Origin of the sequence: Leifsonia sp. TF02-11, assembly GCF_017565305.1 — a bacterium.
Taxonomy (GTDB): domain Bacteria; phylum Actinomycetota; class Actinomycetes; order Actinomycetales; family Microbacteriaceae; genus Leifsonia.
In genome coordinates this window covers 1-56,390 of record NZ_JAGEKP010000001.1, presented here as the reverse complement: position 1 = coordinate 56,390, position 56,390 = coordinate 1, and the positions used below count along the sequence as shown (strand labels likewise).

The following is a 56,390-nucleotide window of genomic DNA, read 5'->3' as shown; positions in this document are numbered from 1 at the left end:
TCCGCGACCAGGTGAACGCCCAGGCCGCCTTCGCCGATGCGATCGGCGTGGAGCGCTGGGCCGCTGTGATCGGCGGGTCGATGGGCGGCATGCAGGCGCTCGAGTGGGCCGTCTCCTTCCCCGACCGCGTCGAGCGGCTGGCCGTGATCGCCGCTCCCCCGTTCTCCACCGCCGACCAGATCGCGCTCAACTCGGTGCAGATCGAGGCCGTTCGCACCGATCCGTTGTTCCACGGCGGCCACTACTACGACGAGAAGGACGGCGAGGGACCGCACCGCGGGCTGGCGCTCGCCCGGCGAATGGCTCTGCTCAACTACCGCAGCCCGTCCGAGCTCAACGAGCGGTTCGAACGCGCGTGGCAGAGCGGAATCAGCCCGCTCGGAGGCGGCGGCCGGTTCGCCGTCGAGTCGTACCTCGACTTCCACGGCAACAAGTTCACGCGCCGCTTCGACGCGAACAGCTATCTCACGCTCGTCGAGGCGATGAACTCGCACGATGTCGGGCGCGGACGCGGCGGGCTGGCCGCTGCGCTCTCCCGGGTGACCGCCCGCACCCTCGTGGTCGGAATCGACAGCGACAGGCTGTTCCCCGTCGAAGGACAAGAGCTCATCGCCTCCCACCTCCCTGAGACGATCGACGGTAGAGTTCCGGTGGTGATCCGCTCGGATTTCGGTCACGACGCGTTCCTGATCGAAGACGATGCCATCACCGGGCAATTGAGGAGGCTGTTCGCGGCCTGACGGGAACGGAGGGGCATGTCGCGCATCCAGAAGGAGCGTGATCGGCTTCTCGCCACCACCGCCCGCACCGTCGGCCTCGCCGCCACCGCGACGACGCTGCTGACCCTCAGCGTCCCCGGCACGATTCCGCTGCCCCTTTACTTCGCTTCGCTGGTGCTGCTCGCCTGCATGGGGGTTGCGCAGTTCCAGCTCGCCGCGCTCGTCCGACTGACGCTATGGATGTGCGTGATCGTCGTCTCCGGCGTCGGGATCATCCTGCTGAACCTGCTGCCGGGCGCGCAGCTCGGGCCGTCGGCGGTCACCACGATCGGCGTGGTCGGCGCGGTGGGCGTCGCCAGCGTGTCGCTGCTGGGGCCGACCTCCCGTCGCCGCACCGCGGTGACCATCCTCGCCGGCGTCGTCACGCTCGGTGCCAGCGTGACGACCCTTGTGTTCACCGGCTCGCGTCTCGTCGAGATCCTGGCCTTCATCATCGCGGGCTGGGTCGCCCTCACCGCCACCGGCATCTGGCTGGCCCGCACCGTGCCGCGCGCGCTCAAGCGCATCTCGACGATGAGTCGCGCCTACCGCGTCGAGCGCCAGGCCAGCGAGACCGAGGCGCGCCGCCGCCAGGGCGCGCGACTCCTGCACGACACTGTGCTCGCCACGCTCACGCTGCTCGCCCACTCCGGCGTCGGCGTCAGCGTCGGCGCGCTGCGCGAGCAGGCCGCGGAGGACGCCGCCCTCCTGCGCCAGCTGCGCCTCGGCTTCACACCGGATCCGACCCGATCCGGCGACTACCGTCTCAAGCCCGTCGAGGAGTCCACGCTCGGCAACACTCTGGAGTCGGTGAAGCAGCGCTTCCGGAGGATAGGACTGGAGGTCAACTGGCACGGTGCCGGTCAGGTGCTGCTGCCGAGCGACGTCCTCGACTCGTTCCTGCTGGCCCTCGGCGAGTGCCTCGAGAACGTGCGCAGGCACTCCGGAGTGAACGAGGCCCACGTGACGATCACGGACGACGAGACGACGGTGCGTGCTATGGTCACCGACGCGGGCAAGGGATTCGACGTCGCGAGCATCGAGGAGGGCCGGCTCGGCTTCACCGAGTCCATCGTCGCGCGCCTGCGCGACGTGGGGGGCAACGCGCGACTGTTCTCGTCGCCCGGCAGCGGGACGACCGTGGTGCTGGAGGTGCCCAAGTGACCCCGGACGACCGCACCATCCCGATGGGGCGCGGACTGCTCGGCTCCCGCCGGTCCGGGGCGGCCGGCTCCGCCTCGCTCCCGCGCGGCCGACAGGAACGCGACGCGCTCGGCCGCGCGCGCCTCGACCTCGGATTCAACGTCGCCTCGACCGCGCTCATCGTCTTCCTCTTCGCGATCCTGCTGATCTCGGCGCCGGAGTATCCCGACCTCCTGGCGAGCCTGGCGGCCTGGGGGGTGCTCCTCGTCACGCTGGTGACGGCGCTCGTCCTGCGTTTCCGGCTGCCCGACCTCCTGCCGAACTGGCTGTTCGCCGCCGCCCTGGTGCTCTGGGCGGCCGTCGTGGGGCTCGATGTGGTCGGCACCGCCTCGTCGTCGGCGTGGATTCCGCTCACGGCCGCCGCCGCGGTCGGTCCGGCCCTGCTGCTCTGCGTCCCCGTACGGCCGGCCCGCGACGTCGTCATCGCGACAGCGGTGCTCGGCCTCGTGCTGGCGGGTGTGCTGCTGTTCCGCTCTCTGGGCGACCTGCAGATGCTCGGCCCGGGCATCGCCACCGTGGCCATCGCGATCGCGCCTCCCCTGGTCGGCATGCAGATCGTGCGCTCGCTCAGCACGCTGGTACAGCTGGAGCTCGACCTCGTGCAGGTGCAGAGCACTGTCTCGTCCCCCGGCTACGCGGTCGGGATGATGGCCTCGGAGGAGCTCGCGCGGCTCGATCTGGCGGCCGAGCGGCTCCTCGACGGCGTCGCGACCGGTCGCACGGCTCTGCCGCTCGACGAGGCCACGGCAGACGCCGCCGCCAGTATCGCCACCGAGCTGCGGCTCCACCTCATCCAGGGCCGCAAGGAGACCTGGCTGTACCACGCGGTGACGGAGTCGGCGCTCCTCGGCCCCACCGTCACCCTGACCGACCCCGACGGCCTCGCCGCCGGCCTCACGCGCGATCAACGCGACGGCCTCCTGACCGCCGTCTGGCTGCTGATCAGCGACCCGGTGCGCTCCGGTGCCGGCCAGGCCCGCACGCTCAGCCTCGACATCGAGCGGGCGGCGGGGCCGCAGGTCGCGGCGGGCTCCGCCGTCGCCACCGGCGCCACGATGGCCATCGTGATCACGACCACCGGTGTGCCGCGAAACGGGGTAGACCCTGCGGCGTGGCAAGCTATCCGTAAGGTGGGGCGACACACGGAGTCGTTCTCCGACTCGGCGCTGCGCATCGAGATCACCACCGTGAGCGACACAACGGCCGAGCTGACCTGATCCAGCCGACCACCCGTAGGAAGAAAGGCTGCTCATGAGCGAGGCTCCCCCCATCAGAATCGCGATCGTCGACGATCACAAGATGCTGCTCGGTGCCCTCACCGAGTGGATCCGCGGTGCAGCGGACGACATCCGCATGGTCGCGGCCGTCGCCAGCTGGCCCGAGCTGCTGACCCACCCCGAGTTCCCCGTCGACGTCGTCCTGCTCGACCTCGACCTCAAAGACAACATCCCGATCTCGCTCAAGCTGTCGACGTTGAAGACGACGGGCGTGCGAACCGTGCTGATGAGCACGTACTCGGAGCCGGCCGTCGTGCGCGAGGCGCTGGCCGCCGGTGCGCTCGGCTACCTGGTCAAGAGCGAAGACGCCGAGATGATCGTGGAGGCCATCCGCGCCGCGAGCAAGGGCGAGTCGTTCATCTCGGCCGAGCTCGACCTGGCACTCAACGCCGGCGAACTGGGCGGCGCGCCGAAGCTCAGCGCGCAGGAGCGCCGCGTGATGGCGCTCTACGGCGCGGGCGAGCCGGTGAAGGCCGTGGCGTTCCAGCTCGGGATCTCGGACGAGACGGCCAAGAGTTACCTCAAGCGGATCCGCGAGAAGTACCGCGTCGCCGGCTACGACGTCGGCACGAAGGTGGCGCTGCGCAAGCGCGCCATCCAGGACGGCATCCTGCTGCAGAACGACTGACGCGAGGTCAAGCGGGGCGCGCGGTCAAGCGGGGCGCGCGGTCGGCAGGCCCGCTGTTCACCTCCTTGAAACGTCACACTCGAAACGATTCGATAGACTGACCAGGTGAACCCGGTTATCGACGGGCCGACGCAGCTGTCGTCGGCCCGTACTCGTCTTGCGCTGCTCGCCCTCGCCCTCGGCGGTTTCGGCATCGGCTCCACGGAGTTCGTCGCCATGGGCCTGCTGCCGAACATCGCCCACGACCTGCTGCCCCAGCTGTACGCGGCCTCCCCCACCGAGGCGAACGCGCAGGCGGGCTGGATCATCTCGGCGTATGCGCTCGGCGTCGTCGTCGGGGCGCCGACCATCGCGGCGGTCGCCGCGCGCTGGCCGCGCAAGAAGCTGCTGCTCTGGCTGCTGGTGGCGTTCACGCTCGGGACGGTCGCGTCCGCGCTCGCGCCCACCTTCCCACTGGTGCTGGTCGCACGGTTCGTCTCGGCGCTGCCGCACGGCGCCTACTTCGGCATCGCCTCCCTCGTCGCCGCATCGCTGATGGGGCCGGGCAAGCGCGGGCAGGGCGTCGCGTTCGTGCTCTCCGGTCTGACGATCGCCAACGTGATCGGCGTCCCGTTCATCACCTGGATCGGGCAGACCCACGGCTGGCGCATCGCCTACCTGGTCGTCGCGGCGATCTTCGCACTGACCTTCGCCGCCGTGGCGCTGCTGGTGCCGTGGCAGGCGGGGAACCCGGCGGCCACGCTGCGCAACGAACTGCGGGCCTTCACCCGACTGCAGGTCTGGCTTGCTCTGCTCATCGGCGCGATCGGCTTCGGCGGATTCTTCGCCGTCTACACCTACGTCGCGCCGATGGTGACCACGGTCACGGGTCTCTCGGCCTCCGCGGTGCCGCTCGTGCTGATCCTGGTCGGCGTCGGCATGACCGTCGGCAACATCCTCGGCGGACGTCAGGCCGACCGCAGCGTCGAGCGCGGGATGCTGCTGTTCTTCGGCCTGATGCTCGCGGGCCTCGCCGCCCTGTTCTTCACCGCGTGGAGCCTGGCCGGCCTGCTCATCTCGATCTTCGTCATCGCCGCAGCCGCGTCTGCGCTCTCGCCGATGATCCAGACACGGCTGATGGATGTCGCGCACGACAGCCAGTCGATCGCCGCGGCCCTCAACCACTCGGCGCTCAACATCGCGAACGCGTCCGGCGCCTTCCTCGGCGGCCTCACGATCGCGGCCGGCTTCGGCTACCTCTCGCCGATCCTCGTCGGCATCGTCCTGGCCGTCGCGGGCATCGCGCTCGCGCTCGTGTCGTTCGGGATCGACCGCTCGCGCACCCGCCGCGGCGTCGACACCGGAGTGGTGCACGCACAGCGCCCCGACCCGGTCCCGATCGACTGACGCACCCGAGGGGCACGTTGTTGTCCCTTTCGGGCGCCGAAAGGGACAACAACGTGCCCCTCGGCGTCAGGCAGGAGGGTCAGCGGGACTCGGCCTCGAAGAACTCGGCGACGTCGACGTCATCGGCGGCAGGATCAGGACGGCGGAAACCGGTGCGGATCGCCCCGACGACGGCGAAGAGCACCGCGCCGAACAACGTCCCGGCGATCAGCACGAGCACCGGCAGGTAGATCGGCCACCCGTACGCCAGCACGTAGTAGCCGATCGTGAAGGCGACCGGGTCCACTATTCGCCCTCGCCTCGCTCCAGCGCAGCCTCCAGCCGCTCGACCTTGCCCTCGATCTCGCCGGTGTATCCCGGCCGGATGTCGGCCTTCAGCACGAGCGAGACCCGCGAACCGTAGGCGCCGACGGCCTCCGTGGCCCGGCGGATCACGTCGAACACCTCGTCCCAGTCGCCCTCGATCTCCGTGAACATCGACGAGGTGCGGTTCGGGAGGCCGGACTCCCGGACGATGCGCACGGCCGCCGCGACAGCGTCGTGCACGGACGCGTCCGGCCCTTCGCCCCCGCTCGGCGCGACCGAGAATGCGACCAGCATGTGTCCTCCTTCGTGCGGCACCCGGCGTGGCGCGGGCGCACTGCCAGTCTAGGAGCGTCGCCGCGCGGCGCGACCCCTCAGCCGGCCTCCCGCACCGGCACCGGGTGCGCGTCGGGCGCCGCGCGGAACGGCCAGGCGTGCGCGGGCAGCAGGTCGCCCGCGGCCTCGGCCGCGTGCCGCTTGCGCCAGAGGGCGCCGATCGTCCAGCCGAGGATGACGAAATACATGACGTTGCGCACCGTCAGCACCGCCACCATGATCGGCAGCGGGATGAGGAGTCCGTCGTAGAGGTAGGGGTAGATCACCTGGGTGAGCGTCGCGGTGACGAGGACGAGCACGGCGGGCGTCTTGAACCCGCGACCCTGGTAGACCAGGCCGATGATGACCGGGGCGGCGAGCCAGGTGATGTACTGCGGCGAGCCGACCTTGTTGAACGCGATGAACGCTGTCACCAGCGCCAGCGAGAGCTCCGGCAGGATGCGCGTGTAGGGGGTTCCCCGCCGCAGGGAGCGGATGCCGATCAGGGCGACCACGATGGCCGTGAGACCGAACAGCGGGTTCATCAGCGCGCCGGCCGCGACCGTGCCCTCGCCGGTGACCTGGAACGTGAGCAGGTCGCGGTCGTAGTAGACCACCGCCCCCGGCGCGTGGAACGCGGCCTGCCACATCCAGAACGTGGCCACGGGCGCCTCGATCTGGATGCCGCGCCCGGTCTGCATCGTGATGAAGCTGAGCACGTGGAGGCCCGCGCCGAAGATCAGCGGAACGGCGACGATGATCGCGCTCGTGATGGCCGCGGTCGCCACGATCCGCCAGCGCGACTTCAGCGCGATCACCGCGGCGAGGAGGATGGCGGCCGGCCACACTTTGATCCAGGTCGCGACCGTCAGCACGACGACGGCCGCGCGCTCGTGGAGGGTCAGCCAGAGAACCCCGACGATGGCGAGCGCAGCAGAGACCGAGTCGAGCCGGCCGACGGCGATCGGGCCGAGCAGCAGCAGGAACGCCAGCCAGAACCAGCCGGCGACGAGGCGGCGCGGCTCCCGACCGACGATGAGGACCGCGAAGGCGGCGGCGTTCAGCAGCATGACCATCGTCAGCCAGCCGCCGACGTAGTTGTCTGCACCGAACAGCAGAGGCAGCATCACCGGCACGATCGCGGCGAACGGGTAGACCCAGTCCGCGTTCACGCCGACGATCTCGGTGCCCTGCGCGGCCAGCTGCGCCCACGGCTTGTAGACCCACATCACGTCGCCGAGGCCCTTGCCCCAGGTGAGCGCCAGCCCGGCGATGACCAGGTGCACGACCAGGAATCCGATCCACAGGCTCAGCGGGCTGGAGGCCAGACGGCTGAGGGTGGTTCCGGGGGCGAGACCCGCGATGGATCGCTCGCCGTCGGGTCGGGCGACCACGCGCGCCGAGCCCCGGACTCCGGCGGATGCACCGATTCCGGAGGCCGCACCCGATTCGCTGTTCGTGGCGCTCGCTCCCCCGGCGTCTATCCCCATGGGGCCTCATCCTAGGGGACGTACCCGAACCCGAAGTGCGGCCGACGCCCCGCCGCGTGCGAGGTCGCTCAGTTTGCGGCGAGCAGCCGCCGCAGCACGGCGGGAAGGGCCTCCGCCACGTCGAGGGCGACGACGGGGCCGCCCTGCGCTGCGCTCTCGCCCGCCCGGCCGTGCACCCAGGCCGCGGTCGCGGCGAGCGCCGCCAGCGCGTCGTGACCGTGCTCGGCCACTGCGGCGGCGTGGGTGGCGACCAGCGCCCCGAGCACGCCGCCGAGCACGTCGCCGCTGCCGGCTGTCGCGAGCCAGGCCGGACCGGCTGTGACGGTGATGCGGGGGCGGCCGGGGGCGACGACATGGGTCGTGTGGCCCTTGAGCAGCACGGTGACGCCGAGTGCCGCTGCGGCGCGTTCGGCCCAGCCGCCCGGATCGGCGCGGATCTCCTCCGCGTCGGGGGTCGGCGCGTCTCCGCCCGCCGCCGCGAGGGCCACGGCCAGCTCGCGATAGTGCGGGGTGATGACGACCGGCACGGTGGCGCGGCTCACCAGGTCGAGCGCTCCCGCGTCGATCACGAGCGGCACGCCGTCGTCGAGGGCGGCGCCCAGCCGGCGGGCGTCGTCGTCGCTGCGGTCGTCCGCCGACATCCCCGAACCGAGGAGCCAGGCCTGCACCCGGCCGGGCGCCGTGACGATCTCGGGGCGGCGGCGCAGCACCTCCTGCGCTGCGTGCTGCGCACCGAGGTAGCGGATCATCCCCACGCCGGTGCGCGCGGCCGCCTCGGCGCCCAGCACCGCGGCGCCGGGGTAGCGGGCAGAGCCCGTGACCATGCCGAGCACGCCGCGCGAGTACTTGTCGTCGTCTTCCGTCGGCACGGCGATCCACCCGCGGGCGTCGTCTGCCTCCCACGGAGTCGGTTCCTGCCGGTCGCGATTGTCGTCCACTCGCACCTCCCCCGCCCACGATAGATTCAAGGGATGAGCATCTCCATCCCCGGAACGGTGGTCGTCTTCGACTACGGCGAGGTCATCTCGGTCACTCCGAGCGAGGCGGACCGCACGGCTCTGACGGAGATCGCCGGCGGCGACGCCGATCAGTTCTGGCCGGCCTACTGGCGGCACCGCAACGCGCTCGACCAGGGAACGCTGACGATCCAGCAGTACTGGCGCGGCATTGAGCGCGAGCTCGGCGAGAGCTGGGAGGACGCGACCATCCACCGGTTGTGGCTCGCCGATTTCCGCAGCTGGCTGACCATCGACCACGACACGCTGCAGGTCCTCCTCGACCTCAAGGCGGGAGGCACGCGCCTCGCCCTGCTCTCGAACGCCGGGCGCGACTTCGGGTCCTATTTCCGGCACGGCACCCTCGGCGATCTGTTCGAGCAGGTGTTCGTCAGCGGCGAGCTGGGCACGGTGAAGCCCAGCGCCGAGATCTTCGAGCACGTCATGGCCGAACTCGGCGTGACGCCGGAGCAGACCGTCTTCATCGACAACAAGGCGGAGAACGTGGAGGGCGCGGAGGCCCTGGGGATCGCCGGGCACCTCTACACGTCGGCCGCCGACCTCCGGGCATATCTGGAAGGCCTGGCGGCTTAGCACTCATATGACCTCCCTCTTCGACCCGATCACCCTGCGCGGTGTCACCGTCCGCAACCGCATCTGGACGTCGCCGATGTGCCAGTACTCCGTGCTCGACGAGTCGGGCGTGCCCCAGACCTGGCAGCTCGTGCACCTCGGCTCGCTGGCGGCCGGAGGCAGCGGCATCGTGTTCACCGAGGCTACGGCGGTGAACGCCGAGGGCAGGATCTCGCCGCGCGACACCGGCATCTGGACGGACGAGCAGGCGGAGGCCTGGCGGCCGATCGTCGCGTTCGTCGCCGAACAGGGCGCGATCCCCGGCATCCAGCTCGGGCACGCGGGCCGCAAGGCCTCCAGCTGGCCCGCCTGGGGATTCGAGGACCGCACCGGCACCGTGCCGATCGAGGAGGGCGGCTGGGCGAGCGTGGCGCCGTCGGCCGTCGCGTTCGGCGACCTCGCGGTGCCGGTCGAGCTCGACCTCGCCGGCATCGACGCGATCGTCGACGACTTCGGTTCTGCGGCACGCCGCGCGGTCGGCGCGGGATTCCGCATCGTCGAGCTGCACGCCGCGCACGGCTATCTGCTGCACCAGTTCCTCTCCCCCATCGCCAACCACCGCACCGACGAGTACGGCGGATCGCTCGAGAACCGGGCGCGCCTGCTGCTGCGGGTCGTTTCGGCGGTGCGCGACGCGGTCGGCGACGACGTGCCGCTGTTCGTGCGCTTCTCCGGCAGCGACTGGACGCCGGGCGGCTGGGACGAGCAGCAGACCGCCACCGTGGCCGCGTGGGCGCAGGAGGCCGGGGCCGACTTCTTCGACATCTCGTCCGGCGGCATCCAGACGGGTGTGCGCATCCCCGTGCAGCCCGGGTATCAGGTGCCCTTCGCCGAGCACGTGCGCAGCTCCGCCGAGGTGGACGTGAGCGCCGTCGGCCTGATCACGACCCCGCAGCAGGCGGCCGAGATCGTCGAGAATGGCAGCGCCGACGCCGTGATGCTGGCGCGCGAACTCCTGCGCGACCCGCATTTCCCGTTGCGGGCCGCGCATGAGCTCGGTGTCACGATCGACTACTGGCCGCCGCAGTATCTGCGGGCCCGCTGGCGATCGTGAGGGCGGCGCCGCCCGTGGCTCACATCGGCGCGTTCGGCTGCGTCAGGCAGAGGTAGTTGCCTTCGCTGTCCTGGAACCAGGCAGACTTGCCCTGGTCGTCGGTCGCGACTCCGTTCTCGGTCTTCAGACCGGGGAAGTCGTAGTCCGCGAAGACGACGCCCCTGCCGCGCAGGTGCGCCATCTCGGCCTCGATGTCGTCCACCACCCAGCACATCGCGGTGTTCTGGGCGGTGCCGGCGTTGGCGGTCTCGTAGATGTAGATCCAGGAGTCCCCGCCGGTGCGGTATCTGGCCCCCTGCTCGGTCAGGTCCTCCGGCTCGAGTTCGAGCTTGTCGCGGAACCACGCCGTGGCGCGCGACAGGTCCGAAGCAGGAAGGACGGAGTACGTCTTGCTCGACGACAACATGAGAATTCCTCCTCTTCTTTCCGCGCGGCATGGTACTCCTCGGCGAGCCGCGCCGCCCCCTGGACCACTCGGTCCACCCCGCACAGCGGACACCCCGTTCAATACGCTACATTTCACATGTGAAGCAGCGACACAGACCTCTCCTTCCGCTCATCGCCAGTCTCGCCGTGATCGTCGTGGTCGGCGCCGTCTTCGCGGCAGTGGCGCTGTGGCCGAAAGGAACCGCGACTGCCGGGCCGCGCAATATGGCGTCCGGCTCGATCATCCTCACCGGGATCGACGGCGAGGTGAGGGTCACACCGTCGGCCGCACTCCGACCCGGCGAGGATCCCACGATAGCCTCGTGGGAGGTCGGCGACGAGCGGACGCACATCCAGACCTTCATCGACTGGACGTGCCCGGCCTGCAAGGACTTCGAATCCCAGTACTCCGATGGTGTGATCCGGCAGGTCGCGGCGGGGAAAGCGACGCTCGAGATCTTCCCCGTCGCCATCCTCGACCACCAGTTCACGACCGACTATTCGACCAGGGCGGCGAACGCGGCGGCGTGTTTCGCCGACCGTGCTCCCGATCGCTTTCTCTCCGCACAGGCGGCGATGTTCGCTCACCAAGCCGAGGAGGGCGGACCCGGTCTGTCGACGGACGAGATCCTCGGCGTGCTGCACAGCGAGGGCATTCAGGAGGACTCCGTCGACTCCTGCATCCGTGAATCGACCTTCTCCGGATGGGTGGCCGAGCAGACCGGTCGGGTCGCCTCCGATCCCCGAGCGCTGACGACGCTGAACGGGAAGAAGGGGTTCTCGACCCCGACCGTCGTCGTCGACGGCACAGCGTGGGACCGCACGGGCTCGCTGCGCGAGTTCCTCGGCCTGGGCGGGTAACCCAGGACAGGTGCGCTCAGCGACGCCGGGTGGCGTCCTGAACCTCCCCGACGAGCTCCTCGATGATGTCTTCGAGGAACAGCACTCCCGCGGTCGCGCCCTCACCGTCCACCGCACGCGCCAGGTGGCTCCCCGTGCGGCGCATGCTCGCCAGGGCGTCCTCCAGGTCGCTGTCGACGAACACGGTCACCAGGCGACGCACCCGCTTGGCGGGCACCGGGAGGTCGAACCCGGTCTCCTCCAGGTCGAGCACGTCCTTGAGGTGCAGGTAGCCGGTCGGCTCGCCGTCGGCGTCCGGCACGACGTACCGCGAGAAGCCGTGCTTCGCCACGGCCTTCTCGACGTCGGCCGGCGTCGGCGCGGGCGGCAGCGAGACGAGCGTCTCCGGCTTCACCATCGCGTCGCGCACCTTCTTCGCGGTGAACTCGAACGCCGCGGTGAGCGCGCCGTTGCGGTCGGTCAGCACGCCCTCCCTCGTCGACTGGTTCACGATGGTCGCGACCTCGTCGAGGGTGAAGGTGCTCGCGGCCTCGTCCTTCGGCTCCACCCCGAACAGGCGCAGCACGCCGTTCGCGGTCGCGTTCAGGGCGACGATGATCGGCCGGACCGCCCGCCCGACGCCGACCAGCGGGGGCGCGAGGAGGAGCGCGGCCCGATCCGGCATCGAGAAGGAGATGTTCTTCGGCACCATCTCGCCGAAGACGACGTGCAGAAACGACACCACGACCAGGGCGATGACGAACGCGACCGTACCGATCACGTCCTCCGACCAGCCGGTCGCCGCGAGCGGGACCTCCAGCAGGTGGTGGATCGCCGGCTCGGACACGTTCAGGATCAGCAGCGAGCAGACGGTGATACCCAGCTGCGTCGTCGCGAGCATCAATGTCGCGTGCTCCATCGCGTACAGCGCCGTCTTGGCACTGCGCTTGCCGCGCTCAGCGAGCGGCTCGATCTGCGAACGGCGCGCGGAGATGACCGCGAACTCGGCCCCGACGAAGAAGGCGTTCACGAGGAGGAGCACCACCAACCAGGCGATGCCTGCCCAGTCGCTCATGAGACACCTCCCGCCGCGGGCTCTTCCGGGTCGGGCGTGTAGCGGATCCGGTCGACCCTGCGACCCTCGAGCCGTTCGACGCGGAGGGTGCCGCCGTCGATCGGGACCTCGTCGCCGACCTTCGGGAGGCGCCCGAGCTCGTTCATGACGAAGCCGGCCACGGTCTCGTACGGGCCGTCCTCCGGGACGGTCACGCCGGCCTGCTCCAACAGCTCGTCCGGTCGCAGGATGCCGGGGAAAGTGATGGAGTCGCGCCCGCGCACCACGCCGGCGCGCGTGCGGTCGTGCTCGTCGGCGACCTCGCCCACGATCTCCTCCACGAGGTCTTCCAGCGTGGCGATGCCGGAGGTGCCGCCGTACTCGTCGACGACGACGGCCATCTGGTAGCCGCGCCCGCGCAGCTCGCCGAGCAGCGTGTCGAGGCTCATGGTCTCCGGCACGCGCAGCGCCTCGGTCTGCAGCGCGGAGACCGGGACGCGGTCACGACGCTGCCGCGGAACCGCCACGGCCTGCTTGACGTGCACGAAGCCGACGACGTCATCGACGTCCTCGTCGACGACGGGGAACCGGGAGTAGCCCGTGCTGCGCGCCAGGCCGATCACGGTCTGCGCCGGGTCGGTCCGCTTGACCGCCTCCACCCGGGGTCGCGGGGTCATCACATCGGAGGCGGTGCGTGACGAGAAGGCGAGAGTGCGGCTCAGCAGCGTCGCCGTGTCCGCTTCGAGCACGCCGGCACTCGCCGACCGGCGGACCAGCGAGGAGAGCTCGTCGGCCGTGCGCGCCGCCGACAACTCCTCCTTCGGCTCGATGCCGAGCATCCGGAGGAACCCGTTCGCCGTGCCGTTGAGGACGAAGACGAACGGGCGGAACACGGTCGTGAACACCGTCTGGAACGGGATCACCAGCTTGGCCGTCGCCAGCGGGAGCGCCAGCGCGAAGTTCTTGGGCACGAGCTCGCCGAGGATCATCGACAGGAGGGTCGCCACGGCGATCGCGACGACGGACGCGATCGGCACCACCGCGGGCGCGGGCAGACCGAGCGACGTGAGCGGACCGCGCAGCAGCGAGCTGATGGCCGGCTCCATCGTGTAACCCGTGAGCAGGGTCGTCAACGTGATGCCGAGCTGGGCGCTGGAGAGGTGCGTGGAGGTGATTTTCAGGGCGGCGATCGTCATGGTCAGCCGGCTCTCGCCGCGCGCACGCCTGGCCTCCAGGTCGCCCCTGTCGAGATTCACCAGGGCGAACTCGCTGGCCACGAAGAGCCCGGTGCCGATGGTGAGCAGGAGCCCGAACCCCAGCATGATCCACTCAGAGAGCATGACCATCACCCCGCTCGGGGGGACTCAACGGATGGAATGGGCTGGCAGAAGGAGGGTCGTCCATTTCGCGAGTCAGTATAGCGGCGCAGCCCGCGGAAATCCTCGGACTCCCGCCGTCGGACGAGCGATTCCCAGCCCGCGCATCGATTCGCCACAGGACGCCCGAAGCGGCCGGCGGCATCCTCGCGGCTGAAGCCCACCGAGAGGAACCGCCCATGAGCGCCACCGCCCCGAACCCCGGCCAGCCCTGGCAGCCGGCGCCGCAGTACCAGCCGCAGCAGCCGGCTCCCGGATACGCGCAGCCCGCCTATCAGCCCGCACCCGCCGTACCGGCCGCTCCCTCCGCGTCGGCCCGGACGTCGAACCCGAACGTCCTGCACCGCTGGCCCTCCTGGGCGCAGAACACGGCGCTCGCGGTCGGAGCGGCCGCCGTGCTCGTGATCGTCTTCTTCGCCGGCTACTTCACCGCTCATGCGGTCGACGGCTCGGGCCGTTCCGGCTTCGGCACCGGCCAGAACTTCACGCCGCGTCAGTTCGGTGGCAACGGCAACGGCTTCGGCGGCCAGTCAGGCAGCGGCAACGGCTTCGGCGGCCAGTCCGGCAGCGGGTCCGGCTCCGGTTCCGGTTCCGGCAACGGCTCCTGAGCGGCACCTCAACCGTCGCTTCCTCACTTTCTCCCGCTTCGTTCGGCGTGTCGCGGGAAGAAGTGAGGAAGCGATTCTCGCCTACCAGCTGACGGGGAGGGCCTTGCCTTCCTCGTAGCCGGCGGCGGACTGGATGCCGACCAGGGCGCGGTCGTGGAACTCGGCGACGGTGCGGGAGCCCGCGTAGGTGAACGAGCTGCGCAGGCCGGTCGTGATCATGTCGAGCAGGTCCTCGACCGACGGGCGCAGCGGGTCGAGGTAGATGCGCGAGCTCGAGATGCCCTCGGCGAACAGCGTCTTGCGGGCCTGCTCGAACGCGTCGAGCCGCTCGAACCTGCCCTTCACCGCCTTGGTGGATGCCATCCCCCAGCTCTCCTTGTAGAGCGCCCCGCGCTCGTCGGAGACGAGGACGCCCGGCGCCTCGATCGTGCCGGCGAACCACGAGCCGATCATCACAGAGGCGCCCCCGGCGGCGAGCGCGAGCGCGACGTCGCGGGGGTACCGCACGCCGCCGTCCGCCCACACGTGGGCGCCGAGTTCCCGTGCCGTCGCGCTGGTCTCCAGCACGGCCGAGAACTGCGGGCGGCCGACCGCGGTCATCATCCGGGTCGTGCACATCGCGCCGGGTCCGACGCCGACCTTGAGGATGTCGGCGCCCGCGGCGACCAGGTCGCGCACCGCCTGCTCCGTCACCACGTTGCCCGCGACGATCGGAAGCCCGAGCCCCAGACCCTTGACCGTGTGGATGGCTCGGCGCATGCCGTCCTGGTCGCCGTGGGCGGTGTCGATCACCAGCACGTCGACGCCCGCGGCTGCGAGCGCCTTGGCCTTGGCCGCCACGTCGCCGTTGATGCCGACGGCGGCCGCGACGCGCAGCCGGCCGTGCGCATCGAGCGCCGGCGTGTAGATCGTCGAACGCAGGGCGCTGGTGCGGCTCAGCGTGCCGACGACGCGGCCGTGGTCGAGCACGGGCGCGAACGACAGTCCGGCGGCCTCCATCACGTCGAATGCGGCGCGGCCGTCGGGGAGGTCCTCGGCGTCCAGCGAGGTCAGCGCGCCGTGCAGCAGGTCGCCGATGCGCGCGTCGGGCAGCGCCGACCCGAGCTGCACTGCGGCGAGGCAGCCGAGGTAGCGGCCGTCGTCGTCGCTCACCACGACGCCGTGCCCCTCCACCGGCGGCACCCGGCGGAGCACGTCGGCGACCGTCTCGTGCGGCAGGGCCGGATAGGGCGTGTCGAAGGCGACCGGCTGCGCCTTGACCCAGCGGATCGCCTCGTCGAGATCCTGCAGGTGCATGTCCTGGGGGAGGACCCCCAGGCCGCCGCGCCGGGCGAGGGTGGCGGCCAGCCGCTTTCCCGTCACCGAGTTCATGTTCGCCGACACGATCGGGATGGTCGCGCCGGTGCCGTCCTCCGGCGCGAGCGAGACGTCGAGACGGCTGGTCACGTCCGAGCGCGACGGCACCAGGAAGACGTCCGAGTAGGTGAGATCGTGGCGCGGAGTCGTGGCATAGAACTGCATGGGAATAACGGTATCCTCCCGGGTCGGACGGACGCACCCGGTCGCCGATGGGATTAGGCTTGATGCTCGGATGGAGACGGGCGGTCGACGGCCGCCCGATCGTAACGAAATCAACGGAGAGAGTGGGCGATCGGCTGTGTCGAGCCAATTGACCGGTGTGGGAACCGACGACGGATCGTCGGGCGAGTTCGGAGCCAACGAATGGCTCGTCGACGAGCTGTACGAGCAGTTCGTCCGCGACAGGAACTCGGTCGACAAGTCGTGGTGGCCGATCCTGGAGAGCTACAAGCCGACCGTGAAGGAGGGCGAGGCGTCGACCCCGAGCGAGACCCCCGCTCCGACGCCCGCCGAACCGGGCGTCCCCACCCCCAGCGAGCCGACGGTCCCCACGCCCAGCGAGCCGACCGTCCCGTCGACCCCGGCGGAGCCCGCGCCCGCCCCCACCCCCACTCCCGCTCCGGGAGCGCCGCAGCCGCCCGCACCGCCGGCCGAGTCCGCCGAGTCCGCCGCGGGCTCCGAGCCCCGCCCGGTCACCACACCCATCCCGATCATCGGAGCGCAGCCGGTCGCGCGCACGACCTCGATCGCGCCGAAGCCCCAGCCCGTGCCCGCCGACGCGCCGGTCACCTCCCCGAACGCCACCGTCGAGGCGGCGGAGGAGGACAAGGTCACCCCGCTGCGCGGCATGTCCAAGTCGCTGGCGACCAACATGGACGCCTCGCTCACGGTGCCCACCGCGACGAGCGTCCGCACCGTCCCGGCCAAGCTGATGATCGACAACCGCATCGTCATCAACAACCACCTCAAGCGTGCCCGCGGCGGCAAGGTGTCGTTCACCCACCTGATCGGCTGGGCGCTCATCCAGGCGCTCAAGGAGTTCCCGAGCCAGAACGTCTACTACGAAGAGGTCGACGGCAAGCCGTCGGTCGTCGCCCCCGCCCACATCAACCTCGGCATCGCGATCGACCTGCCGAAGCCCGACGGCACGCGCGCCCTCCTGGTGCCGAGCATCAAGCGCGCCGACACGATGCGCTTCGGCGAGTACCTGGCCGCCTACGAAGACCTGGTCTCCAAGGCGCGCAACAACAAGCTCACGGCCGGCGACTTCGCCGGAACCACGATCTCGCTGACCAACCCGGGCGGTATCGGCACCGTACACTCGGTCCCGCGCCTGATGAAGGGTCAGGGTGCGATCATCGGCGCCGGCGCCCTCGAGTACCCCGCCGAGTTCCAGGGCTCCAGCGAGAAGACCCTCGCCGGCCTCGCGATCGGCAAGACGATCACCCTCACCAGCACCTACGACCACCGCGTCATCCAGGGCGCGGGTTCCGGCGAGTTCCTCAAGATCGTCCACGAGCTGCTGATCGGCAAGCGCAACTTCTACGAGGACATCTTCGCCGAGCTGCGCATCCCCTACATCCCGATCCACTGGAACCCGGACATCTCGGTCGACCTGGCGAGCGCCGTCGACAAGACCGCCCGCGTGCAGGAGCTCATCAACTCCTACCGGGTCCGCGGCCACCTGATGGCCGACATCGACCCGCTGGAGTATGTGCAGCGCACGCACCCCGACCTCGAGATCGAGAGCCACGGCCTCACGTTCTGGGACCTCGACCGCGAGTTCGTGACCGGCGCGTTCGGCGGCGACAAGCGCAAGATGAAGCTCCGCGACATCCTCGGCGTGCTCCGCGACTCGTACTGCCGCACCGTCGGCATCGAGTACATGCACATCCAGGATCCTGCGCAGCGCAAGTGGTTCCAGGACAAGCTGGAGCGCCCGTACGAGAAGCCGGGCCACGACGAGCAGCTGCGCATCATGGGCAAGCTCAACGAGGCGGAGGCCTTCGAGACCTTCCTGCAGACCAAGTACGTCGGCCAGAAGCGCTTCAGCCTCGAGGGCGGCGAGTCGACCATCGCCCTGCTCGACACCATCCTGCAGGGCGCTGCGGAGGCCGGCCTCGACGAGGCCGCGATCGGCATGGCCCACCGCGGCCGGCTGAACGTCCTCACCAACATCGCGGGCAAGACCTACGGTCAGATCTTCCGCGAGTTCGAGGGCACGCAGGACCCGCGCACCGTGCAGGGGTCCGGCGACGTCAAGTACCACCTCGGCACCGAGGGCACCTTCAAGGGTGCAGAGGGTGCGGAGATCCCGGTGTACCTCGCCGCCAACCCGTCGCACCTGGAGGCCGTGGACGGCGTCCTGGAGGGCATCGTCCGCGCCAAGCAGGACCGCCGCCCCGCCGGCACCTTCCTCACGCTGCCGATCCTCATCCACGGCGACGCGGCGATGGCCGGCCAGGGCATCGTGGTCGAGCAGATGCAGATGTCGCAGCTGCGCGCCTACCGCACCGGCGGCACCGTCCACGTCAACATCAACAACCAGGTCGGCTTCACCACGCCGCCCGCCGAGGGCCGCACGTCGGTCTACTCGACCGACGTGGCCAAGACCATCCAGGCCCCGATCTTCCACGTGAACGGCGACGATCCGGAGGCTGTGGTCCGCGTGGGGCAGCTCGCCTTCGAGTACCGCCAGGAGTTCAAGCGCGACGTCGTCATCGATCTCGTCGTCTACCGCCGCCGCGGCCACAACGAGGGCGACGACCCGTCGATGACCCAGCCGCTGATGTACAACCTCATCGAGGCCAAGCGCTCCGTGCGCCGCCTCTACACCGAGGCGCTCGTCGGCCGCGGCGACATCACCGAGGAGGAGTACGAGGCGGCGCACGCCGACTTCCAGGACCGCCTCGAGCGCGCCTTCATGGAGACGCACGCCGCGCAGACCCACTCCACCCCGGTGATCACGCAGGGCGACGCGACCGCCGACCTCGAGCACCCGATCGCGCAGCAGGACGACAACGACAACGTCGGCGAGCCGGAGACCACCGCAGTCAGCGAGCAGGTCATCCAGCTCATCGGCGACGCGTTCAACAACCCGCCAGCCGGTTTCACGGTGCACCCGAAGCTGCAGCAGCTGCTCAACAAGCGCAGCGACATGAGCCGCAACGGCGGCATCGACTGGGGCTTCGGCGAGCTGCTCGCCCTCGGCTCCGTGCTGCTGGAGGGCACCCCGGTGCGCCTCGCCGGCCAGGACTCCCGTCGCGGCACGTTCGTGCAGCGCCACGCGGTGCTCCACGACCGTGCGAACGGCCAGGAGTGGCTGCCGCTGGCCAACCTCAGCGACAACCAGGCGAAGTTCTGGATCTACGACTCGCTGCTGAGCGAGTACGCGGCCATGGGCTTCGAGTACGGCTACTCGGTCGAGCGGCCGGACGCCCTGGTGCTGTGGGAGGCGCAGTTCGGCGACTTCGCCAACGGGGCTCAGATCATCATCGACGAGTTCATCTCGTCGGCCGAGCAGAAGTGGGGCCAGCGTTCGTCGCTCGTCCTGCTCCTCCCGCACGGCTACGAGGGCCAGGGACCGGACCACTCCAGCGCGCGTATCGAGCGCTACCTGCAGCTGTGCGCCGAGAACAACATGACCGTCGCGCGCCCGTCGACGCCCGCCTCGTACTTCCACCTCCTGCGCCGCCAGGCGTACGCGCGGCCCCGCCGCCCGCTGGTGGTCTTCACGCCGAAGGCGATGCTGCGCCTGCGCGGTGCATCGAGCGACGTCGCGGACTTCACCAACGGCAAGTTCGAGCCGGTCATCGACGACGCCCGGATCACCGACAAGGCGGCCGTCAAGCGCGTGCTCTTCATGGCGGGCAAGCTCTACTACGACCTCCTGAACGAGCTCGAGAAGAACCCGAACCCCGAGATCGCCCTGGTGCGCGTCGAGCAGTTCTATCCGCTCCCCGGCGCCGAGCTGAAGGCCGTGGCCGACTCCTACCCGAACGCCGAACTGGTGTGGACGCAGGACGAGCCGGAGAACCAGGGTGCGTGGCCGTTCATCATCCTCGAGACCTCCAAGCTGGGCCCGCGCCCCATCGGCGTGATCTCGCGGCCGGCATCGGCATCGCCGGCCGCCGGCTCCGCCAAGCGCCACGCGCAGGAGCAGTCGGTGCTGATCCAGCGCGCGCTGACCCTGTAAGCGCACCCGCGCATCGAGAACGGAGGAGTCGTGGCCCGATCCGGGCCGCGACTCCTCCGTTCTCTGCGTTTCCCCGGCGGGTTGCGCCCGAACTCCTCCGTTGACTGCGCGGCGAGGCTCGGTCTGACGCGTCAGCCCCTGTCCCGCAGCCGTGCGTGGAACCGCCTGACGGCCTCCGCCGCGAGCTCGGGGTGCTCGAACCCTGCGAAGTGTCCTCCGGCCGGCGCCTGGACGAACTCGCGCAGCCCGGGAGCTGCGCGCTCCGCGAGCGACCGCGGGAACCCGGCGAACCCCGGCTCCCTGCCGAGGTAGACGCCGACCGGTGCGGTGATCGGCGGCCGCGGCGGGTTCTTCTCGTAGTCGTAGTACTGCTGGAACGACGTGCCGATGCTGTCTGTGACCCAGTACAGCGTCGCGATCGTGTACAGGATGCCCGAGTCGAGCACGCGCTCCCAGCCGCCGTGCTCGTGGTCGACCCAGTCGTGCCATTTGTCGGCGATCCACGCCAGCAGTCCGGCGGGCGAGTCCGCCAGCGCAGCGGCGATCGTGTCGGGGCGGGTGAGCATGATCTCGCTGTAGCCGCCGTCGAGCCGGTCGTACGCGTCCAGCGCAGCCAGGTAGTGGCGCTCCGCGTCGCTCTGCGGGCTGTCGTCTGCGGGGAACGGACCACTCAGCAGCTGGAGGCCGACCAGGCTCGACGGGTGGTCGACACCGAGCCAGGTGGAGGCTCCTCCACCGATGTCGCCGCCGAACGTCGCGTAGCGCTCGAACCCGAGCACGCCCGTCATCAGTCCGTGCAGCGACTCCGCGATCGCCCGCCGGGTCAGCGGGGGCTCGAGCGCCTCCGAGAAGACGAAGCCCGGGAGCGACGGGATGACGACGTCGAATTCGTCGCTCAACACCGATGCGAGCGGGAGGTACTCGACGTAGGCGCTCGGCCAGCCGTGCAGCAGAAGCAGCGGCGTGTGCGGCCCGGGGCCGGTTCCGCGCACCCGCGCGAAATGCACGCTGTGGCCGTTGACCTCGGCGGTGTGCTGCTCTACCGTGTTCAGCCGCGCCTCTTCCGCCCGCCAGTCGAACGCCAGCCAGCCGTCGACGAGCGTGTGCAGTTCGTCGCCGCCGAGGCCGCCCTCCCAGCCCGGCCGCGGCGAGCGCAGGTAGCGGGTGCGGGCCAGCCGGTCGCGCAGGTCAGCGAGGACGTCGTCGGGGACGTGGGCACGGAAGTCATCGATGGCCATTCCGCCACCGTAACCGCAGCCCCCGACGGAGCGCATACTCCCTGGCCGGCACAGACCCGCGCCAGGCCATTGCCGCCCACCCCGCGCCCGCAGTACCCTCGCGCTGGATCGACGCCCCGCCGATCGCCTCCGGGAGTTCGCATGTCCGGTCTCAGCACAGATTCCCCGCGGTCCGCCCTGCGCCGCATCATCGCGCCGCTCGCGCTCGCGCAGTTCATCTGCAGCTTCGCCGGCTCGAACATGAACGTCATGATCAACGACATGTCGCGTGACCTGAACACGACGGTCGCGGGCATCCAGCTCAGCATCACCCTGTTCCTGCTGACGATGGCCGCCCTGATGATCCCGATGGGCAAGCTGACCGACAACATCGGACGCAAGCGCAGCTTCGTGATCGGGCTGATCGTCTACGGCGTCGGCGCGCTGATCACGGCGTTCGCACCGGCGCTCTGGGCCGTGATCCTCGGCAACTCGCTGCTGGAGGGCGTCGGGACCGCGATGCTCATCCCGCCGGTGTACATCCCCACCACGATCCACCTGCCAGACATCCCGAGCAGGGCGCTGGCATTCGGGATCATCAGCGGGATGGGCGGCGTCGGAGCCGCAGCGGGTCCTCTGATCGGCGGCCTCATCACGACCGGGATCAGCTGGCGGGCGGCGTTCCTGTTCCAGGCGCTCGTGATCGCGGTGATCCTCGTCCTGAGCCGCACCCTGACCGACCCGGTGCCCGCCGACCCGAAGCGGCCGTTCGACACCGTCGGCGCCATCCTGTCGGCGCTCGGGTTGTTCGTGCTGGTCATGGGCATCCTCGCCGCCGATACGAGCGTCCCGCTCATGCTCGTGCTGGTCGCCGCGGGCGTGGCGATCCTCGTCGGGTTCTTCCTCTGGGTGCGCCGTCGCGAGCGCGCGGGCAAGGCCCCTCTGCTGTCGACGGCGCTGTTCCGCGTGCGCGTCTCGAACCTCGCCCTGGTCACCCAGAACCTGCAGTGGGTGATCCTGATGGGCACGTCGTTCACGGTGTCGGCGTACCTGCAGGTGGTGCGCGGCTACAACGCGATCGAGACCGGCGTGATCTTCACTGCGGCGACGGTCGGATTGCTTCTGACATCGCTGCTGGCCGGGCGGCTCGCCAGGCGGTTCACGCAGAAGAGCCTGATCGTCACGGGATTCGTGCTGTGCGTTCCCGGAGTCGTGCTGCTGATCTGGTTGGCCTCCGGCACGACGGGAGGCTGGCCGTTCGTTCCAGGGCTGTTCCTCATCGGCGCCGGCCTCGGGCTGATGCTGACGCCGTCGGTGAACGTGGTGCAGTCGGCGTTCCCGGAGAGCGTCCAAGGCGAGATCTCCGGGCTGTCACGCTCCGTGTCCAACCTGGGGTCGACCTTCGGCACCGCGATCGCCGGCACCATCCTGGTCGCGAACATCGACGCGGGAGGCGCCGCCTACGGCGTGGCCATGGCGGTCGTCGCGGTGCTCGGCGCGACCGGACTCATCGCCGCCCTGATGCTGCCGCGCACGCCACAGGCACCAGGGAGGACGGCATGAACGACGAGAGACAGACCCGATGGGTCGGCTGGGGCTGGTTCGCGGCCATCCTCATCCTGCTGAGCGGGGCGCTCGAGGTCCTCTTCGGAATCCTGGCGATCCTGCTGCCGGCCAGTCAATACTTCACGACGCGGGAGGGCACGACCGTCTTCTTCGTCTCGCTGTGGGGATGGTGGCACCTGCTGATCGGCCTGGTGCTGATCGCGGCGGGCATCGCGCTCGCGAACGGCCGCACGTGGGCGCGCGTGTTCGCGGTCGTCGCGGTCGCGCTCAACGCGGTGTCGCAGCTGCTCTCCCTGCCCGCACAGCCGTGGTGGTCGATCGTGGTGTTCACGCTCGACATCGTCGTGATCTACGCGATCACCGTCCACGGTCGCGAGCTGCGCGCGTACGACCGAGCTCGTTAGCGCCGCGCTGCGGCTCCGGAACGGGGTGCGGCCCGCTCAGGACGGCGTCGACGGACCCGGTGATCGCGTCCCGGGTCAGGCCAGGAGGCTACGATGCGAGATCGGTCCTGCCGCGAGACAAGGGAGCGGACGGGACTGTCGGCGATCCCCGACGGCGGCGTACCGTGAGCCTCATGACCGTCGTGACCAATCACCGCCTCGGGGAGCCCTGCTGGGTGGACTACGCCGCCTCCGACCTGCCACGTGCGCAGGAGTTCTACACCGCGCTGTTCGGCTGGACGGCGGAGACCGGCGGCGGCGAGTACGGCGGGTACGTGACGTTCCGGCGCGACGGGCATCTCATCGCCGGGCTGGGCGAGGCGATGGAGGGAGCCCAGCCGAACGCGTGGCTCACCTACCTGCTGGTGGAGGACGCGGACGCCGGCGAGAAGGCCGTCGCGAACGCGGGAGGCACGATCCTCTCCCCCACCATGGAAGTGGGCGACCAGGGGCGTCTCGCGGTCGCCGCCGATCCCGGTGGCGCCGTCATCGGCCTCTGGGAGCCCGAGCAGCATCGCGGCTTCGAGCTCGTGGCCGAGGCGGGAGGCCTCACCTGGCACGAGCTCTACGCGCGCGACTACGCGGCCCAGGTGGAGTTCTACACGCGGGTGTTCGGCTGGACGACGACGGTGCTCGGCGACACGGCCGACTTCCGGTACGAGACGTTCGGCGACCCCGACACCCCCAGCGGCGGCGTGTTCGACGCCGACGGCATGCTTCCGCCCGGAGTGCCGTCGCACTGGGTCGTCTACTTCGGCGTGACCAGCGCGGCCGACGCGGCTGCTCGCGTGATCGAGCTGGGCGGCACCGTCGTCCGCGACCCCTGGGACAGCGAGTTCGGCCGGTTCGCGCAGGTCACCGATCCCCTCGGCGGCCTCTTCTTCGTGCATGAGGTGCCCGGCTCCATCGCCTGACCTCGCCCTCGCGACATTCGTCACGAATGTCGCGATTCGTGCCACGAATGTCGGGATTCGTGACGAATCACGGGGAGGGGGTCAGTGCACGGACGCCTGGAACGACCGGATGCGCAGCAGCACCTCGGTGCGCAGCGTTTCGGGCGCCGTCTCTTTGCACGCCCGCTGCACCACTTCGGTGAGCACGACGTTCAGGTGCGCCTCGTCGGAGCAGCCGTCGCAATTGGCGAGGTGCTCCCGAACGTCCGCAGCGTCCTCGTTGCAGAGCTCGTTGCGCAGGTACTCCTCGAGTTCGGCCTTCGCCTTCTCGCAGCCGCAGTCGGTCATTTCGTTCTCCTGGTGGTCTGCACGTCGGGGCTCTGGACCGCCGAGAGCCCGCGCTCGTGCGCGTAGTCGGTCAGAAGCTCCCGCAACATCCGTCGCCCGCGGTGGAGGCGGCTCATGACGGTGCCGATCGGGGTCTTCATGATGTCGGCGATCTCCTGGTAGGAGAACCCCTCGACATCGGCGAGATAGACGGCCAGCCGGAAGTCCTCCGGGATGGCCTGCAGCGCGTCCTTGACGGCGCTGTCGGGCAGGTGGTCGATCGCCTCCGCCTCGGCCGAGCGGCTGGAGGACGCGGTGGTCGACTCCGCGCCTCCGAGCTGCCAGTCCTCGAGTTCGTCGATCGTTCCCTGATACGGCTCGCGCTGCTTCTTGCGATAGGTGTTGATGAACGTGTTCGTGAGGATGCGGTAGAGCCAGGCCTTCAGGTTGGTGCCCTGCTGGAACTGGGCGAACGCGGCGTACGCCTTGACATACGTCTCCTGCACCAGGTCTTGTGCGTCCGCCGGGTTCCTCGTCATGCGGAGGGCGGCTGCGTAGAGCTGGTCCATGAAGGGCAGCGCCTGCTCTTCGAACAGTGCGCCCTTGTCCTCGGTTTCGGTGCTCATCACGGGCCAGTCTAGTTGCGGTCGCCGCTGTGCGATCCGGCGCGGATGCCGGATGGTCGACGGCGCCGTCGCACGGGTGCGCGGTGCGTCGAGGACAGCGGTCGCTCCTGGCACGTGCTGATCCTTCCTTCGGGCTCGATCACGGATAACCTTGACAACAATGCTGATCTCGAAATATTCCGCCCCCGACTTCGACCCCTACGGCGACAACCGCGTCGACGAGCCGAACACGCTGTGGCACGCCCCGGTCGCGGTCGGCCCGCTCACGGCCTCGGTCTCGCTGCCGGGCTCCAAGTCGCTGACCGCGCGCGAGCTCGTGCTCTCGGCTCTCGCCGACGGCCCGTCGCTGCTGCGCGCCCCCCTGCACTCGCGCGACACCGCCAACATGGTGGAGGCGCTGCGCGCGCTCGGCGTCTCGATCGTCGAGAAGCCGGGCGCGAGCGAGTTCGGCGCCGACCTGCTGATCACACCGGCGGACGAGCTGCTCGGCAGCACGACGATCGAGTGCGGCCAAGCCGGAACGGTGATGCGCTTCGTCCCGCCGGTGGCGGGGCTCGCGCTCGGGCCGACGATGTTCGACGCCGACGACTCCGCTCGGGGCCGGCCGATGGGCGCCATCATCGCCGCGCTGCGCGCACTGGGCGTCGACGTGAACGACGACGGCCGCGGCGCCCTCCCGTTCACCGTGCACGGCACCGGCGCTGTCGCCGGAGGCGCCATCGAGGTCGACGCCTCCAGCTCCAGCCAGTTCGTCAGCGCGCTGCTGCTGTCGGCGAGCCGGTTCGAGGAGGGCCTCGATCTGACGCACTCCGGCGAGCGCCTGCCGAGCCTCCCCCACATCGAGATGACCATCGCGGCGCTGGCCGAGCGCGGGGTGACGGTCGAATCGCCCGAGGTCGGCCACTGGATCGTGAGACCCGGCGCCATCGGAGCGCGCGACGTCGACATCGAGCCCGACCTCTCGAACGCAGCCCCGTTCCTGGCGGCGGCCGTCGTCACCGGGGGCACCGTGACCGTCACCGGCTGGCCCGCCTCCACGACGCAGGTGGGCGCCGATCTGGCCGACCTGCTTCCCCTGTTCGGCGCCACCGTGACGCGCGAGGGCGACCGGCTCACCGTCACCGGCCCGGAGCGGATCCGGGCCGTGCAGCTCGACCTGACCACCGGAGGCGAGCTCGCCCCGGCGATCGTGGCGATCGCGGCGCTGGCCGAGGGGCCGAGCGAGATCACCGGGATCGGTCACATCCGCCACCACGAGACCGACCGGCTCGCCGCCTTGGCCGCAGAGCTCAACGGGTTGGGCGGCTCCGTGACCGAGCTGGAGGACGGCCTCCGCATCGAGCCGCGCCCGCTGCACGGCGGCGTCTGGCGCAGCTACGAGGACCACAGGATGGCGACCGCCGGCGCGATCGTCGGCCTCGTCGTGCCCGGCGTCGAGATCGAGAACATCGCGACGACCGCCAAGACGCTGCCGCAGTTCCCCCAGCTGTGGACGCGCATGCTCGACGAGGGCACGGCGGCCTAGATGTCGTGGTGGTCGGATGACGACGACGAGGACGACGAGTACGACCTCTACGACGAGTCGACCATCCGCAGCCGGCCGAACCCCAAAGGCAACCGCCCCCGGTCGAAGCAGCGGCCGGAGCACGCGGGAGCCGAGATCGCGCGCGTGCTCGGGGTGGACCGCGGACGCTACACGGTGCTGCTCGACGAAGACGACGCAGACGAGCGACAGGTGGTGGCGGCGCGCGCCAGCGAGCTGCGCCGGTCGCCGATCGTGACCGGCGACCGGGTCGCGGTGGTCGGCGACACGACGGGCGACGAGGGCACCCTCGCCCGCATCGTGCGCGTCGAACCGCGCACGACGCTGCTGCGGCGCAGCGCGGACGACACCGACGAGGTGGAGCGCGTGATCGTCGCCAACGCCGACCAGATGCTCATCGTGGTGGCGGCGGCCAATCCGGAGCCGCGCACCCGTCTCGTCGACCGCTACCTGGTCGCCGCGTACGACGCCGGCATCGAGCCGATGCTGTGCGTCACCAAGATCGACCTGGCCGACCCCGCACCGTTCCTCCACAACTTCGCCGGCCTCGACCTCCCGGTCTTCACCAGCCGGGAGGACCACATCCCCGTGGCGGAGATCACTGCAGCCCTGATCGGGCACGACACCGTCGTGGTCGGGCATTCCGGCGTGGGCAAGTCCACCCTGGTCAACGCGATCGTGCCGGGCGCCCGACGCGCCACCGGGCACGTCAACGAGGTGACCGGCCGCGGCAGGCACACCTCGTCCTCCACGGTGTCGCTGCGGGTGCAGAGCGGCACGGAGCACGGCTGGGTGATCGACACGCCCGGAGTGCGCTCGTTCGGGCTGGGCCACGTGGATACGGCCAGCATCCTCAAGGCGTTCACCGACCTGGCGGTGATCGCAGAGGACTGCCCGCGCGGCTGCACCCACCTCCCCGACGCGCCGGACTGTGCGATCATCGAGGCCGTCGACGAGGGCCGGCTCGGCGAGACCGGCCGCGCCCGCCTCGACTCGCTGCAGCGCCTGCTCGCCACCTTCGCCTCCTGACCCGGCTCTCCGCGTCCTCGAGGGGCACGTTGTTGTCCCCTTCGCGGCCCGAAGGGGACAACAACGTGCCCCTCGGCGACCGACGTTCGCCGTGCGCGAGGCAGAATGGAGGCATGACTGAGGTTCGACTCGAGGCTGGACAGCCCGCTCCCGCATTCACGCTCGCCGACCAGGACGGCTCCCCCGTCTCGCTCGCCGATTACACAGGCGACAACGTGATCGTGTACTTCTACCCGGCGGCGATGACGCCGGGCTGCACCACCGAGGCGTGCGATTTCCGCGACAACCTCAACTCGCTCGCTTCCAGCGGCTACAAAGTCATCGGCATCTCCAAGGACGCGCCGGCGAAGAACAAGGAGTTCCAGGAGCAGGAGCGCCTCAACTTCCCGCTGCTGTCGGACGAGGACCTCGCCGTCCACAACGCCTACGGCGCCTACGGAGAGAAGAAGCTCTACGGCAAGACGGTCACCGGCGTCATCCGCTCGACCTTCGTGCTGAACCCGGACGGCACTGTGCGCCTCCCCCTCTACAACGTCAAGGCGACCGGCCACGTCGCCTCCCTCCGCAAGAAGCTCGGCCTGGACTGACGCCGCGCTCCGCCTCCGAGACGTGACAGGTCGCAGGAATCGGGTGCCCGGTTCCTGCGATCACTCACGTCTCGTCAGCGGCGGCGGGACCGGGCGATGCCGAAGGCGACGAGGAGGGCCGACGCGGCGGTGAGCAGGGCGCCGGCGATCGTGACAGCGGTGCGGAACTGGTCCGTCTGCTCGATCGTCCAGTGGGAGCTCGTGATGTCGCCGGCGAACAGGGTGGCGAGCACGGTTCCGGCAACGGCGATCCCCAGGGCGGAGGCGACCTCCGACGACGTGTCGGTGAGGGCGGCGCCGATCGTGGTGCGGTCGGCCGGCAGGCCGCCGATGACGTTGACGGCCGCCACGACGCCGTTCACCCGGAGTCCCGCTGCGACCAGCGCGAGCGCGAGCGCCACCCAGACGTAGCCGAATCCGCCGAGCGCCGTGTAGACCGCGAGCCCGGCGACGACGGCGGCGGAGCTGAGCCACGCCGCCCGCACGATCCCGACACGCGTCACGAACGGGTCGACGAACGGCCCCAGCCCGATCAAGACGGCGACCTGCGGCAGCATGCCGAGCGCCGCAAGGGCGGGAGGCCATCCCCAGTCGAGCTGGAGCTGGAGCGTCACGAGGTACCCCATGCCCGCCATCGCCACACCGGTCGCCGCCTTGTAGGCGAGCCCGCTCGACACGAGCGGCCGTGCGACGAGGGCGAGATCGAGCAGCGGATGCCGCGCCGAGCGCTCGCGCAGCACGAACAGCACTGCGCTGACCAGGGCTCCGGCCGTGACGGCCCACGGCGCCCAGGAGCGCGCGCCGGTATTGACGAACAGGGTGGGCGCCACGAGAGCGAGCACGATGGTCGCCGTTCCGAGCAGGCCGCCGACGATGTCCGCGGGTTCCCGGTGCAGGTCAGCCGGGTCGTCCTTCGCGATCCCGAAGCGGATCCCGACGGCCGCGATCACCGCGACAGGGACGTTCACGAGCAGCAGCACTTGCCACGGCGCCACCGCGAGCACCAGCCCGCCGAGCGTCGGGCCGACCGCCAGCCCGACGAGACCGACGGTGGAGATGAGGGTGATCGCCCGCACCTGCAGGCTCTCGGTGTCGAAGAGACGGAACGCCAGCGCGGCGGAGCCCGGCGTCGTCATCCCGGCGGCCACGCCCATCGCCGCGCGCACGGCGATCAGCTCGCCCGCGTCGGTGACCCAGAACGTGGCGAGGCTCGCGAGGCCGAGAAGCGCGAGGCCGATGAGCATGACGCGTCGGCGTCCGAAGCGGTCGGCAACCGCACCGAAGGCGAGCATGAGCCCGCCGAAGACGACGGCGTAGACCCCGGTCACCCACTGCAGCGCGACGGTCGAGGCGTTCAGGCTCCGGCCGATGGTGGGCAGCGCGACGTTGAGGATCGAGTTGTCGAGCATCTCGACGAGGAAGACGGCTGACAGTCCGGCCAAGGCGATCCAGGCCTCGCGGAGCGTCTGCGGCGAACGGCGCGCGGCGACGGGCGACTCGGCCAACCGGGGCTCGGATGACATGGGGACCCTCCTTTTCTGGGCGGACGGCGTTCGATCAAGGCGAACAGTGTTCGCTCAAACGAACACTGTTCTACTACCGAACGCCGTTCGTGTCAAACTGCTAGGCTGACGGCATGACCGAGCGGACGAGCGCACAGGAGCGATGGGCCGAGCGGGTCGCCGCCCTCGAGAGGGCCACGCCCGGCCGCACCCGCAAGGAGCCGCTGAGCGCAGAGCGCATCGTCGATGTCGCGTTCGACATCATCGAGTCGGAGGGCTTCGACGCTCTCACGATGCGGCGCATCGCGGTCGCGCTCGGAACCGGCCCGGCCTCGCTCTACGCGCACGTGCGCAACAAGGCGCAGCTCGACGACCTGCTGATCGGCCGGCTCTGCGCGGCCGTCCCCCTCCCCGACGCGTCAGCGACCGACTGGCGCGCACAGTTCCTCGACGTGTGCCGAGGCCTCCGCGACCAGTACCTCCGCTATCCGGGCATCTCTGCCGCCGCCTTCACCGCGGCACCGCACAGCCTGGAGACCATGCGGATCAGTGAGGGCCTGCTCTCGATCCTGCTCGTCGCCGGGGTCGACGCCGACCGGGCGGCGTGGACGATCGACGCGGCCTTCCTGTACGTGAGCGCATACAGCCTGGAGCACTCCCTGCGCGAGCAGGCGGAGGAGCGCGACGGCGAGCCCGCGCGCGACGCCGGCGAATTGGCCGAGCGGCTGCGGATGCTGCCGCCGACCCTGTTCCCGAACACCGTGGCGCACGCGGACGCGCTGACGTCTGGCTCCGGCCACGAGCGTTTCGACTTCACGCTGGACCTGCTGCTGCGAGGCGCCACCGACGGGAGCTGAGTCTCGTGTGCGACCGCGGTGTACCTTCGCTACGCCGGCAGGCGCGGCACCGACGCCAGCAGGCGCCGGGTGTACGGGTCGGTCGGTGAACCGAGCACGTCGGCTGTGCGTCCCTGTTCGACCACCCAGCCGCCCTGGAGCACCACGGTCTGCTCGCATAGCGAGGCCACGACGCTGAGGTCGTGCGAGACCATCACGATGGTCATCCCCTCGGCCGCAGCGAGCCGACCGAGCAGCTCGATGATCTGGATGCGCGTGGTGACGTCGAGGGCGCTCACCGGTTCGTCGGCCAGGAGCACCCGCGGGCGCGAGACGATCGCGCGGGCGATGGCGATGCGCTGGCGTTGGCCCCCGGAGAACTCGTGCGGGTACCTGTCGGCGGCATCCGCCGGGAGCGCCACAGCGCGCAGTGCCTCCGCCACCCGCTCGCGTGCATCGGCTCCGGAGGCGATCCGGAGCGAGGCGAGCGGTTCGCCGACGATCCTGCCGACGCTCTGCCGGGGGTCGAGCGACGAGTACGGGTCTTGGAAGACGGTTTGCACGCTGCGGCGGAACTCCCGCATCACTGTGCGGTCGCGTCGGTCGAGCGGCGCACCGTCGAACAGGACGGCCCCGGAGGTCGGCGATGCCAGGCCGAGGAGCAGCGAGAGCACCGTGGTCTTTCCCGCGCCGGACTCGCCCACCAGGCCGACGCTGCGACCCGGTTCGACGGCGAGTGCGACCCCGTCGAGGGCGGGGGCTGCGGCGCGCCGGTAGCGGAAGCCCGCGTCGCGGAGTTCGAGGACGGCGGTCACGGCACCTCCAGTGCGGAGTCCAGCTCGCGCGCGCTGCGGACGAGTTCGGCGGTGTAGGGATCGGCCGGGGCGGTGAGGATGCGCTCGATCGTGTTCTCCTCCACGACTCGTCCGCCGCGCAGCACCAGCGCGCGCTCGGTGAGCTTCGACACCACGGCGAGGTCGTGGCTGACGAAGAGCAGCGCCATTCCACGCTCGGCCACGAGCGCGTCGAGGAGCGCGAGGATGTCGGCCTGCACCGTCACGTCGAGCGCGGTGGTCGGCTCGTCGGCGATCAGCAGCTGAGGGCGGCACGCGAGGGCGGCCGCGATGGCGACCCGCTGCCGCTGGCCGCCGGAGATCTCGTGCGGGTACGCGCGTGCGATCCGCTCGGGATCGGGCAGCCGCACCTCCTCGAGGGCGGCGTGGACGGCGTCGCGCAGGGCGGAACCACGCAGGCCGAGGTGTCGGCGCAGGGGTTCCGCGACCTGCGCTCCGAGCCGCATGAGCGGGTCGAGGGCCGTCAGCGGCTCCTGGAAGACTGTGGAGGCCGTGCGCCCGCGCAGTGGGACGAGCACGCGCTCTTTCGCTCCGACGACCTGGACACCGGCCAGCTCCACGCTCCCGCTCGCGCTGAGCCCCTCGGGCAGCAGCCCGGTGATAGCGAACGAAGTAAGCGACTTGCCCGACCCGGACTCGCCGATCAGGCTGAGGCGCTCGCCCGCGTCGAGACGGAACGAGACGCCGTCGACCAGCGCCGATCCGTCACGCGCCGACACCCGCAGCCCCTGGACGTCGAGGATCATCGCGATCTCCTCCTGGTCGGGTCCGCGACGTCGCGCAGGCCGTCGGCCACCAGGTTCACGCCGACGACGAGGACGACCAGCGCGACGCCGGGGGCGATCGCACCGACCGGCGCCACGGCGACGGTGCCCTGCGCCTCTTGGAGAAGTCGCCCCCACGACGCGTTGGGCGGCGGAGCGCCGAGGCCGAGGTACGACAGGCTCGCCTCGGCGAGCACGGCGACGCCGAACTGGAGCGCGAGGTTCACGCCCAGCGTCGGCCAGATGTTCGGGAGGACGTGGCGCCCCACGACTCCGGCCCACGAGGTCCCCGACGTGCGCGCGGCCGTGACGTACTGCTGCGCGAGGACCCGCTTGGCCAGCACTCTGGTGAGCCGCGCGACGACGGCGGACATCGCCAGACCGATCGCGAGGATCGCCGTGCCGAGCGACGCTCCCTGCGCCGCGACGATGAGCATGGCGAGCAGCAGCACGGGGAAGGCGATGATGATGTCGAGCACGGCGGAGATCGTGTCATCGAGCCAGCGGCTGGCGAACGCGGCCAGCAGCCCGATGGTGATGCCGATGATCGCACCGACGACGACAGCGCCGACTCCCACGGCCAGTGCGATCCTGGCACCGATCATCAGCTGAGTCGTCAGATCGCGGCCGAAGCGGTCGGTGCCCAGCCAGTGGGCACCGCCCGGACCCTGCAGACGACCCCCCGACGTGTCGCCCTGCGCATACGGGAGCCACACGAACGAGAGCGCCGCGACGAGCACGACCAGGCCGACGAGTGTCAGCCCCACCCCGAGGGTGACCGACCTCCGCGCACGCCGGGCGGCCCGCTCCCGCGGGTCCGGCGCCGTCTGCGCGGCCTGCTCCACCACGGCGCTCATCGGTTGCCCGAAATGCTCTGCCGCAGACGCGGGTCGATGAGGCGCTGGGCGATGTCGGCGATGAAGCCGACGATGAGAACCAGCAGAGTCGAGACGAAGAGGATGCCCTGGATGTCCGGATAATCGTGCTGCCGGATGGCGGTGAGCAGCATGCTTCCGAGCCCCGGCAGCGTGTAGACGCTCTCGACCACCACAGCGCCGAGGAAGGTGGTGGCGAGCTCGATGCCGAGGATGGAGATGATCGGAACGGCGCCGTTGCGCAGGCCGTGCCTCCACATCGCCCCGCCGAACCCGGACCCGAGGGCGCGCGCGTTGCGGAGGTAGTCGCTGCCGATCACGTCGAGAGTCGCACTGCGGACATACCGTGCGATCGACGCGCTCATCACGATCGCGATGGTGATCACCGGCAGGGCCAGCGATTGCAGCGCGGCAGCGGGATCAGCCCAGTCGTCGCGCGGGAAGCCTCCCGACGGGAACCATCTCAGGTCGATCGCGAAGGCGTCGACGAGCAGGATCCCCACCCAGAAGACCGGCACCGCGATGCCGAGCTGCGAGAACGCGGAGAGCACGAGACCGTACCAGCGATCGGCCTTCCACGCCGCGACGAAGCCGATCGGGAGGGCGAGCACGAGGGCCAGGACGAACGACAGGAGCGTCAGCGGAACGGTCACCGCGAGTCGGGACGCGATCTCGGGCCCGACCGGCAGCGACGTGATGAACGACTGCCCCAGGTTCAGCGTGAGCAGCGACCCGAACCAGTTCGCGAACTGCTCGGGCAGCGGGAGGTTGCTGCCGACCTGCTCCTGTGCCGCCTTGATCTGCTCCGGCGTCGCACTCGCCGACAGCAGCGCGTTGGCCGGGTCGCCCGGGAGCACCCTCAGCAGGAAGAAGAGCACCACCATCGCGAGCAGCAGCGACACCAGGAGGAACGCTGTGCGGCGGAGGAGGTAGGAGGTCATGATCGTTTCAGCGTAGATGCTCGGGGAGGCCGTTTCCGGCCGCCCCGAGCATCAGTGGAGAACGCGGCGGGTCCGCGCTCTGTGGATTACTTCTTGACGATGTCGTACGCGTAGAACTGCGAGTTGAGCCCGTTCACCGGGTAGCCGCTCACCGAGCTGGACGCGACGACGATCTGCGGGTACAGGTACAGCCACGCGCTGGCGGCGTCCTTGGCGATCTGCTCGTTGACCTGCTTGAGCTTCGCGGTCTGCTCGGCCGTGGTGGCCGACTGCTCCGCCTCGTTCACCCAGGTGGTGACCTGCGGGTTGTCGTACCCCCAGTAGAAGTCGGGGTTGCCGTACCAGACCACGTCGCGGTCGTTGACGTGCTCCTGCAGGGTCGCCGTGAAGTCGTGGTTCTTGAACACCTTCGTGTACCACTGGTCGGCCGAGATGGAGTTGATGTTCACCGTGATGCCGACCTTGGCGAGCTCCGTCTTGAGGAACTCGGCGACCGCGGGGTGCGGGTCGTACGTCGGGGTGTCGAGTGTGAACGCGAAGCCGTTCGGGTAGCCGGCGTCCGCCAGCTCCTTCTTGGCGAGCGAGACGTCGTACGGGTTCACCTTCGTGAGGTCCTCGTACCAGGGGTCGCTCGGCGGCACCATCGAGCCGATGAGCGTGCCGTACTTGCCCCAGATCGAGTTCAGCAGCTTCTTGGTGTCGATCGCGGAGTAGACCGCCTTGCGGACCTCGGTCTTGTCGAACGGCGCGACCTTGTCGTTGAAGGCCAGGAGCTCCTTCGTCGTCGAGTGGCCGTTGCTGATGGTGTAGTTCTTGTTGCCCTCGAACTGGGTCAGCGAGTCCGGGCTCTGGATGCTGGTGACGACGTCGACCTGGTTGGTGAGGAGGGCGTTCGAGAGGGCACTGGCGTCGGTGAAGTAGTCGTAGACGACCTCCTTGTTCTTCGCCTTGGTCCCCCAGTAGCCGTTCCAGCGCTCGAGGCTGAGCGAGCTGCCGCGCTTCCAGGTACCCAGCGTGTACGGGCCGGTGCCGTCCTCCGCCGTCTTGTAGTTCGTGGTGCCCGGCCCGTAGATCCACACGTAGCTCAGGTTGTAGGGCAGCGAGATGGAGCGCGACTTCAGCGAGATCACGACGGTCTTGTCGTCCGGGGTCTGGATGCCGGAGATGACGGCGAGCTGCGACTTGCGGGCCGACTGCGAGTCGTTCGCGAGCACGCGCTCGATGCTCGACTTGACGGCGGCGCTGGTGACCGGCTTGCCCGAGTGGAACTTCACGCCGTCGCGGAGGGTGAAGGTGTACGTCAGGCCGTCGGCGCTGGCCGTGTACTTCGTCGCGAGCAGCGGCTCGACCGCGCCGTCGTCGGTGAGCTTGAACATGCCCTCGTAGACGTTGCCGTTGAGCGCCTCGGTGACGCCCTGGCCTCCGCCCGCGGTGTTGTCCAGGTTGACGGGCTCGTAGAGCGAGCCGACGGCGATCGACGCATCGGCACCGGCCGAGGACGACGATGACGCGCCGGAGCAGCCGGCGAGGGTGAGCGCTGCGGCGATGCCGATCGCGAGCGTTGCGAGCAGGGGGGTCTTTCTCAACGGAGTTCTCCTGTGCTGTGGGGAGTGCGAAAGGGAGGGGTGAAGGTCAGTGAGCGGTGCCGTCGCGGAGCACGACGCGCTTCTCGCCCGCGGTCACGGGCACGGCGAAGCGGTTGTTCCGCGGCGGCAACGGACAGTTGTACTGGTCGGAGAAGCCGCACGGAGGCACGAAGGCTCGATTGAAGTCGAGCACAGCGTTCTCGCCGTCGCGGGTCACGAACAGGAAGCGTCCGGACGCGTACGTGCCGTCGGGGCCGTCGGCGCCGTTCGTCGGGTCGCCGAACACGAGCAGGAGAGTGCCGTCGTCGTCGAAGGCGCTCAGCGTGTACTCCACGCCGTCGCGGGCGAAGGTGATGTCGCCCGGCACCACGAGGTCGCGCGTCAGACCGTTGTCGCGGATGTGCTCGAAGGGGATCGTGCGCCCGTCGTCGACCGGAGTGAAGCGCGCCTCGACAACCCAGGACGGGTCGAACGGGAACGCCTCGATCGTCTCGAACGCACGGATCGCGGGTGACTGCGCATCCCACAGGCGGATGCCGCGCTCCGGCTCGCCCGTGTCGAGGTTGCGCCGGGTCAGCTCGGTCGCGGTCACCGTCGCGGGCTGCCCCTCGAGCGCCTGCTCGGCCGTCGTCGTATCGCCGTCCGGCAGCCAGCGGGTCTCGATCAGGGCGAGGTTCCCGGTGGGTGCTGCGACGGACGCGAGCCTCGACGCGCGCCAGTCGGCGTAGCCGGCCTCCGCGGTCTCGATGATGGACGGGGAGGCGAGGGCGGAGGTTTCAGTCACGATACCGTGCATAACAGAGCGAGTCTGCGCCTTGTTCCCATGCGGACGCTATTCGTGTGTCGTCGTGTTTCGCCCGTGGTCGTCTACATCGTCGGGAGCGACCTCCCTGGCCGTCGCGCGGACAACCGACGGCGCGAGGGCGAGGACGAAGGCGACGACGGCAGGGATGAGGAGCGCCCAGCCGACATCGGGCCGCGCGACCAGCCCCTGGAAGCTGCCGACCGCGACCGCGACCATCAGGATCTGGATGGTCACCGTCGACGCCCGCGCCCACGCGTGCAGCCGCAGGATCCCGACGAACGTGACGATCACCCAGGCCGCGCCGATCGCGACGAGCAGCGTGATGGCGATCGCGGTGGTGTACGACTGGGGGGTCAGTGTGAGAAGGTCGTACAGCAGCCAGAGCGCGAGCCCGGTCACCAGCAGCGCCTCGAGCGCGAGGATGACCGCGAGGACGATCAGCATCGGCGGCCTGACCCGCCCGGCGCGCGACGAATCGGGCGATGCGGGGACGGGCGCGGACGGATCGTGCACTATAGCATCCAGACGTTTCGAGTGTGTGTTCACAGCGTTATCCCATACAAAACTATTGATTCGGGTTAACCGCTATGGGAGCATATTCAAGGCCGAGTTAGTGCTCACAGGGTGGTGGGCAGGTCTCATTCCCCATGGATCTGAAGAACCCTGTAACGCGGCTGCTTACCTGCATTCTAGGCCCCTCGGGCCAGGAAACATCCAGCAAACAAGGAGCATATCTTCATGGATTGGCGCGACAAAGCCGCCTGCCTGACCGCGGACCCCGAGCTGTTCTTCCCCGTCGGAAACACCGGACCCGCGGTCGACCAGATCGACAAGGCGAAGGCGGTCTGCGCACGCTGCACCGTGACGGAGATCTGCCTGCAGTACGCCCTCGAGACCGGTCAGGACTCCGGCGTCTGGGGTGGCCTCTCCGAAGACGAGCGCCGCGCGCTCAAGCGTCGCGCCGCCCGCGCGCGTCGCGCCTCCTGAGCCCCTCCAGAGGCTCCCTGCAACACACCGCCGCCGAGGTGGCGCTCCCGAACACCTAGCAGACGTGACCAGCGTCCGGGAGCGCCCCTCGGCGTTTTCCGTTGGCGCACCCCCGAGGGGCACGTTGTCGTCCCCTTCGGCGTTCGAAGGGGACGACAACGTGCCTCTCGGTGCGGCTCAGACGGTCGTGAGGTAGCGGAGCGGCACCTCGATGGTGACCTCTGTCCCCTGGCCCATCATCGTGTGCCAGTCGATCGCCCCACCGAGTTCGCCCTGGATCAGGGTGCGCACGATCTGTGTGCCGAGCCCGGAGCCGACCTTGCCCTCCGGCAGGCCCGATCCGTTGTCGACGACCTTCACTGTCAGCGAGTCGTCCGTCCGGTTCGCCACGATCTCCACCTGACCCTCGCGCCCGGCCAGCCCGTGCTCCACCGCGTTCGTCACCAGCTCCGTGAGCGCGAGCGCGAGCGGGGTCGCGTACTCGCTGGGCAGCGAACCGAACGTGCCCGACTTCTTCGGGTGCACCGTCGTCGTGTGGCTGGCCGCCACCTCCGCGACCAGGAGCAGCACCCGGTCGAAGACGTCGTCGAAATCCACGATCTGCGCGAGGCCCGTCGAGAGCGTGTCGTGCACGACCGCGATCGCCGCCACCCGCCGCATGGCCTGGCTCAGCGCCTCCCTCGCCTCCTCCGAGTGCGTGCGGCGCGCCTGGATGCGCAGCAACGACGCGACGGTCTGGAGGTTGTTCTTGACGCGGTGGTGGATCTCACGGATCGTGGCGTCCTTGGTGATGAGCTCGCGCTCCTGGTGCCGCTGTTCCGACACGTCGCGGCACAGGACGATCGCGCCGACACGCTGGCCGCGGTTGCGGATCGGGATGGCGCGGAGGGACACGGTTACGCCGCGTGCCTCGATGTCGGTGCGCCACGGGGCACGACCGGTGACGACCAGCGGAAGCGACTCGTCCACCGTGATCGTGCCGGCCAGGAGGCCGGTCGTGACCGTGGCCAGGGACTCGCCCTCGAGCTCACCCGTGAAGCCCATCCGGTTGAACGCGCTCAGGGCGTTGGGGCTGGCGAACGTGGTGATGCCGTCGACGTCGAGGCGGATGAGGCCGTCCGCCGCGCGCGGCGCCCCTCTGCGCGGTGCGGCGGGCGCTCCGAGGTCGGGGAAGTCGCCCGTGGCGATCATGTTGAACAGGTCGTTCGCGCAGTCGTTGAATGTGAGCTCCTGGCGGCTCGGCGTGCGCGCTTCGCTGAGATTGGTGTGCCGCGTGATGACGGCTACCGGTTCGGGAGCGGTCTCCGGCGAGTGGACGGTGAGGCGCCGGATCACCGGGACGGCGCGGACGCGCGTCGGCGTCTCCTCATACCAGTCCGGGGCGGACGTGTCGATGATCTCCTTGGTGCGGTAGGCGTCGGTGACCTGCTGGCGCCACTCCGGCTTGATCCGCTGACCGACGAAGTCACGATAGAAGAGCGTTGCCGCACTCGACGGCCGGGCGTGCGCGACGGCGACGAAGTCGTCGTCGGTCGTCGGTACCCAGAGAACGATGTCGGCGAAGGCCAGATCGGCCAGGAGCTGCCAGTCGCCGACGAGCGAGTGGAGCCACTCCACGTCCGCCTCGGAGGAACGACCCTGGGCATGGACGAGATCACTGAGCGTCGACACTCCCCCACTATAGACAGACGCGGTCACCCCTCGGTGACGGCGGCCTGCCTCCCGAAGATCCGGCGACCGAGCGCCGTCATGAACAGGATGAGCCCGACCGTCAACAGGATGTGCCCCAGCCCGGCGATGCCGGCGATCGCGGCGGTGCTCTGCTCGCCGAGGACCGTCAGGCTGCCGTGGACGGCCAGCATGGCCGCGGTCAGCACGAGGCCGGCGTTGTAGGTCCAGAAGAACCACTGGAACAGCGGCCCGCGGGCGATCCCGAACAGCCGGTCGAGGATGAGCACGAGCAGGAAGACGACGAAGCCGAGCACGAGCAGGTGGGTGTGGACCAATCCGAGCTGGGTGTTCGCCCCGTCGGCGAAATCATGCGCCTTGGTGAACTCGCGGTAGAACAGGCCGGACCCGACACCGAGAACGAGGTAGACGACGGATGCGATGAACGAAGACTTCATGCTTCCACTCTCCCGTGCGCGACGAACGGCCGCATCGTCCGAAAGTTCGAGCTGTCCTTCGTCGCCGGCCGGCCGCGTGGGCCGACGAGGTGGAACGAGTTGTCCACACCCGCGTTGATGCCCTGGACCCCCGCGGACCGCGCTGCTTGAGTGTGAGACAGATATATCGACGACCGCGTCGACCAGAAGAATCGAGCCACCATCAGATGAACGCACTCCTTGCTCCCGTCCTCGACCGCGCCGCCGGCGGCGTCGCCGCCTTCGACGACACGGACACGCTCCGGCCGCCCGCGACGCGGCCGCCGGTCGCCGATGCGCGTCCGGAGGCGTCGGCGCTGGGCCGGCCGCCGCTCAGCGTCGTGCAGCAAGACCCCGACCCCGACCTCCGGCTCGTCACCGGACTCGACGACGATCCGAGCCTGCTGAGCGCGAAGCTGGCCCTCTGCGTCATCGAGATCCTCGCGGGCGCGCGAGCCCTGGACCAACTCGGCAGGTGGGTCAGTGATTCGGTGTATGTTCAATTGCTCCGCCGCACGGTGATCGCCTCGCGCTCGCGCGAGGCTCTGGGCGACGACGCCCGCCGCCCGCGCGTCCGCGTCGGCGAGCCGATGATCACCCGCCTGGGCGACTCCATCGTCGACGCCGTCGTCATGATCCACCAGCCGACCCGCTCCCGAGCCGTCGCCCTCCGACTGGAGCGCCACAGGAAACGCTGGCGCGCGACCGCGATCAGCGTGCTGTAGCGGCCGGCCGGTCGGCCGGGTCACGCGGGCGTGGTCTCTGTGACGCGGGGCCGATGTGCGATGTGCGGTGTGCATGTGCGGCTAGCGGGGTTGCCGCGGCGCGGGGTGCACGCGGCCTCCGTCAGGTGGCCATGTCGACGGCGGGCTGCCGGACGCTGTAGCCGCGGGCGCGAGGCGCGAGGCGGTCGACCGCGATTGGCGGCTATTTCCGCCGGCCGGTGACGGTGCAGGGCGCGCAGCCCCGTGACGCGGGCAGCTTACCGGCGTGCGGCCAGCACTGGGTCTCGCGGCGCGAGTCGCGCGACCGCAGGCGGGGCCCGCGACCGCGATTAGTGGACTAAATCCGCCGGCCCGGTCACGGTACGGGGCACATAGCCCCGTGACACGGGCCGGTGGCCGGTACGCGGCCTGCACGAGGTGTCGCGGTGCGGGCCGCGCGCGAGGCCCGCGACCGCGATTGGTGGCACTAACTCAGCCACCCCGGTCACGTCACAGGGCGCGTGGCCCCGTGACGCGAGCCGCTCGCCGGCGTGCGCCGGCTGGCGCGGGGTGTCGCGGCGCGAGTCGCTCGAACGCGCGCGACGCCCGCGACCGCGATTAGTGCGCTGAATCGCGGCAGCGTTGCCGCGACCGCGATTGGCGGCTAAATCCGCCCGGCTGCGCGTGGCTGCGGCGCAGCGGCCACCGAGAGCCACCCGCAAACCACGGACGGCGGTGCGACCACGTGGCCGCCCCGCCGTCCGGCGGTGCACTGAGGTCAGCGCTTCTTGGCTTGCGCCCGGCGCTCCGCACGGTTGGTGGGTGCGTCGTCGGATTCCTCCACACGCTGGCCGAACGCGCCGCGCTGGTTGGACGCCTGAGCGGGAGGGGCCGCGGGGGCCGGGGCCGCCTGGCGCTGGGCGCGCTGCGCGCGGTCGGTTGCGGCCTTCTCGATCTGGCCGCGCTGGTTGCGGACCTCGACCTCACCCTGCTCGCCGGGAGCCGAGTAGCTGAGCCGGCCTTCGGACGAGTCGCCGCGGGCGAGGCCCTTGGCTGCGACGGCCGGGGCCGCCACCTCGTCTGGCGCCTGGTTGACCTCGACCTCCAGGTTGAACAGGAAGCCGACCGTCTCCTCGCGGATCGCACCCATCATCTGCTGGAACATCGCGTAGCCCTCGCGCTGGTACTCGACCAGCGGGTCGCGCTGGGCCATTGCGCGCAGACCGATGCCGTCCTTCAGGTAGTCCATCTCGTAGAGGTGGTCGCGCCAGCGGCGGTCGATCACCGACAGCACCACGCGGCGCTCCAGCTCGCGCATCGCGGGCGATCCGAGAGACTCCTCGCGCTTCTGGTAGGCGATCTTGGCGTCCGACATGATCTCGCGGCGCATGAAGTCGCGGTTGATGCGGCCCTTGTTGCCGGCCTCGGAGATGACCTCGTCGATGGAGACGCCGACCGGGTAGAGCGTCTTGAGCTCGGCCCAGAGCGCGTCGAAGTCCCAGTCGTCGCCACTGCCCTCGCCGGTGTGCTGGTCGAGGATGTCGTCGATGACGTCGGTGAGGAACTTCTGCACGCGCTCGTGGAGGTCGTCGCCCTCCAGGATGTGGCGACGGTCGCCGTAGATGGCCTCGCGCTGGCGGTTGAGCACATCGTCGTACTTGAGGACGTTCTTGCGGATCTCGGCGTTGCGCGCCTCCACCTGCGACTGCGCGCTGCGGATGGCGCGGCTGACGACCTTGGACTCGATCGCCATGTCGTCGGGGACGCTGGTGCGGCCCATCAGACTCTCGGCCGCGCCCGCGTTGAACAGACGCATGAGGTCGTCGGTCAGCGACAGGTAGAAACGGCTCTCGCCCGGGTCGCCCTGGCGGCCGGACCGACCGCGCAGCTGGTTGTCGATGCGGCGCGACTCGTGGCGCTCGGTGCCGAGCACGTACAGGCCGCCGGCGGCGATGACCTTTTCGGCCTCCTCCGCCACCTTCGCCTTGACGTCCTCGAAGACGCCGTCCCAGGCCTCCTCGTACTCGTCGGGGGTCTCGACCGGGGACAGCCCACGGGCGTTCATCTCGGCGACCGCGATGAACTCCGCGTTGCCGCCGAGCATGATGTCGGTTCCACGGCCGGCCATGTTGGTGGCGACGGTCACGGACCCGAGCCGCCCGGCCTGGGCGACGATCGCGGCCTCGCGCGCGTGGTTCTTCGCGTTCAGGACCTCGTGGCGCACGCCCTTCTTGGCGAGCAGGCGCGACAGGTACTCGCTCTTCTCGACGCTGGTCGTGCCGACGAGCACCGGCTGACCCTTCTCGTAGCGCGCGGCGATGTCTTCGACGACCTGGTCGAACTTGGCCTTCTCGTTCTTGTAGACGAGGTCGGGCTGGTCCTTGCGCTGCATCGGCTTGTTCGTCGGGATGGGGACGACGCCGAGCTTGTAGGTGCTCATGAACTCGGCCGCCTCGGTCTCGGCGGTACCGGTCATGCCCGACAGCTTCTTGTACAGCCGGAAGTAGTTCTGCAGCGTGACCGTGGCGAGCGTCTGGTTCTCGGCCTTGACCTCCACGCCCTCCTTGGCCTCGATGGCCTGGTGGATGCCCTCGTTGTAGCGACGGCCGACCAGGATGCGGCCGGTGTGCTCGTCGACGATGAGCACCTCGCCGTTCATGACGACGTAGTCCTTGTCGCGCTTGAAGAGGGCGTTCGCCTTGATCGCGTTGTTGAGGAACGAGATGAGCGGCGTGTTCGCCGATTCGTAGAGGTTGTCGATGCCGAGGTAGTCCTCGACCTTCTCGATGCCGGGCTCGAGAACGCCGACGGTGCGCTTCTTCTCGTCGACCTCGTAGTCGACCTCGGGCGTGAGGCGCGTGGCCAGGCTCGCGAACTCGTTGAACCAGCGGTTCGCCTCGCCGGACGACGGACCGGAGATGATCAGCGGCGTGCGCGCCTCGTCGATGAGGATCGAGTCGACCTCGTCGACGATCGCGAAGTAGTGACCGCGCTGCACCATGTCGCTCGCCTGCCACGCCATGTTGTCGCGGAGGTAGTCGAAGCCGAACTCGTTGTTCGTGCCGTAGGTGATGTCCGCGGCGTACTGCTCGCGGCGCTCCTCGGGGGTCTGACCGGCGAGGATCACCCCGGTGCTCATCCCGAGCGCGCGGAACACGCGGCCCATGAGCTCCGACTGGTAGCTCGCGAGGTAGTCGTTGACGGTGATGACGTGCACGCCGCGGCTGGCGATCGCGTTGAGGTAGGCGGCCGTTGTCGCGACCAGGGTCTTGCCCTCACCCGTCTTCATCTCGGCGATGTTGCCGAGGTGGAGGGCGGCGCCGCCCATGATCTGCACGTCGAAGTGCCGCATGCCGAGCGTCCGCTTGGATGCCTCGCGCACGGCGGCGAACGCCTCCGGCAGCAGGTCGTCGAGCGACTCGCCGTTGCTGTAGCGCTCGCGCAGCTCGACGGTCTCGTGCATGAGTTCGTCGTCGGTCAGCTCGCTGAAGTCGTCCTCGAGGGCGTTGACCGCCTTCGCGTACGCCTCCAGGCGCCGGAGGGTGCGTCCCTCGCCGACGCGGAGAACCTTTTCAAGAACTGAGGCCACTGATGCACTCCATTTTGCTCGGTCGGGCCGATGATGCCCGCGCCCCGGCGGGCGCACGCCGCACGGCACACTCCGCCGACGATAGAGAACATCGTACTTGGTCAGCCCCGGGAGACGTCCCGTGGGCGCTGGGAGGGGGCTGAAAGGTGCGTGAACGGGCGGCGACGGGCCGACGCGGACCGAAGACGCCGATGGCGTGCGCCGCCCAGGCGCACGCCATCGGCGCGTGCGTCAGCCGAGCTTGCGGCTGGCCGTCGCGACCTCCTGCAGCTCCTCGGCGTCGTCGTCGAGGGCGATCACGCCGTAGTCCCAGCCTTTGCGGCGGTAGACGACGCTCGGTCGCTTGGTCTCCTGGTCCACGAACAGGTAGAAGTCGTGGCCGACCAGCTCCATGTAGTACAGCGCGTCGTCGACGGTCATCGGGATGCTCGCAAAGACCTTCTGGCGGATGACGACAGGACTGTACTCCTCCTCGACCTCGCTCGACTCCGTCTCGTCGGTGACGGCGGGAACGCTCCCTGTGCGCACCTGGTCGAGCACCGACACAGGCGCCGCGGCGAGTCCGACGGCACTGAACCCGTCGGTGCTGGCCTCGCGGAGCGACGTCGGCCTGTGCTGCCCGCGATGAACCTTGCGCCTGTCCTTGGCCCTTCTGACGCGTTCGAGGAGCTTGCCGAGCGCGATGTCGAACGCCGCGTACTTGTCGGTGCCGGTCGCCTCCGACCGGACCACCGCCCTCGGTCCGACCAGCGTCAGCTCGACGCGATCGTCGCCGTTCTGGGATCCTGCCTTCTCGTTGTGTCTGCTGACCTTGATCTCGAACGAGATGGCCCGCTCGGCGAGATGCGCGACCTTGTCGGCCTTCTCTGTCGCGTATTCGCGGAACCGATCAGTGATTCCCAGGTTGCGTCCGACGATGTTGATGTCCATGGAGACCTCCCTGATCCGGCGTGACGTCCGCCCGGATCACGAAGGGCGGAATCGCTCGCGCCTTTTCGACTACCGTAGTGCCCCACCGTGCGTTAAGGAACCGTAATCAGGGGGTGAATTCTGAGGCACGGCGGAGCTCATCGATGCCGCGGCGTCTGCGCGATCGTGGCAGCTCCGGCCACCACGCCGCCGGCCGCAGCGATCGCCCTGGCGGCCTCCACGAGAGTGGCGCCCGTCGTCACGATGTCGTCGACGATCAGACAGCGTCTCCCCGCCAACCGGTCGGAGGCGACGATGCTGCCCTCGCGATTGCGCTCGCGGTCGCTCGACGAGAGCCCGGCCTGGTCGGCGGTCTGTCGCGTCAGCCGCAACGCGCGCCACAGCGGCGGATCGAGGATGCGCGAACGTGAGAGGACCATCCCCGTGGGGTGATAGCCCCTGCGCCTCCAGGCCGCGCGCGTCGAGGGGATGAGCACGGGCACGACCCGATCGCCCCTGCCGGCACGCGCACCCACCTCGGCGCCCTCGCCGACACCCACGCCGACGCCCGCACCGGCACCCGCGATCGCGGCCCGCAGCGCGCCGGCCAGGGCGGAAGCGGCATCCACCCTCCCGGCGTCCTTATAGGCCAGGAGCACCGCGCGGGGCACGCCGTCGTACTCGAGGGCCGAGCTGACCGAGATCCCCGCGACCGTGCGCGTACGCAGGTGCGGCGCGAGCGAGCGCTCGCACGCAGTGCACACCGACCGGTCGGGTACGGAGCAGCCGGCGCAGCGGACCGGTAGCAGCACGGCGGCGGCGTCGAGGAGCGCATCCCGGACTGGTCGGCGTGCGGGCGAGGGAGCGGCAGGTGTCGAGGTCATGCCTCCAGCCTCGTCGGTGGTCTCCCTCCGCATCCGCCGGCGCCCGAGATCAGTGGATAACCCGCGGTCGGCACGGGCTGTGGAGGACGTCAACCAGGGCTGACGCCGGTCAGGGCTGGCCGAGCTGGACGGCGAGAGCGCCGACCTTGTCGGTCTGCGTCTGCCAGCCGCTGCCCGTCGGAGCCTGGAGCGTGCCGTCTGCGGCGAGCACGAGGTAGCGAGAGAGGCCTCCAGCGCCGGCGATCGTACGCCCGGCGGTCGGACCTGCGGTCGTCGTCGACGTGCCGCCGATGGTCTGCTCCGTGATGACCGTGGCATCCCCGTTCGTCGTCGAAAGGACGGCGACGGTGAGCTCCCCCGTCCACGCGATCGACATCGGCGTTCCGTCGCCGACCGCCAGTTCGATCGGTTGCGTGATGGCGGTCGGCAGCCCGTCCGTGTCCCGGACGACCCCCGCCGCGACCACCGCGTAGCCTGTCGCGGTGCTCAGCACCGCGACGACGCGCGTGCCGTCGCGAGAGACGGCGAGCGCGACGATCCCGACCGCTCCGGGCCAGGCCACCTTCACCGCGTGCGGCTGCCCGTTCGAGCCCGCGACCTGGAGAGCGTCGGGTGCAGTGGCGGGCACGCTCCACAGCCAGCCGTTGTTGTCGAGGGCCGGCGCGATCAGTCCCGGTCTCGTGTCGACGCGGACCGGGTCGCCCGACTTGCGCACGAGCACGGCGGCTCCGTGCGACAGCACCGCGACCTGGTCGCGGTTGGCGTCCACGGTCGCCGCGCTGGGCTGCAGCGCCACCACCTTGTCGCTCACGCCGCTCAGATCGGTGATCGTCGACCCGTTGAGGAGCCCGAAGCTGTCGCCCCGGTAGACGATCGCGTGCGAGTCGACCGACGGGTCCTGGAGCGGGGATGACGAGTCGGAGAGCGACGAGATCTGCTGCACGTTGCCTTCGATCGAGAGCTGGACGGACGAGGCAAGCGCGCCGAGGCTCTGCTGGAGCTGGAGCTGCATGCGCTGCAGCTGCACCTGGTCCGCCTGCCCGGCCTCCGAGCTGAGGTCGACGCGCGCGACACCCCCGGCCGTCGTGACCGAGGGGACCGCGAGCTGCGTGCCCTGCGGGAAGGCGGTCGTCACGGCGCCGTTCAGCCATTTGGCCGGCCCGGCGAGCACGGCGCCGGCGACACGGGTCGCCGCCGACGCGACCCGCGCCGGGAACCAGCGCGCATCCGGCACCAGGTAGGTGTAGCCGGCACTGTAGAAGTACAGCGTCTGCTGGCTGTACACGGCGCGGAAGGTCGGGTCGTCGATGACGACGCCATCGGGCGCCACCGCGATCCTCCACTGCCCGTTCTCACGCGCGAGCTCGTAGGAAAGGCCGATCGGCGCCTTGCTCGCCAGCGGCCGGTACGACCCGACGCTGTCGACGTTGGCGACCGGGATCACATCGACCGACCACTGGTTGCCCTCGTGGTCGAACGTGCGGTTGCGGCCGTCGTCGATGGTGACCGACTCGTCGGGGTTCCACGAGGCCGCCATCGACTTCGTCAGGTACTTGCGGGCGATCTGGAAGTTGTTCTTCGGGCTGGACGCGGCGTCGATGAAGCCCTGGACGATCCGCTGCGGCGATGCGCCGTTCTCGGGAGGCGACGGGTTGAAGTCGAGGTCGAGCTGGTCGTTGACCTGGGCGACGGGGCCGCCCCGGCGCACGGGTCCGGAATCGGGGATGCTCGCGCACCCCGCGAGCACCAGGGCGAGCGTGATCGCCACCGCCGCACCCAGTCCCCGTGCCGTCCGCCGGATCATGCCCGTGCCTCGCTTCCCGGACGCACGATGCCGTCGTCGATGTTGTCCGAGCCCGCGCTCGCGATGGCCGCCGAATCGATCGTGGTCGCGTCCGCACGGCGGCCCGGTTTGGCGCCCGCGTCGACGGGAGGCAGCGGCAGGGGCGACGAGATGATGCCCTTGCCGGTGACGCGCGGCAGGGTGAGCCGGAAGCAGGCGCCCTCGCCCGGCATCGACCACACCTGCAGCCAGCCGGAATGCAGTGTGACGTCCTCGAGGGAGATGGCCAGGCCGAGACCCGTGCCGCCGAGGGTGCGCTTGCGCGACGGATCGGCCCGCCAGAACCGGTCGAAGACGTGGTTGACGTCGTTCTGGCTCATCCCGATCCCGTAGTCGCGGACGGCGAGCGCGACGGCCGTCTCGTTACTGTCGACGGTCACCACCACCGGTGCCCCTTCGCCGTGCTCGATCGCGTTGCCGAGGAGGTTGCGGACCACCCGGCGGATGCGCCGCGGGTCCATTTCGACATCGAAGTAGCCGCCCGGCGCCTCCAGCCGCAGTTCCGATCCATTCTGCTCGGCGACCGACCTGAGCTCGTCGACGACCTCTTCGGCGAGACGCACGAGGTTCGTGGGTTCCGGTTCGAGTGCCACGGAGCCCGCATCGTATCGGCTGATCTCCAGCAGGTCGGAGAGCAGCCGGTCGAACCGCTCGATCTGGGTGTGCAGGAGCTCGGCGGTCCGTGTGGTCGCCGGCGGGAACGAGCCGCGCTGGTCGTAGATGACGTCGCCGGCGAGCCGGATCGTGGTCAGCGGCGTCCTCAGCTCGTGCGACACGTCGGAGACGAAACGCTGCTGCAGCTGCGACAGCGTCGCCAGCTGGTTGATCTGGCTCTGGAGGCTGTCCGCCATCCCGTTGAACGAGCGCGCCAACGACGCGAAGACATCCTCGCCCTTCTCGGGGATGCGCACCGCGAGGTCGCCGGCGGCCAGCCGTTCGCTCGTGCTGGCCGCCACCCGGATGGGCTCGACGACGAAGCGCACGATGAGCCAGGTGATGGCGCCGATCAGCACGATCAGCGCGAGGCCGGCCAGCAGGAGCGTGTTCTGGACGAACAGGAGCGTGTTCTCCGAGTCGCGCAGGTTGTAGCCGATGTAGAGCTCGTAACGGCCGTACGACGGCAGCGTCAGCTGGGTCCCGACGACGATCCCCGGGTCGGTCGAGTCCGTGCCCGAGGGCAGGGCCACCGACTGGTAGAACTGCTTCGTCCCGCCGTTCTTCACGGCGGTCCGGAGCTCCGGAGAGATGACCGGGTTGAGCGCCGGACTGCCGCGGTCGGGCGGTGCGAGAACGCTCGTGTCCTGTCCCGGCACGCGGTATGCGGCGATCAGGCGGCTGGAGGTCGACGCCTGGACCGCCTGGAGGGTGGAGTTGAGCAGGTTCTTCCCGCTGTCCGACGACCCGATGTCCGAGGCGTTCAACGTCGTCTGGGCGGCGGTCGTCGCCCGGCTGGAGTCGCGCAGCGCCTGGTCGAGGCGTGACTGGTAGAGGTCGTTGCTGATGCTGAGCGCCATGTAGACGCCGGTGACGAGGATCGCGACACCGGTCAGGAGGAGCGTGATCGCGACCGTCCGCAGCTGCAGGGAGCGGCGCCAGAGCCGCGCGAGCTCGGACGGTACCTGCCGCCACCACTCCCTGTCGGGCCAACGGAAGCGCATCGCGGCCTCCCGGTCAGGTCGCCGCGCCGGCGCGGTAACCGACACCGCGCACGGTCATCACGATCTTCGGGTTGTCCGGGTCCTGCTCCACCTTGGCGCGCAGGCGCTGCACGTGCACGTTCACCAGCCGGGTGTCTGCCTTGTAGTGGTATCCCCAGACCTGCTCGAGGAGCATCTCGCGCGTGAACACCTGCTGCGGCTTGGAGGCCAGCGCGAGCAGGAGGTCGAACTCGAGCGGAGTGAGGGCGATGCGGGCGTCGCCGCGGCGCACCTCGTGGCCGGCGACGTCGACGAGCAGGTCGCCGACGCGCAGCTGCTCGGCGGGCGGTGCCGTCGGGGCGGGACGCAGGCGCGTGCGGATTCGGGCGACGAGCTCCTTGGGGTTGAACGGCTTGACCATGTAGTCGTCGGCGCCGGACTCGAGGCCCTTGACGACGTCGGCCGTGTCGGACTTGGCCGTGAGCATGATGACGGGCGTGCCGGACTCGGCGCGGATGCGGCTGCACACCTCGATGCCGTCGAGGCCGGGGAGCATGAGATCGAGGAGGACGAGGTCGGGCTTGGAAGCACGGAAGATGTCGATCGCCTGGGCTCCGTCTTCGCAGAACACGGGGTCGAATCCCTCGGTGCGGAGCACGATGCCGATCATCTCGGCGAGCGCGGTGTCGTCATCGACCACCAGGATGCGACTAGTCATGTCCGAAGATTCCCCTGAACCCCTCTCGGGCGGCGCGCGCCGCGGATGTAACGGGTCCAGCGTAGTCGAGGAGGCTGCACGAGCCTTGTATGCCGGCCCGATGCCGGCTGTGCGCCGTTTGCCGGCTGTGCGCCGTTTGCCGGCTGTGCGCCGTTTGCCGGCTGTGCGCCGTTTGCGCCGGTTGCCTGGCATGCGCAGCGACGTGCCCCGTGGACGGGGCATCGCGGGAAAGGAGGATGTGCCAGCATGGGAGCACGCATCAGGCGGGGGATGAGAGGCACGGCGTGAGCGACGACCAGACCTGGCGGGCACCTGGCTCGACCGACGACGCGACAGCGGGCGGCGGGACGGGACCCGAAGGCGCGACGCCGCCGCCTGCTCCTCCCACACCTCCGGCGCCGCCGACCGCTCCCCCGCCGACCGCGCAGGCTCCGCAATACGGCGAGTACGCGCCGGGGTATCCGCAGCCGGGGTACCCACAGCAGGGATACCCACAGCAGGGATACCCACAGCAGGGATACCCACAGCAGGGCTACCCCCAGCAGGGCTACCCCCAGCAGCCCGGCTGGCAGCAGCAGCCCGGCTGGCAACAGCAGCCAGGATGGCAACAGCGGCCAGGATGGCAACAGCAGTATGGTGCTCCAGGCGCTCAGCCCGGGTGGGCTCCGCCGCCCAAGCCCGGACTCGTGCCGTTGCGCCCCCTGGCGTTCGGCACGCTCATCGGAGCCCCGTTCCAGGCTCTGCGGCGCAACCCCAAGATCACGGTCGGCGCCGCGCTGGTGCTGCAGGGCATCCCGACCATCGTCGTCTCGCTGCTCATCTTCGGCGGCGGCTACCTGCTGTTCTCGCGGATCGACAATGCGGACGCCGCCGACCGCGGCGCGATCACCGCGGGCGCCGTGGGCGGCAGCATCGTGCTCGGCGTGCTGGCGGTCGTCATCTCGGGGATCTTCGGCGCACTCCTGCAGGGCATCGTCGTCAGCGAGGTGTCGCGCGAGACCCTCGGCGAGAAGCTGACCTTCCGGGCTCTCTGGGCGAGGCTCCGCAGCCGTTTCGGAGCCTTGGTCGGCTGGACGTTCCTGTGGTCGCTGGGCTGGCTGCTGGCGTTCGCCCTCGTGATCGCCGTCATCGTGGCGCTGGCGATGCTCGGCGGCACGGCGGGCGTGATCGGCGCCGTCCTCGCCGGGCTCGGCGGCGGCTTCGGGCTGCTGGCCCTCTTCGTCTGGCTCTACACCAAGCTGTCCATCGTGCCGAGTGCGCTCGTGATCGAACGGCTGCCGCTGCGGTCGGCGATCGCCCGCTCGTGGCGGCTCACCACCGGGTACTTCTGGCGCACCTTCGGCGTGCTCATCCTGCTGTACCTCATCATCTACGCCGTCACGCAGGTGATCTCGATCCCGTTCGCCTTCATCGGTTTGATGGCCGGGGGCGTGTTCGCCCCGACCTCGCTCAGCTCGCCCGACTCGACCAGCTTCAGCGCGGTGCTAGCCAGCCAGCTCGGCGCGAATGTTCTCACGTCCGTCGTCGGCGCGATCGTCGGAGCGATCGGCAGCGTCGTGCAGTCGGCCGCGCTCGGCCTCATCTACATCGACCTCCGGATGCGCAAAGAAGGGCTCGACCTGGAGCTCGTGCGCTTCGTGGAGGCTCGCCAGACCGGCCACGACCTGCCCGACCCGTACACGCAGCCCGCGCCGAGCGCGACCTGGCCGGGCGCCTGAGCGTGCTCCCGCTCTCGGCGCTCCGGCTCGACGTGCCGGTGGATCCCAGTTCGCCACAAGCTCAAGACTGGCTGCGCAACGAGCTCGCCAAGCCGGAGTACCAGGCCGCCAAGCCCACCTGGTTCGACCTCGCGTCCAAGGCCGTCCAGGACTGGCTGGGATCGCTGTTCAGCGGGCCGACGGGCGATGCCGGACCGGTGCTGCTGGTGGTGGTCGTGCTGATCGTCGCCGCGCTGATCGTCGCCGCGTTCCTGATCTTCGGCCGGCCGCGCGTCAACCGCAGGGCCGCCTCGGACCGACGCGCGCTGTTCGGCGCCGACGACGCGCGTTCGGCGGACGAGCTGCGCCGCTCGGCGGCGGAGGCCGCCAGGGCGGCGGACTGGCCGCTGGCGATCGAAGAGCAGTTCCGGGCGATCGCCGCAGCGCTCGACGAGCGCACCCTCGTGGACGTGCGCCCGGGGACGACCGCCACCGAGTTCGCCGCCCAGGCCGCGCGCTCCGCTCCCGACCAGGGCGCAGAACTCCGCCAGGCCGCGAAGACCTTCGACGAGGTGCGCTACCTCGACCGGCCGGGCTCCGAGGCCGGATACCAGCAGCTCGTCGCCCTCGACGCACAGCTGCAGCGCATCCGTCCTGCTCAGGAGGCGGTGGTCGTGTGACGGGCATCCTGCCACCGGGCACGACCCAGCAGCGCGAGCCCGCGTCCGTGCCCGCATCAGTCCCGACCGGGGAGGACGCGGTCGCCGCCGCGGTCTCCCCCACCGTCCGACGAACCGCCCGCCGTGCCGTGCCGTGGATCGTCCTCGGCGTCATCGCCCTGCTCGTCGCCCTCTCCAGCCTGGCGCTGGGGGCGGGGCGCAGCATCGGCGGCGACCCACTGAGCACCACGAACCCGGGACCGGTGGGCAGCAAGGCGCTCGCCCAGGTGCTCGGCCAGCAGGGCGTGACCGTGAAGACGGCCGCCTCCCTTGCCCAGGTGCGCGACGCCGCAGGCGACGACACGACCGTGCTCGTCTACGACCCCGAGGGCAACCTCGACCACGAAGGCTACGACCAGCTGACCTCGGTGGCGAGCACCATCGTCGTCGTCGAGCCGCACTTCGCGGCGCTGCAGGCCCTCGCTCCGACGGTCCACGCGGCGGGCGAACCGGGAGGTGTGGCCTCCGCCGGATGCGACCTCCCCGCCGCCCAGCGCGCCGCGCGCATCGACCCGCGCGCCACCACGAACACCGACGGCACCTCTGCGCCCGGCACTTTCCGGGCGAGCGGCGACGCCACGGCCTGCTTCGAGGGCTCTGGGGGGCGCGCGTCGCTGGTCGAGACCTCCTACCAGGGCCGCACGGTCTACCTGCTCGGCTCGGCGGCCGTGCTGATGAACGACGGGATCGACCGTCTCGGCAACGCCGCTCTCGGCCTCAACCTCCTCGGCGAGCACCGCACGCTGGTCTGGTATCTGCCGGGTCTGATCGACCGCTCGGTCAGCGGTCCGGCCGACCTCGCCTCCCTCACACCCGGCTGGGTGACCCCCGTCGTGATCCTGCTCACGCTGGTGTTCGTGGCGGCGGCCGTGTGGCGCGGCCGCCGGTTCGGGCCGCTGGTGGTGGAGCACCTCCCCGTCGTCGTCCGCGCCGGCGAGACGCGCGAGGGCCGCGCCCGCCTGTACCAACGATCGTCGGCCCGGCTCCGCGCCGCCGACGCGCTGCGCATCGGCACGATCGGCCGGCTGAGCACGATCGTGGGACTGCCCCGCGCCGCAACGACCGACGAGGTCGCCGAAGCCGTCGCGGCGCTCACCGGCCGAGACCACGCCGCTCTCCTCCTGTTGCTGGTCGATGAGCACCCGCGCTCGGATCGCGAGCTCATCGACCTCTCCGACCGGCTGGCGGAACTCGAACGCGCCACCGCAGCCGCCGCCTCCCCCGACCATCCGCGATCGACCGGAAGAATGGAACCATGACCGACCTCACGACCGGATCCCACCGAGCCGACGCGAACCCGGCCGGCGCTCCCGCCGCCGGCTCCGCCGACCTGCGCCACGCCCTCGCCCGGGTGCGCGCAGAGGTCGGCAAGGCCGTCGTCGGACAGGACGGGGCCGTGACCGGCCTCATGATCGCGCTGCTCGCACGCGGGCACGTGCTGCTGGAAGGCGTCCCCGGCGTCGCCAAGACGCTGCTGGTGCGCTCGCTCAGTGAGGCGCTGAGCCTCTCGACCACGCGCATCCAGTTCACTCCCGACCTGATGCCGGGCGACGTCACGGGATCGCTGGTCTACGACGCGCAGACCGGCGGGTTCGTGTTCCGCGAAGGGCCGGTGTTCACGAACATCCTGCTCGCCGACGAGATCAACCGCACGCCTCCCAAGACGCAGTCGGCTCTGCTGGAGGCGATGGAGGAGCGCCAGGTCAGCGTCGACGGCGTCAGCCGCCGCCTTCCCGACCCGTTCATCGTCGCGGCCACGCAGAACCCGATCGAGTACGAGGGGACGTACACGCTCCCGGAGGCGCAGCTCGACCGCTTCCTGCTCAAGCTCACGCTCGACGTGCCGGAGCGCGAGGCCGAGGTGGAGGTGCTGCGCAGGCACGCCGCCGGGTTCAACCCGCGCGATCTGGCCGGCGCGGGCGTCACGCCGGTGCTCGACGCGCGACAGCTGAACGACGCCCGCGCGGCGGCGGCGGCCGTCGGCGCCAACCCGGACGTGCTGGCGTACATCGTCGACCTCGCGAGGGCGACGCGCCGCAGCCCGTCGGTGCGGCTCGGCGTGAGCCCGCGCGGCACGACCGCGCTGCTCGCCGCGGCCAAAGCGTGGGCGTGGCTGTCCGGCTACGACTCGATCACGCCGGACCATGTGCAGGCCATGCTCGTCCCGGTCTGGCGGCACCGCATCCAGCTGCGTCCGGAGGCCGAGCTCGAGGGTGTCGGCGCCGACGCGATCCTGCGCTCCATCGTGCAGCAGGTCCAGGTCCCGATCTAAGGCGAGCCGATGACCGTGTCCGGACGTTTCGTCGCCCTGCTGGCGCTGGGCGTCGTCCCCGTCGTGCTCCTCGGCGGGGAGCAGGCGCTCGCGTACGCCGCGCTGGGCGGCTGGGTGCTGCTGTGCGTCGTGCTCGGGGCGATCGACCTGGCGCTGGCCGCCTCGCCGCGGCGCGTGCGGGTGGCCCGTGAGCTTCCTGCGCGCGTACGGCTGGGCGCCGACGCGACCGCCGAGCTGTTCGTCACCAACGTCGGGACCCGCACCCTGCGCGGCGTGCTGCGCGACGCGTGGGAGCCGTCGGCCGGGGCCGAGCCCTCCCGCATCGCCATCAGCATCCCGCCGGGCGAGCGCCGGCGCGTCACGGTCGGGCTGCGGCCCTGGCGCAGAGGCGAGCGCCGCGTCGAGCAGCTCACGGTGCGGGCGGTCGGCCCGCTCGGACTGTGGTCGCGGCAGGCGACGTTGGCGGCGCCCGGCCGGATCCGCGTGCTGCCGCCGTTCACGTCCCGCAAGCACCTGCCGTCGCGACTGACGCGGCTGCGCGAACTCGACGGCACCACGAGCGTGATGTTGCGCGGCCAGGGCACCGAGTTCGACTCGCTCCGCGAGTACGTCCGCGGCGACGACGTGCGCTCCATCGACTGGCGGGCGACGGCACGACGGCACGACCCGACGGGAGGCCGCGGTGCCCGTGTCATGGTCCGCACCTGGCGCCCGGAGCGCGACCGTCGCGTGGTGGTCGTGATCGACACCGCGCGCACCTCCGCCGCGCGCATCGCCGACGAGCCGCGCATCGACACCGCGTTCGAGGCCTCCCTGCTGCTGGCTGCTCTCGCGACACGTGCAGGCGACCGCATCGACCTGCTCGCCTACGACCGGGTCGTGCGCGGCCGCGTGCAGGGGGCGACGGGCGCGGAGCTGCTGTCGCGGATGGTGGACACGATGGCGGGCATCGAGCCCGCGCTCATCGAGATGGACTGGTCGGCCGTGCCCGCCCAGGTGGGGGCGATGACGAGCCAGCGCTCCCTGGTGGTGCTGCTGACCTCCATCGACGCGCCGGGCGGTTCGCGCGGCCTGCTGTCGGTGCTCCCCCAGCTGACGAAGAAGCACATCGTGGTGGTCGCGAGCGTGACCGACCCCGAGGCCGAGGCCGCCGCGCTGCAACGCGGGCGCAGGGAGGACGTGTACCGCGCCGCCTCCGCCGAGCGCGCGCTGCTCGACGTCGCGCGCGTTTCGGCCGCGGTGCGCCGCCTCGGCGGGGAGGTCGTGACGGGCTCCCCCTCGGACCTGCCGCCCGCCCTCGCCGACCGCTACCTCGCGCTGAAGGCCGCCGGACGCCTTTGACGGCGCGGCGGCGCGCCGCGCCGTGCCCCACCGCGCCACGCGCATCTGCGGCAAATGCGGCGTAACCCGGCGCGAATCACCACATTCGGCGCAAATCTCCCGCCACCCGATCACGAAAGATTTGTGCCAAATGTGGCGTTAGGCGCGTCGAATCACACATTTGCGGCAAATGCGGGCGCCGTAGCGCAGCGGCACGGGGGGCGCGCAGAGCAGCGGCCCGCGGCGTCAGGGGTCGACTACGCGCCCTTCGCCCGGCCTCGGCCGCCGTCAGCGTCGAGATTCGTCACGAATGTCGACATTCGTGCCACGAATCGCCACATTCGTCACGAATGTCGCGGCAGAGAGGCGACAGCGCGCGAGGCGACGCGAAGCGCGACGGCGCCGCAGCGCCGACGCCGCGCATCGCCACGTCGGGATTCGTCACGAATGTCGACATTCGTGCCACGAATCGCCACATTCGTCACGAATGTCGCGGCAGAGAGGCGACAGCGCGCGGAAGAGCGCCGCGGTGTGGCGCCGGCGGTGCGCCGGCTACATTCGTCGCCAATATACTTCCCGAGCCCGACGACGGCTCGTGACGAGCGAGCGGTTCCTCGGCGATGATTCGTGACGAATCTCGAGATTCGTGGCACGAATGTCGAGATTCGTCACG

General features: G+C 70.2%; 51 protein-coding genes (1 of these 51 running past the window's edge). 24 read left to right on the top strand and 27 right to left on the bottom strand.

From position 1 onward, the window contains the following. From JNB50_RS00260 to JNB50_RS00240, 5 genes are all read left to right on the top strand, one after another. Nucleotides 1-740, top strand: partial view of a homoserine O-acetyltransferase gene (locus JNB50_RS00260; RefSeq protein WP_208038111.1) — the 3' portion only. Its footprint begins 466 nt before the window's first position; the window shows 740 of its 1,206 coding nt (coding positions 467-1,206); the start codon falls outside the window, past its left edge; it ends in the stop codon at nt 738-740. 15 nt (nt 741-755) lie between these two features. After that, nucleotides 756-1,922 carry a sensor histidine kinase gene (locus JNB50_RS00255; RefSeq protein ID WP_208038110.1) on the top strand — a complete coding sequence of 389 codons (1,167 nt, stop codon included), beginning with the start codon at nt 756-758 and terminating at the stop codon, nt 1,920-1,922. Further along, a complete protein-coding gene (locus JNB50_RS00250; RefSeq protein ID WP_307794541.1) occupies nt 1,919-3,178 on the top strand; it encodes a hypothetical protein in 1,260 nt (419 codons plus the stop codon). The genes JNB50_RS00255 and JNB50_RS00250 overlap by 4 nt, the downstream gene beginning before the upstream one ends. A gap of 34 nt (nt 3,179-3,212) precedes the next feature. Next, nucleotides 3,213-3,866, top strand: coding sequence for a response regulator transcription factor (locus JNB50_RS00245; protein ID WP_055918427.1), 654 nt, complete (start codon nt 3,213-3,215; stop codon nt 3,864-3,866). Between the two features lie 105 nt (nt 3,867-3,971). After that, nucleotides 3,972-5,252, top strand: coding sequence for an MFS transporter (locus JNB50_RS00240; protein ID WP_208038109.1), 1,281 nt, complete (start codon nt 3,972-3,974; stop codon nt 5,250-5,252). Between the two features lie 79 nt (nt 5,253-5,331). On the opposite strand, the gene JNB50_RS00235 is transcribed toward JNB50_RS00240, so the two are convergent. From JNB50_RS00235 to JNB50_RS00220, 4 genes are all read right to left on the bottom strand, one after another. Beyond that, nucleotides 5,332-5,538, bottom strand: a complete 207-nt coding sequence (locus tag JNB50_RS00235) for a hypothetical protein (RefSeq protein ID WP_208038108.1) — start codon at nt 5,536-5,538, stop codon at nt 5,332-5,334. Next, on the bottom strand, nt 5,538-5,852 hold the full coding sequence (locus JNB50_RS00230; RefSeq protein WP_208038107.1) for a thiamine-binding protein: 315 nt from the start codon (nt 5,850-5,852) through the stop codon (nt 5,538-5,540). The genes JNB50_RS00235 and JNB50_RS00230 overlap by 1 nt, the downstream gene beginning before the upstream one ends. Nucleotides 5,853-5,929: 77 nt before the next feature. Next, entirely contained in the window at nt 5,930-7,360 is a 1,431-nt protein-coding gene (locus JNB50_RS00225; protein WP_243767846.1) for a hypothetical protein, read from the bottom strand. 68 nt (nt 7,361-7,428) lie between these two features. After that, a complete protein-coding gene (locus tag JNB50_RS00220) occupies nt 7,429-8,298 on the bottom strand; it encodes an NAD(P)H-hydrate dehydratase (protein ID WP_374222229.1) in 870 nt (289 codons plus the stop codon). A 33-nt stretch (nt 8,299-8,331) separates the two neighbouring features. On the opposite strand from JNB50_RS00220, the gene JNB50_RS00215 reads away from it, so the two are divergent. Next, nucleotides 8,332-8,949, top strand: coding sequence for an HAD family phosphatase (locus JNB50_RS00215; RefSeq protein WP_208038106.1), 618 nt, complete (start codon nt 8,332-8,334; stop codon nt 8,947-8,949). A 7-nt stretch (nt 8,950-8,956) separates the two neighbouring features. Further along, nucleotides 8,957-10,042, top strand: coding sequence for an NADH:flavin oxidoreductase/NADH oxidase (locus JNB50_RS00210; protein ID WP_208038105.1), 1,086 nt, complete (start codon nt 8,957-8,959; stop codon nt 10,040-10,042). A 19-nt stretch (nt 10,043-10,061) separates the two neighbouring features. On the opposite strand, the gene JNB50_RS00205 is transcribed toward JNB50_RS00210, so the two are convergent. Then, entirely contained in the window at nt 10,062-10,448 is a 387-nt protein-coding gene (locus JNB50_RS00205; RefSeq protein WP_208038104.1) for a VOC family protein, read from the bottom strand. Nucleotides 10,449-10,567: 119 nt separating this feature from the next. On the opposite strand from JNB50_RS00205, the gene JNB50_RS00200 reads away from it, so the two are divergent. Beyond that, nucleotides 10,568-11,329, top strand: coding sequence for a thioredoxin domain-containing protein (locus JNB50_RS00200; protein ID WP_208038103.1), 762 nt, complete (start codon nt 10,568-10,570; stop codon nt 11,327-11,329). Nucleotides 11,330-11,345: 16 nt separating this feature from the next. Here JNB50_RS00200 and JNB50_RS00195 read toward each other — a convergent pair whose 3' ends face one another. Continuing rightward, nucleotides 11,346-12,383: a hemolysin family protein gene (locus tag JNB50_RS00195; protein ID WP_208038102.1), complete on the bottom strand. Its 1,038-nt coding sequence runs from the start codon at nt 12,381-12,383 to the stop codon at nt 11,346-11,348. Further along, complete coding sequence (locus JNB50_RS00190; RefSeq protein WP_243767845.1) at nt 12,380-13,702, bottom strand: hemolysin family protein; 1,323 nt, start codon at nt 13,700-13,702, stop codon at nt 12,380-12,382. The genes JNB50_RS00195 and JNB50_RS00190 overlap by 4 nt, the downstream gene beginning before the upstream one ends. 215 nt (nt 13,703-13,917) lie before the next feature. On the opposite strand from JNB50_RS00190, the gene JNB50_RS00185 reads away from it, so the two are divergent. Further along, nucleotides 13,918-14,346, top strand: a complete 429-nt coding sequence (locus JNB50_RS00185; protein ID WP_208038101.1) for a hypothetical protein — start codon at nt 13,918-13,920, stop codon at nt 14,344-14,346. A gap of 81 nt (nt 14,347-14,427) precedes the next feature. Here JNB50_RS00185 and JNB50_RS00180 read toward each other — a convergent pair whose 3' ends face one another. Beyond that, nucleotides 14,428-15,867, bottom strand: a complete 1,440-nt coding sequence (locus JNB50_RS00180; protein WP_208038100.1) for a GuaB1 family IMP dehydrogenase-related protein — start codon at nt 15,865-15,867, stop codon at nt 14,428-14,430. A 136-nt stretch (nt 15,868-16,003) separates the two neighbouring features. Between JNB50_RS00180 and JNB50_RS00175 the strand changes: the two genes are divergently transcribed. Further along, entirely contained in the window at nt 16,004-19,900 is a 3,897-nt protein-coding gene (locus tag JNB50_RS00175) for a multifunctional oxoglutarate decarboxylase/oxoglutarate dehydrogenase thiamine pyrophosphate-binding subunit/dihydrolipoyllysine-residue succinyltransferase subunit (protein ID WP_208038099.1), read from the top strand. A 131-nt stretch (nt 19,901-20,031) separates the two neighbouring features. On the opposite strand, the gene JNB50_RS00170 is transcribed toward JNB50_RS00175, so the two are convergent. Beyond that, a complete protein-coding gene (locus JNB50_RS00170; RefSeq protein ID WP_208038098.1) occupies nt 20,032-21,138 on the bottom strand; it encodes an epoxide hydrolase family protein in 1,107 nt (368 codons plus the stop codon). A 141-nt stretch (nt 21,139-21,279) separates the two neighbouring features. On the opposite strand from JNB50_RS00170, the gene JNB50_RS00165 reads away from it, so the two are divergent. The 3 genes from JNB50_RS00165 to JNB50_RS00155 all read left to right on the top strand — a co-directional run bounded on the left by JNB50_RS00165 (nt 21,280) and on the right by JNB50_RS00155 (nt 24,040). Beyond that, nucleotides 21,280-22,680 (top strand): MFS transporter, encoded by a 1,401-nt coding sequence (locus JNB50_RS00165; RefSeq protein ID WP_208038097.1) that lies wholly within the window; start codon nt 21,280-21,282, stop codon nt 22,678-22,680. Beyond that, nucleotides 22,677-23,087: a hypothetical protein gene (locus JNB50_RS00160; protein ID WP_208038096.1), complete on the top strand. Its 411-nt coding sequence runs from the start codon at nt 22,677-22,679 to the stop codon at nt 23,085-23,087. The genes JNB50_RS00165 and JNB50_RS00160 overlap by 4 nt, the downstream gene beginning before the upstream one ends. 173 nt (nt 23,088-23,260) lie before the next feature. Then, nucleotides 23,261-24,040 carry a VOC family protein gene (locus JNB50_RS00155; protein ID WP_208038095.1) on the top strand — a complete coding sequence of 260 codons (780 nt, stop codon included), beginning with the start codon at nt 23,261-23,263 and terminating at the stop codon, nt 24,038-24,040. An 81-nt stretch (nt 24,041-24,121) separates the two neighbouring features. Here the strand turns inward: JNB50_RS00155 and JNB50_RS00150 are convergent, their stop codons facing one another. Beyond that, a complete protein-coding gene (locus tag JNB50_RS00150) occupies nt 24,122-24,367 on the bottom strand; it encodes a zf-HC2 domain-containing protein (RefSeq protein WP_208038094.1) in 246 nt (81 codons plus the stop codon). Then, a complete protein-coding gene (locus tag JNB50_RS00145) occupies nt 24,364-24,972 on the bottom strand; it encodes a sigma-70 family RNA polymerase sigma factor (RefSeq protein WP_200935271.1) in 609 nt (202 codons plus the stop codon). Before JNB50_RS00145 ends, JNB50_RS00150 begins: the two co-directional genes overlap by 4 nt. 160 nt (nt 24,973-25,132) lie before the next feature. Here JNB50_RS00145 and aroA point away from each other — a divergent pair, with 160 nt between their 5' ends. The 3 genes from aroA to bcp all read left to right on the top strand — a co-directional run bounded on the left by aroA (nt 25,133) and on the right by bcp (nt 28,131). Further along, nucleotides 25,133-26,497 (top strand): 3-phosphoshikimate 1-carboxyvinyltransferase, encoded by a 1,365-nt coding sequence (gene aroA / locus JNB50_RS00140; RefSeq protein WP_208038093.1) that lies wholly within the window; start codon nt 25,133-25,135, stop codon nt 26,495-26,497. After that, nucleotides 26,498-27,544, top strand: coding sequence for a ribosome small subunit-dependent GTPase A (rsgA, locus tag JNB50_RS00135; RefSeq protein WP_208038092.1), 1,047 nt, complete (start codon nt 26,498-26,500; stop codon nt 27,542-27,544). A 113-nt stretch (nt 27,545-27,657) separates the two neighbouring features. After that, on the top strand, nt 27,658-28,131 hold the full coding sequence (gene bcp, locus JNB50_RS00130) for a thioredoxin-dependent thiol peroxidase (protein WP_208038091.1): 474 nt from the start codon (nt 27,658-27,660) through the stop codon (nt 28,129-28,131). 74 nt (nt 28,132-28,205) lie between these two features. Here the strand turns inward: bcp and JNB50_RS00125 are convergent, their stop codons facing one another. Further along, nucleotides 28,206-29,654 (bottom strand): MFS transporter, encoded by a 1,449-nt coding sequence (locus JNB50_RS00125; RefSeq protein ID WP_243767844.1) that lies wholly within the window; start codon nt 29,652-29,654, stop codon nt 28,206-28,208. Between the two features lie 113 nt (nt 29,655-29,767). Here JNB50_RS00125 and JNB50_RS00120 point away from each other — a divergent pair, with 113 nt between their 5' ends. Continuing rightward, complete coding sequence (locus tag JNB50_RS00120; protein WP_208038090.1) at nt 29,768-30,490, top strand: TetR/AcrR family transcriptional regulator; 723 nt, start codon at nt 29,768-29,770, stop codon at nt 30,488-30,490. Nucleotides 30,491-30,519: 29 nt separating this feature from the next. On the opposite strand, the gene JNB50_RS00115 is transcribed toward JNB50_RS00120, so the two are convergent. The 7 genes from JNB50_RS00115 to JNB50_RS00085 form a co-directional block, all read right to left on the bottom strand. Further along, nucleotides 30,520-31,284 (bottom strand): ABC transporter ATP-binding protein, encoded by a 765-nt coding sequence (locus JNB50_RS00115; protein ID WP_208038089.1) that lies wholly within the window; start codon nt 31,282-31,284, stop codon nt 30,520-30,522. After that, nucleotides 31,281-32,069 carry an ABC transporter ATP-binding protein gene (locus JNB50_RS00110; protein ID WP_208038088.1) on the bottom strand — a complete coding sequence of 263 codons (789 nt, stop codon included), beginning with the start codon at nt 32,067-32,069 and terminating at the stop codon, nt 31,281-31,283. The genes JNB50_RS00115 and JNB50_RS00110 overlap by 4 nt, the downstream gene beginning before the upstream one ends. Continuing rightward, nucleotides 32,066-32,944 (bottom strand): ABC transporter permease, encoded by an 879-nt coding sequence (locus JNB50_RS00105; protein ID WP_208038087.1) that lies wholly within the window; start codon nt 32,942-32,944, stop codon nt 32,066-32,068. The genes JNB50_RS00110 and JNB50_RS00105 overlap by 4 nt, the downstream gene beginning before the upstream one ends. Beyond that, a complete protein-coding gene (locus JNB50_RS00100) occupies nt 32,941-33,903 on the bottom strand; it encodes an ABC transporter permease (protein WP_208038086.1) in 963 nt (320 codons plus the stop codon). The genes JNB50_RS00105 and JNB50_RS00100 overlap by 4 nt, the downstream gene beginning before the upstream one ends. A gap of 86 nt (nt 33,904-33,989) precedes the next feature. After that, on the bottom strand, nt 33,990-35,489 hold the full coding sequence (locus JNB50_RS00095; protein ID WP_243767843.1) for an ABC transporter substrate-binding protein: 1,500 nt from the start codon (nt 35,487-35,489) through the stop codon (nt 33,990-33,992). A 46-nt stretch (nt 35,490-35,535) separates the two neighbouring features. Then, on the bottom strand, nt 35,536-36,285 hold the full coding sequence (locus JNB50_RS00090; protein ID WP_208038085.1) for a DUF1684 domain-containing protein: 750 nt from the start codon (nt 36,283-36,285) through the stop codon (nt 35,536-35,538). 36 nt (nt 36,286-36,321) lie between these two features. After that, the gene (locus JNB50_RS00085) at nt 36,322-36,738 is read right to left on the bottom strand and encodes a hypothetical protein (RefSeq protein ID WP_208038084.1); all 417 of its coding nucleotides are present in this window, start codon (nt 36,736-36,738) and stop codon (nt 36,322-36,324) included. A gap of 294 nt (nt 36,739-37,032) precedes the next feature. Here JNB50_RS00085 and JNB50_RS00080 point away from each other — a divergent pair, with 294 nt between their 5' ends. Beyond that, nucleotides 37,033-37,281, top strand: a complete 249-nt coding sequence (locus JNB50_RS00080) for a WhiB family transcriptional regulator (RefSeq protein WP_018190103.1) — start codon at nt 37,033-37,035, stop codon at nt 37,279-37,281. 177 nt (nt 37,282-37,458) lie between these two features. Here JNB50_RS00080 and JNB50_RS00075 read toward each other — a convergent pair whose 3' ends face one another. Both JNB50_RS00075 and JNB50_RS00070 read right to left on the bottom strand, forming a co-directional pair. Further along, the gene (locus tag JNB50_RS00075; RefSeq protein WP_208038083.1) at nt 37,459-38,952 is read right to left on the bottom strand and encodes a sensor histidine kinase; all 1,494 of its coding nucleotides are present in this window, start codon (nt 38,950-38,952) and stop codon (nt 37,459-37,461) included. A 23-nt stretch (nt 38,953-38,975) separates the two neighbouring features. Further along, nucleotides 38,976-39,407: a DUF2871 domain-containing protein gene (locus tag JNB50_RS00070; protein ID WP_208038082.1), complete on the bottom strand. Its 432-nt coding sequence runs from the start codon at nt 39,405-39,407 to the stop codon at nt 38,976-38,978. A 206-nt stretch (nt 39,408-39,613) separates the two neighbouring features. Here JNB50_RS00070 and JNB50_RS00065 point away from each other — a divergent pair, with 206 nt between their 5' ends. After that, entirely contained in the window at nt 39,614-40,150 is a 537-nt protein-coding gene (locus JNB50_RS00065) for an Rv3235 family protein (RefSeq protein ID WP_208038081.1), read from the top strand. Nucleotides 40,151-40,907: 757 nt separating this feature from the next. On the opposite strand, the gene secA is transcribed toward JNB50_RS00065, so the two are convergent. From secA to mtrA, 6 genes are all read right to left on the bottom strand, one after another. Then, complete coding sequence (secA, locus tag JNB50_RS00060; protein WP_208038080.1) at nt 40,908-43,718, bottom strand: preprotein translocase subunit SecA; 2,811 nt, start codon at nt 43,716-43,718, stop codon at nt 40,908-40,910. Between the two features lie 231 nt (nt 43,719-43,949). Continuing rightward, the gene (hpf, locus tag JNB50_RS00055; protein WP_208038079.1) at nt 43,950-44,648 is read right to left on the bottom strand and encodes a ribosome hibernation-promoting factor, HPF/YfiA family; all 699 of its coding nucleotides are present in this window, start codon (nt 44,646-44,648) and stop codon (nt 43,950-43,952) included. Between the two features lie 137 nt (nt 44,649-44,785). Further along, nucleotides 44,786-45,511, bottom strand: coding sequence for a ComF family protein (locus tag JNB50_RS00050; protein ID WP_208038078.1), 726 nt, complete (start codon nt 45,509-45,511; stop codon nt 44,786-44,788). Nucleotides 45,512-45,620: 109 nt separating this feature from the next. Then, complete coding sequence (locus JNB50_RS00045) at nt 45,621-47,315, bottom strand: LpqB family beta-propeller domain-containing protein (protein WP_243767842.1); 1,695 nt, start codon at nt 47,313-47,315, stop codon at nt 45,621-45,623. Further along, nucleotides 47,312-49,012, bottom strand: a complete 1,701-nt coding sequence (gene mtrB / locus JNB50_RS00040) for an MtrAB system histidine kinase MtrB (protein WP_208038077.1) — start codon at nt 49,010-49,012, stop codon at nt 47,312-47,314. The genes JNB50_RS00045 and mtrB overlap by 4 nt, the downstream gene beginning before the upstream one ends. Nucleotides 49,013-49,025: 13 nt before the next feature. Then, entirely contained in the window at nt 49,026-49,709 is a 684-nt protein-coding gene (gene mtrA / locus JNB50_RS00035; RefSeq protein WP_208038076.1) for an MtrAB system response regulator MtrA, read from the bottom strand. A 284-nt stretch (nt 49,710-49,993) separates the two neighbouring features. On the opposite strand from mtrA, the gene JNB50_RS00025 reads away from it, so the two are divergent. The 5 genes from JNB50_RS00025 to JNB50_RS00005 are packed head-to-tail and all read left to right on the top strand — an operon-like array spanning nt 49,994 to nt 55,738. After that, nucleotides 49,994-51,427, top strand: a complete 1,434-nt coding sequence (locus tag JNB50_RS00025) for a proline-rich domain-containing protein (RefSeq protein ID WP_243767902.1) — start codon at nt 49,994-49,996, stop codon at nt 51,425-51,427. 2 nt (nt 51,428-51,429) lie between these two features. Beyond that, nucleotides 51,430-52,086 (top strand): DUF4129 domain-containing protein, encoded by a 657-nt coding sequence (locus JNB50_RS00020; RefSeq protein WP_307794537.1) that lies wholly within the window; start codon nt 51,430-51,432, stop codon nt 52,084-52,086. Continuing rightward, nucleotides 52,083-53,384, top strand: a complete 1,302-nt coding sequence (locus JNB50_RS00015) for a DUF4350 domain-containing protein (protein WP_307794536.1) — start codon at nt 52,083-52,085, stop codon at nt 53,382-53,384. Before JNB50_RS00020 ends, JNB50_RS00015 begins: the two co-directional genes overlap by 4 nt. After that, nucleotides 53,381-54,397, top strand: a complete 1,017-nt coding sequence (locus JNB50_RS00010; RefSeq protein WP_208038074.1) for a MoxR family ATPase — start codon at nt 53,381-53,383, stop codon at nt 54,395-54,397. Before JNB50_RS00015 ends, JNB50_RS00010 begins: the two co-directional genes overlap by 4 nt. Before the next feature lie 9 nt (nt 54,398-54,406). Beyond that, nucleotides 54,407-55,738, top strand: a complete 1,332-nt coding sequence (locus tag JNB50_RS00005) for a DUF58 domain-containing protein (RefSeq protein ID WP_208038073.1) — start codon at nt 54,407-54,409, stop codon at nt 55,736-55,738. Nucleotides 55,739-56,390 lie beyond the last annotated feature (652 nt).

What these genes read in the sequence shown, in the direction of transcription:
- JNB50_RS00255 (WP_208038110.1), top strand. Translation starts at nt 756, where the DNA reads ATGTCGCGCATCCAGAAGGAGCGTGATCGGCTTCTCGCCACCACCGCC.
- JNB50_RS00245 (WP_055918427.1), top strand. Translation starts at nt 3,213, where the DNA reads ATGAGCGAGGCTCCCCCCATCAGAATCGCGATCGTCGACGATCACAAG.
- JNB50_RS00230 (WP_208038107.1), bottom strand. Translation starts at nt 5,852, where the DNA reads ATGCTGGTCGCATTCTCGGTCGCGCCGAGCGGGGGCGAAGGGCCGGAC.
- JNB50_RS00225 (WP_243767846.1), bottom strand. Translation starts at nt 7,360, where the DNA reads ATGGGGATAGACGCCGGGGGAGCGAGCGCCACGAACAGCGAATCGGGT.
- JNB50_RS00215 (WP_208038106.1), top strand. Translation starts at nt 8,332, where the DNA reads ATGAGCATCTCCATCCCCGGAACGGTGGTCGTCTTCGACTACGGCGAG.
- JNB50_RS00210 (WP_208038105.1), top strand. Translation starts at nt 8,957, where the DNA reads ATGACCTCCCTCTTCGACCCGATCACCCTGCGCGGTGTCACCGTCCGC.
- JNB50_RS00205 (WP_208038104.1), bottom strand. Translation starts at nt 10,448, where the DNA reads ATGTTGTCGTCGAGCAAGACGTACTCCGTCCTTCCTGCTTCGGACCTG.
- JNB50_RS00195 (WP_208038102.1), bottom strand. Translation starts at nt 12,383, where the DNA reads ATGAGCGACTGGGCAGGCATCGCCTGGTTGGTGGTGCTCCTCCTCGTG.
- JNB50_RS00190 (WP_243767845.1), bottom strand. Translation starts at nt 13,702, where the DNA reads ATGCTCTCTGAGTGGATCATGCTGGGGTTCGGGCTCCTGCTCACCATC.
- JNB50_RS00185 (WP_208038101.1), top strand. Translation starts at nt 13,918, where the DNA reads ATGAGCGCCACCGCCCCGAACCCCGGCCAGCCCTGGCAGCCGGCGCCG.
- JNB50_RS00180 (WP_208038100.1), bottom strand. Translation starts at nt 15,867, where the DNA reads ATGCAGTTCTATGCCACGACTCCGCGCCACGATCTCACCTACTCGGAC.
- JNB50_RS00170 (WP_208038098.1), bottom strand. Translation starts at nt 21,138, where the DNA reads ATGGCCATCGATGACTTCCGTGCCCACGTCCCCGACGACGTCCTCGCT.
- JNB50_RS00165 (WP_208038097.1), top strand. Translation starts at nt 21,280, where the DNA reads ATGTCCGGTCTCAGCACAGATTCCCCGCGGTCCGCCCTGCGCCGCATC.
- JNB50_RS00160 (WP_208038096.1), top strand. Translation starts at nt 22,677, where the DNA reads ATGAACGACGAGAGACAGACCCGATGGGTCGGCTGGGGCTGGTTCGCG.
- JNB50_RS00155 (WP_208038095.1), top strand. Translation starts at nt 23,261, where the DNA reads ATGACCGTCGTGACCAATCACCGCCTCGGGGAGCCCTGCTGGGTGGAC.
- JNB50_RS00150 (WP_208038094.1), bottom strand. Translation starts at nt 24,367, where the DNA reads ATGACCGACTGCGGCTGCGAGAAGGCGAAGGCCGAACTCGAGGAGTAC.
- JNB50_RS00145 (WP_200935271.1), bottom strand. Translation starts at nt 24,972, where the DNA reads ATGAGCACCGAAACCGAGGACAAGGGCGCACTGTTCGAAGAGCAGGCG.
- aroA (WP_208038093.1), top strand. Translation starts at nt 25,133, where the DNA reads ATGCTGATCTCGAAATATTCCGCCCCCGACTTCGACCCCTACGGCGAC.
- rsgA (WP_208038092.1), top strand. Translation starts at nt 26,498, where the DNA reads ATGTCGTGGTGGTCGGATGACGACGACGAGGACGACGAGTACGACCTC.
- bcp (WP_208038091.1), top strand. Translation starts at nt 27,658, where the DNA reads ATGACTGAGGTTCGACTCGAGGCTGGACAGCCCGCTCCCGCATTCACG.
- JNB50_RS00125 (WP_243767844.1), bottom strand. Translation starts at nt 29,654, where the DNA reads ATGTCATCCGAGCCCCGGTTGGCCGAGTCGCCCGTCGCCGCGCGCCGT.
- JNB50_RS00120 (WP_208038090.1), top strand. Translation starts at nt 29,768, where the DNA reads ATGACCGAGCGGACGAGCGCACAGGAGCGATGGGCCGAGCGGGTCGCC.
- JNB50_RS00110 (WP_208038088.1), bottom strand. Translation starts at nt 32,069, where the DNA reads ATGATCCTCGACGTCCAGGGGCTGCGGGTGTCGGCGCGTGACGGATCG.
- JNB50_RS00105 (WP_208038087.1), bottom strand. Translation starts at nt 32,944, where the DNA reads ATGAGCGCCGTGGTGGAGCAGGCCGCGCAGACGGCGCCGGACCCGCGG.
- JNB50_RS00100 (WP_208038086.1), bottom strand. Translation starts at nt 33,903, where the DNA reads ATGACCTCCTACCTCCTCCGCCGCACAGCGTTCCTCCTGGTGTCGCTG.
- JNB50_RS00090 (WP_208038085.1), bottom strand. Translation starts at nt 36,285, where the DNA reads ATGCACGGTATCGTGACTGAAACCTCCGCCCTCGCCTCCCCGTCCATC.
- JNB50_RS00085 (WP_208038084.1), bottom strand. Translation starts at nt 36,738, where the DNA reads ATGCTGATCGTCCTCGCGGTCATCCTCGCGCTCGAGGCGCTGCTGGTG.
- JNB50_RS00080 (WP_018190103.1), top strand. Translation starts at nt 37,033, where the DNA reads ATGGATTGGCGCGACAAAGCCGCCTGCCTGACCGCGGACCCCGAGCTG.
- JNB50_RS00070 (WP_208038082.1), bottom strand. Translation starts at nt 39,407, where the DNA reads ATGAAGTCTTCGTTCATCGCATCCGTCGTCTACCTCGTTCTCGGTGTC.
- JNB50_RS00065 (WP_208038081.1), top strand. Translation starts at nt 39,614, where the DNA reads ATGAACGCACTCCTTGCTCCCGTCCTCGACCGCGCCGCCGGCGGCGTC.
- hpf (WP_208038079.1), bottom strand. Translation starts at nt 44,648, where the DNA reads ATGGACATCAACATCGTCGGACGCAACCTGGGAATCACTGATCGGTTC.
- JNB50_RS00050 (WP_208038078.1), bottom strand. Translation starts at nt 45,511, where the DNA reads ATGACCTCGACACCTGCCGCTCCCTCGCCCGCACGCCGACCAGTCCGG.
- JNB50_RS00045 (WP_243767842.1), bottom strand. Translation starts at nt 47,315, where the DNA reads ATGATCCGGCGGACGGCACGGGGACTGGGTGCGGCGGTGGCGATCACG.
- mtrB (WP_208038077.1), bottom strand. Translation starts at nt 49,012, where the DNA reads ATGCGCTTCCGTTGGCCCGACAGGGAGTGGTGGCGGCAGGTACCGTCC.
- mtrA (WP_208038076.1), bottom strand. Translation starts at nt 49,709, where the DNA reads ATGACTAGTCGCATCCTGGTGGTCGATGACGACACCGCGCTCGCCGAG.
- JNB50_RS00010 (WP_208038074.1), top strand. Translation starts at nt 53,381, where the DNA reads ATGACCGACCTCACGACCGGATCCCACCGAGCCGACGCGAACCCGGCC.
- JNB50_RS00005 (WP_208038073.1), top strand. Translation starts at nt 54,407, where the DNA reads ATGACCGTGTCCGGACGTTTCGTCGCCCTGCTGGCGCTGGGCGTCGTC.